This is a genomic window from Rathayibacter sp. Leaf248 (assembly GCF_920939495.1).
In the GTDB taxonomy this organism is placed as follows: domain Bacteria; phylum Actinomycetota; class Actinomycetes; order Actinomycetales; family Microbacteriaceae; genus Rathayibacter; species Rathayibacter caricis.
Genome location: NZ_CAKLAV010000003.1, coordinates 115344 through 172740, shown reverse-complemented (window position 1 = coordinate 172740; position 57397 = coordinate 115344). Strand labels below are relative to the sequence as shown.

Genomic DNA, 57397 nt, shown 5'->3' with positions numbered 1-57397 from the left:
TGAGAGCGCCGTGACCCGGCACGGCCTGCACTCGACGGCGGTGCTCGAGGGCGACTGGTCGGCTCGTTCCGGCTACGAGCTCGTCCGCGGCCTCGACGAGGTCCGCGCGACGGCGATCGTGGCCGCGAACGACCAGATGGCCCTCGGAGCGGTCCTCGCACTCACCGACCGCGGGCTGCGCGTGCCGGAGGACGTCAGCGTGACCGGCGTCGACGACATCCCGGAGGCGGCCTACCTCGTGCCGCCGCTGACGACCCTCCGGGTCGACTTCGCCGGTCAGGGCCGCTCGGCGCTCGGCGAGCTGCTCGCGCTGATCGACGGGGTCGACGCCGCACCGCACGTGACGCTCGCCTCCGAGCTCGTCCCGCGGCGCTCCTCCGGGCCCGCGCCGCACTGACGCCGCGTCAGCGGGCCGGACCGGTCGAGGCGCGCACGACGAGCGAGGGACGGGGCGCGCCCGCTCGATCGGCTGCGGCCGGATCCTCGATCCGGTCCAGGAGCGCCTGCAGCGCCTCCCTCCCCTGCGCCTCGAAGTCGAGCCGGAGCGTCGTCAGGCCGGGCGTGAAGTAGGCCGCCTCGGGAGTGTCGTCGACGCCCGTCACGCTGACGTCGCCGGGGACCGACGCGCCGCGTGCATCGAGGGCGTGCAGCGCGCCCAGCGCCATCTGATCGTTCGCGGCCAGGATCGCCGTCGGCAGGCGCTCGAGGGCGGCGATCGCCTCGAATCCGGAGCGCGCCGACCAGTCGCCGTGCAGGATGCGGGCCGGGGGCAGGCCGTGCCGCTCGAGCGCCGCGACCACCGCGCGGAGCCGGTTGCGGGCGGCCGACCAGGCTGCAGGGCCGGCGATGTGGACGAACTCCTCGTGCCCCAGCTCGACGAGGTGGTCGACGAGCTCGACGACGCCGTGACCGGACGCGGCGAGCGTCGCTCCGTCGGCCTCCTCCTCCGCGGCGATGACGACGGGGACGCCGAAGTCGGTGTGCTCGAACACCTCCCGCACGCCGTCCGTCGACGCGAAGGCCAGGAGCCCGGCGAGGTCGTGCCGGGTGAGCAGCTGGAGGGCGTCCTGCAGCTCCGCGGGATCGGCCATGTCCAGGGTCACGACGTCGAGGAGGTAGCCGGCGTCGCGCGCGGCGCTCGTCGCGGCCTGGATGATGCGGTTCGGCCCGACCTGGCTCACCTCGTGCGTCAGCGCCCCGATCCGCATCGACCGCCCCGAGATGAGCGCCCGTGCGCTGAGGTTGGGCCGGTAGCGGATCGTCGTGAGTGCGGCCTCGATCTTCTGCTTCGTCGAGGGCCGCATGTCGAGGCCGCGCATGTAGCGGCTGACGGAGGCGTGCGAGACCCCTGCCACGCGGGCGATGTCGTAGATCGTGCCGGTCGTCGGAGGACCCGGGGTCCCGGGGTCGGTGGTCGTCGTCATGCGGTCCTCCGTCGGGGCGGTCTTGCTTTTTCCAATGTTGTCGATCACAATCGCCTCTGCCAACTGTTATCGAGAACAGTTCACCACGATGGAGTGCCCAGAGCCATGACTTCCGCATTGCCGACACTGCCGCAGCAGATCCTGCTCGGTGTCGCCTACTACCCCGAGTACCACGTCTCGGACCGGCTGATCGAGGACCTCGATCTGATGGTCGCGGCGGGCATCACCGCGATCCGGGTGGGCGAATCCGTCTGGTCGACCTGGGAGCCGCGCGACGGCGTCTTCGAGCTCGAGTGGATGCAGCGGGTGCTCGACGAGGCCCACGAGCGCGGCATCCGCGTGATCCTCGGCACCCCCACCTACGCGGTGCCGCCGTGGCTGCAGACCGCGCACCCCGAGATCGCCGGCGAGCGGCGCACAGGCGAGCGCATCGCCTGGGGCGCCCGCCAGGAGGTCGACTACTCGCACCCCGCGTTCCGCTTCCACTCCGAGCGCGTGATCCGCCGCATCATCGGCCGCTACGCCGCGCACCCCGCGGTCATCGGCTACCAGGTCGACAACGAGCCGGGCCTGGAGCTCCTGCACAACCACGGCGTCTTCACCGGGTTCGTGCGCAGCCTCCGCGAGCAGTACGGCGACGTCGAGACGCTCAACCGCGAGTGGGGCCTCACCTACTGGTCGCACCGGATCGACGACTGGAGCGAGCTCTGGCGCCCCGACGGCAACACCTTCCCGCAGTACGACCTGGCGTGGCGCCGGTACCAGTCGGCGGTGACCACCGACTTCATCGCGTGGCAGGCCGGCCTCGTCCGCGAGTACTCCCGCGAGGACCAGTTCGTGACCACCTGCCTCCAGTACCCGCGACGCGGCGTCGACGAGCGCGCCGTGTTCGAGGCCCTCGACATCGGAGCGGGCAACCCCTACTACGGCATGCAGGACCACCTCGAGACCGGTGTCGAGCACGAGCACCCGAACTACTGGACGACCTCCGGCGTCCCGGGCCTGCTGCGCCAGGCCGACCGGCTCTACGCCTCCCGCCAGCAGCGCTACCTCGTCACCGAGACGAACGCGCAGGCCATCGACACCGCCGACAACAACCTCCCGCCCTACCCGGGCCAGCTGCGCCAGTCGGCCCTCGCCTTCGTGGCGCGCGGCGCGGCGATGATCGAGTACTGGCACTGGCACACGCTGCCGTTCGGCGCCGAGACCTACTGGGGCGGGGTCCTCCCGCACAGCCTCGTCCCCGGCCGCGTCTACTCCGAGGTCTCGGCGATCGGACGCGACCTCGCCGCCCTCGGCGACGCGCTCGACGGCTACGTCCCGGATGCGGACGCCGCTGTGCTCTGGTCGACCTCGAGCCGGTACGCGCTGCAGTTCATGCCGCCGCTGAGCCGCGACGGCCGGCCCGACGAGGAGTCCTACGAGCGGATCGTCGACTCCTTCCACCGCGGGATCGTCGACGCCGGCGGCCAGGCGCGCATCCTGCACGTCGAGCAGGCGCGCGGCCTGGGCGCCGCCGAACTCGCCCGGCGCTTCCCCGTGATCGTGGCGGCGGCGCTGTACGTCTGCACGGACGAGGACCTCGAGCTGCTGCGCGAGTACGCGGCGCTCGGCGGCCACCTCGTCCTCGGCCCGCGCACCGCCTACGGCGACGACGAGGCGCGCGCCCGCATCGAGCCCGCGCCGGCGCGCCTCGCCGGCCCCGCGCAGGTGGGCTACGAGGAGTTCAGCACCGTGCCGACCCCGGTCCCCGTGTCCGGATCGACCCTCCTGCCGCTCTCGGCCGACGCCCGGGCGACGCTGTGGATCGACGGGCTCCTCCCCACCGGGGCGACCGTGCTGGCGGGCTACGTCCACCCCCGGTTCGGCGACTTCCCCGCCGTGACGACGACGCGGTACGGCCGCGGCGACATCACGGTGGTCGGCACCGTGCCGGACCCCGAGCTCGCCCGGGAGGTCGTGCGCTTCGCACTGACCGCGGCGGAGCCGGTGGTCACCGCGCATCACCGCGCGGTGACGGTGTCCTCGGGCACCGCCTCCGGCTCGCGCTTCGTCTTCGTCTTCAACTGGGGATGGACCCCGCGGGCCGCGACGCTCGAGCGCGCGGCGGTCGACGTGCTCACCGGCCGGGAGCTCGCTCCCGGCACCCCCGTGGAACTCGGACCCTGGGACGTCCGGGTGCTCCGCACCGTTGCAGAGGAGACCGGCCGATGACCACCATGATGGAGCGGCTCCGCTCCGACGACGACCGCCGGGCGCCGGCGCCCCCGCGACCGACCAGAGCGCGCCGCGACTGGCGCGGCTGGCAGTTCACCGGCCCCTTCGCCGCCGTGTTCGTCCTCGTGTTCCTCGCTCCGCTCGCCTACGCCTTCTGGCTCAGCCTGTTCCAGAACCGGATCATCGGCGGCAACAGCTTCGTCGGCCTCGACAACTACGCCGCGGTCCTCTCGGATCCGCAGTTCTGGGACGGCTTCCTCCGGGTCGTGCTCGTGCTGCTCGTGCAGGTGCCGGTCATGCTGCTCCTCTCGCTGATCGCGGCCCTCGCGATCGACAGCGCGCGGCTCTACGCGTCGGGCCTGTTCCGGATGGTGATCTTCCTGCCCTACGCGGTGCCGGCCGTCGTCGCCGTCCTCATCTGGGGCTTCCTCTACGGGAACAACTTCGGGCTCACCGCCAACATCAACGACCTGCTCGGAGCCGAGGTCCTGCGACCGCTCTCGAGCCAGTGGATCCTCGCCTCGATCGGCAACATCGTCACCTGGGAGTACATCGGCTACAACATGCTGATCTTCTACTCGGCGCTGAAGACGATCCCCGCCGAGCTGTACGAGGCCGCCGAGATCGACGGCGCGCGCGGCTTCCAGGTCATCACCGCGATCAAGCTGCCCGCCGCTCGCGGCGCGATCGTGATCGCGACGATCTTCTCGATCATCGGCAGCTTCCAGCTCTTCAACGAGCCCAACGTGCTGAAGCCGCTGGCCGAGAACGTCATCTCGTCCTACTTCACGCCGAACATGTACGCCTACAACCTCTCGTTCGCCGGCCAGCAGTTCAACTCGGCGGCCACCGTCGCCATCGTCATGGGCGTCATCACCGCCACGATCGCCTACGTCGTGCAGCTGCGCGGCAGCCGGAAGGAAGACCAGTGAGCACCACCCTGCGCACCCTGAACCCGCGGGTCCGCCGCGCCGGATCGATCAGCCGGCCCCGCAAGTCCGTCGCGCTGACGCTGGTGATGCTGGCGTTCCTCCTCTACGCGCTCGTCCCGCTCCTCTGGCTCGTCATCAACGCGTCCAAGACGCAGGCCGACCTGTTCAGCTCGTTCGGACTCGGCTTCGGCGACAGCTTCGTGCTGGGCGAGAACATCGTCGCGACCTTCGCCTACGACGACGGCATCTTCCTCCGCTGGCTCGGCAACACCCTGCTCTACGTGGTCGTCGGCGCGGGCGGAGCGACCCTGCTCGCCACCCTCGGCGGCTACGGTCTCGCGAAGTTCCGGTTCCCGGGCAAGAAGGCCTATTTCGCGGTCGTGCTGGGCGCGGTCGCCGTGCCGGGCACCGCGCTCGCCGTGCCGACGTTCCTGCTCTTCAGCCAGCTCGGCCTGACGAACACGCCGTGGGCGATCATCCTGCCGTCGCTGATCACGCCGTTCGGGCTGTACCTGGTCTGGGTCTACACGATCGACTCCGTTCCGACCGAGCTGCTCGAGGCCGCCCGGCTGGACGGCGCGACCGAGATGCGCACGTTCTTCACCATCTCGCTCAAGCTGTTGACCCCCGGAGTCGTGACCGTCGCGCTGTTCTCGGTGGTCGCCACCTGGAACAACTACTTCCTGCCCCTGATCATGCTCAGCGACCCGACCTGGTACCCCCTCACGGTGGGCCTGAACCAGTGGAGCTCGCAGGCCAGCGGCGTCTCGGCCGAGCCGATCTACAACCTCGTCATCACCGGCTCCCTGATCACGATCGTCCCGATCGTCGTGATCTTCCTGTTCCTCCAGCGCTTCTGGCAGTCGGGCCTGAGCGCCGGAAGCGTCAAGGGCTGACCCCCCGGTCCGCCCCACGCACCTGCACCACCCCTCCCGCACAGCACTCCCTCCCCACCACGAAGAAGTGAAAGGACCACCATGTTCGAACTCCGCCGAGGCACCCGGAGCCGCGTGCTCGCCGGGCTCGTCGTCGCCGGCATCTCCGCGATGTCCCTCGTCTCCTGCAGCTCCGACTCCGGAACCGGATCCGCCTCCTCCGGGTCGGCCGCCGACCTCGATGCCGCCCTCGAGCGCGGCGGCGAGCTCACCTACTGGACCTGGACGCCCACCGGCGCCGACCAGGCCGCCGCTTTCATGGAGGAGTACCCGAACGTCGAGGTCGAGGTCGTCAACGCCGGCACCGCGACGGACGAGTACACCAAGCTGCAGAACGCGATCAAGGCCGGCTCGGGAGCGCCCGACGTCGCCCAGATCGAGTACTACGCGATGCAGCAGTTCGCCCTGTCGGACGGACTGCTCGACCTCACGCCCTACGGCCTCGCCGACCTCGAGGAGGACTACACCGCGTCGACGTGGAGCGCCGTCAACCTCAACGGCGGCCTCTACGGCCTCCCGCAGGACTCGGGCCCCATGGTGATGCTCTACAACCAGGCGATCTTCGACCAGTACGGCCTCGACGTGCCGACCACCTGGGACGAGTACATCGCCGAGGCGGCGAAGCTCACCGCCGCCGACCCGTCGAAGTTCATCACCAACGACGCCGGCGACCCCGGCTTCGCCGACCCGCTGATCTGGCAGGCCGGCGGACAGCCGTTCACGACCGACGGCACCGACGTCACGATCGACCTGCAGGACGAGGGCTCGAAGAAGTGGGCCGACACGTGGAACCAGCTGCTCGAGCCCGGCCTGCTCTCGCCGATCCCGACCTGGTCGGACGACTGGTTCACGGCGCTGGGCAACGGCACGATCGCGACGCTGATCACCGGAGCCTGGATGCCCGGGATCCTCGAGGGCTCGGTCCCCGACGGGGCCGGCGACTGGCGCGTCGCCCCGCTGCCGAGCTACGACGGCTCGGCCGCCACCGCTGAGAACGGCGGCAGCGCGCAGTCGGTCATCGAGCAGACCGACGACCCGGCCCTCGCCGCGGCGTTCCTGCGCTGGCTGAACAACTCCGACGAGAGCATCGGCGTGTTCCTGGACGGCGGCGGGTTCCCGTCCACCACCGCCCAGCTCAACGACGACGCGTTCCTGAACGCGACCCCCGAGTACTTCGGCGGCCAGGAGATCAACAAGGTCCTCGTCGACGCCTCCGAGAACGTGGTCGAGGGCTTCGAGTACCTGCCCTTCCAGGTCTATGCGAACAGCGTGTTCGCGGACACGGTCGGCCAGGCCTACTCGAACGGCACCGACCTCAACGCGGGTCTCGAGGCCTGGCAGGAGAACCTCGCGACCTACGGCGAGTCGCAGGGCTTCACCATCACCGAGTAGCCGGACCGCTCCGAACGACGACGTCCCCCTCCCCCGAGTTCTCGGGGAGGGGGACGTCGTCGTTCCTTGCGGACGCGCGCGGTCATAGCGGAGGAACGTCAGCGCCGGCCGACGCGAACCGCCCCGCCAGCACGCCGAACGCCGCCACCAACTCCACCGGCCGCGCCCCTTCCACGCCCACGCCGAAGCGCCCGAAGGAGGCGGCGAGCGCCTCCCAGGACCACGATCCGGCCGTGACGCGGCAGCTCCCGTCGCCGAGGTCCTCGACCTCCTCGGCGAACGGCAGCACCGCGGCGGCCGGAGTGCGCAGCACCGCGCTCCCGACGCACGGCCACGCGCCGTCGTCCGAGCCGCGGAACCGCGCCGAGAGGAACACCGCCGGAGTGCCGCCCGGCACCGGTCGGCGCTCGAAGCGCCGCCGCGTCGACTCGGGATCCGAGACGCGGTCGGCGCGGAACGTCCGCCAGTCCTCCCGGTCGAGGTCGAACGCGATCACGTACCAGCGCCCCTGCCGCGCCACCAGGTGGTGCGGCTCCACCCGGCGCCGCCCGTCCGAGCCGGCGCCGGAGTACGCGAACCGGAGCACCTCCGCCGCCCGCACGGCCGCCGACACTGCGACGAGCACCTCGGGCGCGACCGTCGGCCCCGGCACGGGCGCCGTCGTGAACCGCAGCGCGTCCAGCCGCTGCGCCAACCGCGTCGGCAGCACCTGCCGCAGAGTCGCGAGGGCCCGTGCCGACGCCTCCTCGAGCCCGGTCCCGGTCGCCGAGGCCGAGCGCAGCGCCACGGCGAGCGCCAGCGCCTGCTCGTCGTCGAGGAGGAGGGGCGGCAGCTCGGTCCCCGCCTCGAGCCGGTAGCCGCCGTCGGGCCCCTTCGTCCCGCGGATCCGGTAGCCCATCTCCCGCAGCCGGTCGACGTCGCGCCGCACCGTTCGCGGCGTCGTGTCGAGCCGCTCCGCCAGTACCGCGCCGGGCCAGTCCCGCCGCAGCTGCAGGAGCGAGAGCAGCTGGAGCATCCGCGCACTGGGAGAGGGCATGTCCCGATGCTAGATCGAGAAGAGGACAGGATCCGTCCGCATCCCCCGGCACAGTGGGTACCGCCGGGAGGACGTCCCGGCCGATCGGAGGGAATCCCATGAGCATCACCACCACCACGCACCTCAACTTCCGCGGCGAGGCCCGCGCGGCGCTCGAGTTCTACCGCTCGGTCTTCGGGGGCCGGCTCGACGCCGTCACGAACGACCAGGCGCAGCTCACGACCGACCCGGCCGAGGCCGACCAGCTCTCGTGGGGGCAGGTCGTCTCGGAGGCGGGCTTCCGCGTGATGGCCTTCGACGTGCGCTCCGGCACCGCGTACGACCCGGGCACGAACCCGGTGTTCGTCTCGGTCCGCGGCACCGACGCCGACGAGATCACGGGCTACTGGGAGTCCCTCGCCGAGGGCGCCGAGATCGTCGCGCCGCTCGCCCCGTCCGGCTGGTCGCCGCTCTACGGCATGCTCCGCGACCGCTTCGGCGTCACCTGGGTCCTCGACGTCGAGGTCGCCTGGGCGGGCTGACCTACTCGGCTCCGCCCGTCTCGACGCGCGGGGCCGAGGCACGCGATCCGCCCCTGCTGCTCGGTCAGCGCTTCGTCGTCCGACGCGTCGGAGGGAGGAGGGCCCGCGCCGCGGCGCCGCCGCCGAGGAGGAGGATGACCGCATGTGCTCCCCGTGCCGCCGGCCCCCCGCATGACCGCCGCCCCGCGGCCCCTCCTCGTCAGGATGCGCCCGCGCTCCGTCGACGAGCAGCACCGCGCATCGAGCCCGCTCGAACTGCTCGTCGACCTGACGTTCGTCGTCGCGATCGCCCAGATCGTGCAGCAGCTCGCCCACGCGATCGAGGAGGGGCACGCCGGCGAGACGATCCTCCCCTTCGGCATGGTGTTCTTCGCCATCTGGTGGGCGTGGATGAACTTCACCTGGTTCGCCTCCGGCTACGACACCGACGACGTGCCGTACCGGCTGCTGACGCTCGCGCAGATGGCGGGCGTCCTCGTCCTGGCGGCCGGGGTGCCGACGGCGTTCGAGAGCGGCGACTTCACCGCGATCACGATCGGCTACGCGATCATGCGGATGGCGCTGGTCAGTCAGTGGGTCCGCGTCGCCGTGTCCTCGCCGGCGCATCGCCGCTCCGCTCTGCGCAGCGCGATCGGGTTCACCCTCGTGCAGGTCGGCTGGCTCCTGAGGCTCCTGCTGCCGGAGCAGGTGGCGATAGTGAGCTTCGTCGCGCTCGCGGCCCTGGAGCTGTGCGTCCCGCTGTACGCCGCGCGGAAGGGCGAGCCGAGCTGGCATCCGCACCACATCGCGGAGCGGTACGGCCTCTTCACGATCATCCTGCTCGGCGAGGGCGTGCTGGCGGCGGTGGCCGGGATGCAGGAGTCGCTGGCCGAGCGCGGGTTCAGCGCGCCGCTCGCGCTGGTCTCGCTGGTGGCGCTCGTGCTCGTCTTCGCGCTGTGGTGGCTGTCGTACCTCCACCCCTCGGGCGAGCTCCTCGAGGCGCGACGCGGCCTGTCGTACCGCTGGGGCTACGCGCACTACCTCGTCTTCGCGGCGCTGGCGGCACTCGGAGCGGGGCTGGAGTCGGCCGTCGCGGCCACCGCCGGGCACCTCGAAGAGACCGAGCTCGTGCTCGGCGCCGCCGTGGCCGTGCCCGTGGCCGGGTACCTGATCCTGCTGTGGGCGGTCCACCGTCCGCTCGGCGATCGCGAACCGCTGCGGGCCGTCATCGTGCTGCCCGCCGTCGCACTGGTCGTCGCGGCACCGCTGGCCGCGCCGGCGATCGGAGTGGCCGGCACCGTCGCCGTCATCGCCGTCGTCTGCGCGGGGCTCGTGGCCGCCGTCCTGGTGCGCGAGCGGGCGGGCGGCGGGCGGGCGTAGCGGGAAGCGTCCCTCCCGACCTGCGGATACGCTCGACCGCGCGGGCGTCTCTGCGGCGCGGAACGGGAGCGGCATGGCCACGGTGGACTCGGCGGAGCGGCGCGCGCGCCTGATCGGCCTGCTCGAGCGCGACGGTGCCGTGCGGCTCGACGACGCGGCGGCCGAGCTCGACGTCTCGACCATGACCGTGCGGCGCGACCTCGCCGATCTCGAGGCGGAGGGACGGCTCAGCCGGGTCCGCGGAGGAGCGGTTCCGGCGCTGCGCCCGCGCCCGTTCGCCGAGCGCCTGGCCGCCGGAGCCGCCGCGAAGCGCGAGATCGCGAGGAAGGCCGTCGCCCTCGTGCCCGCGAGCGGCGCGATCGCGGTCGACGCCTCCTCCACCGCCGGCACCCTGCTCGGCGCCGCCCCGGAGTCGCCGCAGCTGCTCGTCGCCACGAACTCGCTCGAGAACCACGCCTCGGCCCGCCGTGCCACCCGCGCCCGCGTGGTTCTGATCGGCGGCGAGCTCGAGGAGGAGACCGACAGCTTCGTCGGCCCGCTCGCCTGCTCGAGCGCGGCAGAGCTGCACTACGACCGCTTCTTCACCTCCGCCTCCGCCGTGTCGATCGACGGGACCAGCGAGGTGACGCTGCAGGAGGCGCAGGTGAAGCGCGTCTTCGTCGCGTCGTCGAGCGAGACCGTGCTGCTCGTGGACTCGACGAAGCTTGAGCGCACGGCTCTGGCGCGGGCCCTCGCCTGGGACGCGATCAGCGTGATGGTGACGGAGCTCGACCCCGCGGACCCGCGCCTGGAGCCGTTCCGCGGGCTGGTCGAGCTGCGCTGACCGGAGCGACGCGCGGACTCCCCCCTCCCGCCTGCTGATCGAGTAGGCCGCGGAGCGGCCGTACCGAGATCCCCGTCCGCCGTACTTCTGGCGGGTGCGGGTCTCGATACGCCGCTGCGCGGCTACTCGACCAGCAGAGGGGGGCGCACCGCCGCCGATCGCGCGACCACCGGAGGGCGCCCCTCCCTTGCTGATCGAGTAGGCCGCGGAGCGGCCGTATCGAGATCCACCTCCGCCGGACTTCTGGTGCACGCGGGTCTCGATACGCCGCTGCGCGGCTACTCGACCAGCAAGCGAGGCAGCCGCCCGAGTAGCCCCTCCCTGCTGATCGAGTAGGCCGCGGAGCGGCCGTATCGAGATCCACCTCCGCCGTACTGCCGCCGTCAGCGGCGGGTCGGCGCCGCCGTCGAGTCGCGGACGATGAGCTCGGGGTTCAGCTGGATCCGGTAGATCGACCGGCGCGGGTTCTCGATCCGGTCGACCAGGAGCCGCACCGCCGCCTCTCCCACCTCGGTGCGGGGCGGGCTCACCGCGGTCAGCGCGGGGGTGAACAGGCGCGCCACCTCGTCGTCGTAGGCGATGACCGAGAGATCCCCCGGCACCGAGATGCCGCGGTTGAGCGCGAGGTCGACGAACGCCATCGCCTCGGGGTCGGAGTGGACGAGCAGCGCCGTGACTCCCGTCGCCCGCGCGGTCTCGAGCGTCGCGTTCACGACCTCCGAGAACTCGGGGCTCGAGCGGTCGGGCAGGAGCTGCTCGAAGTGGTCGGCGGGGGTGAGGCCGAGCGACTGGCAGGCGCGCAGCCAGCCCGCCGTGATCTTGCGCGAGGTGGGCGAGGAGCGCGACAGCACGAGCCCCACCTTCCGGTGCCCGAGCTCGGCGAGGTGGCGCGCGGCGAGTACGGCGCCGAGCGCGTGGTCGGTCGTGACCGTCTCGAGCTGCAGATCGCCCTCGGGCTCGAGCGTCACGTCGCGCTCGACCAGCACCACCGGCACCGAGCAGTCGCTGAGCCAGCGGATGACCTCGCCCGAGTGCTCCGTGTCGGTGTTCGGCGCGACGATCAGCCCGCGCACGTCCCCTGACTTCAGGAGGCGCTCGAGGACGGGGCGCTCGTCCTGCAGCTCGTAGGAGGCTCCGCGCAGGATCACCTCGTAGCCCAGGCGCTCCCCCGCCTTCTCCATCCCGCGCAGCACGCCGGGCCAGTAGTAGGCGAGCGACGGGACCAGCACGGCGATCGAGCCGAGCGCCGCGCTGTCGCCGCGGGGCGGGCGCGGGGTCTCGGCCGAGGAGGCGAGCGCGACGGCACCGCCGTGCACCCGGCTGAGCAGGCCCTCCCGCTCCATGTCGACGAGGTCGCGGCGGAGCGTCACGGTGGCCACTCCGAGCGCCTCCGTGAGCTGCGAGATCCGCACCGCTCCCTCCGAGGCGAGGGTCGTCAGGATGTGCGCGCGCCGCTCCGCGGCGAGAGGTCGTGGCAGCGTCTGATCGCTCATGTCCGGTCTCCGATCGATGTGTCCATTTGTAGCGGTAACCGGAGGAGCCCCGTCGCGTAGGCGGTAACGAGAGGGCTCACTCGATCGGTAATGATCATTTAACAGCACCGGGCGTCTTGCTGTGTCGCTTTTCGCTGTGTACGCTTCTGATTTGTTCGGCCCGCTGGTGGGCGAGCCGGCATCGATTCGAAGGAGAACGAGGTGGACCCTCAGGGCGACTGGTCGCGGGACCGCTGGGTCGGCTTCGCCGACTCCCTCCTCTCCTCCGCCATGGAGTACGCGTCCGACGGCCACGGCCGGATCCTCCTCCCGGGCGCCGAGGGCGGCTACGGCCGCGCGGTCGACGGGCTCGAGGGCTTCGCCCGCACCTTCCTCCTCGCCGGGTTCCGCATCGCGGGCGAGCGGGGCGTCGGCGTCGACCACCTGATCGACTTCTACTCCCGCGGCATCGCGACCGGCGTCGACCCCGACGCCGCCGACCGCTGGGTCCGCCTCGAGGAGCACGCGCAGGCGAAGGTCGAGGCCGCCTCGATCGCCCTCGTCCTCGACCTCACCCGCCCCTGGATCTGGGACCGCCTCGACGCCCTCACGCAGCAGCGCGTCATCGCCTACCTCGAGCCAGTCGTGGGCGACGACACCTACCCGCAGACCAACTGGGTCTGGTTCCGGATCGTCGTCCAGACCTTCCTCCGCTCGGTCGGCGGTGCGTGGTCGGCCGAGGACATCGCCGCCGACCTGGCCCGGCACGACTCCTTCGTGTGCGAGGACGGCTGGATGGCCGACGGCGTGGAGCGCGCGTTCGACCACTACGTGGGCTGGGCGCTGCACGTGTACCCCGTGCTGTGGTCGCGGATGCAGGGCGCGGCGGAGCTCGCCGCCGGGCGCCGGGCGCACGACACCGCGCAGCTCGACCGCTACCTCTCGGACGCGCTCGCCCTGACCGGCGGCGACGGCTCGCCGCTGCTGCAGGGCCGCAGCCTGATCTACCGCTTCGCCGCCGCGGCCCCGTTCTGGGTCGGCGTGCTGGCCGAGGTGCCCTCGCACTCGCCCGGCGCCCTCCGCCGCGCGGCGAGCGCCGTCGTCTCGCACTTCGCCGACCACGGAGCTCCGGACGAGCGGGGCGTGCTCACGATGGGCTGGCACCACGAGTGGCGCACGCTCGCCCAGTCGTACTCGGGCCCCGGATCGCCGTACTGGGCGGTCAAGGGGATGCTCGGCATCGCCCTGCCGGCCGACCACCCCGTGTGGTCCGCCCCCGCCGAGCCGCTGCCGATCGAGCGCTCCGACGAGCTGCTGAGCATCGCCTCCCCCGGCTGGATCGTCTCGGGGACCCGCGACGACGGCATCGTCCGCGTGATCAACCACGGCACCGACAAGGCGCTGGTCGGCACCGTCTCGGCGGACTCTCCGCTGTACGCCCGCCTGGGCTACTCGACGGCCGCGGCGCCGCTGCTCGACGAGCGCGGCTGGAGCGAGCCGCTCGAGCAGAGCGTCGCCCTCGTGGACGCGACCGGCGCCGGCACGGCCCGCACCGGCATGACCTGCACGGGGACCGCGATCGACGGCTCCGTCGGCCGCGCCGGATCGACGTGGGACGCGCACTGGATCCGGGCGGCGGCCTCCTCGCACCGGCACGGCGAGGGCCTGTCCGGCAGCGCCCGCCTCGCCGGGCACCTCGTCGTCGACTCGCTCGTGCGCGGCCCCTGGGAGCTGCGGGTCGTGCGCGTCGAATCGCTCGCCGACGACGTCCGACCCGAGGATCTGCGCCTGCGGATCGGCGGCTGGGCGACGGCCGGTGACGACGTGGCGACCGCGGCGGACGACTCCGGAGCCACGGCGGCCTCGGCCGGCCGGACCAGCGCGATCACCCTGCTGTCGGGCGGCGACGTCGACCCCGACGTCGTCGAGCGCGACGGCGCCTCCCCGCTCGGCCCCCGCGTCGCGGTGCCGGTGCTGAGCGTCCCCGTCGTCGCCGGCGAGCTCGTCGTCGCCCTGATCACCCTCACGGGTGCGGACGCGCCGCTCGCCGCCGCCGTCCGGGTCGCCCGCGAGGGCGACCACCTGCACGTGTCCGCGACCTGGCCCGACGGCCTGGTCACCGAGCACGTCCTCACAGACTCCGGAGGCGCCGCACGGCCGCTCCGGTACCCGCGGACCCGAGGTGGGGTCCTGCACGCCGATGCAAAGGAGCAGCACGCATGAAGAGAAGATTCGCCGTCACGGGGGTGGCCCTCGCCGCCGCCCTGTCCCTCACCGCCTGCTCGGGAGGAGGAGGCGGTGACGCCGCCGCCCCCGCCGACGGTCCCGTCACCCTGTCGCTCTCGGGCTGGAGCCTGAGCACGACGCCCGAGTTCCAGGCGCTGGCCGACGCGTTCAGCGAGAAGGACCCCGACGTCACGATCGAGGTCAAGGAGTACGACGCCACCAACTACGACACGCTGATGACCGCGGACCTCGCGGCCGGCAGCGGGCCCGACATCATCACGCAGAAGAACGTGAAGAACGTCGTGACCTACCAGTCGGGCGGCCAGCTGATGGACGTCTCGGACGTCGAGATCCCCGACTCCATCGGCGGAGCGGAGGCCTACGAGGTCGACGACAAGCAGTGGGCGACCCCCTACCGCCAGGACTCGTGGGTCCTCTTCTACAACAAGGACCTGTTCGACCAGGCCGGCGTCGCGTACCCCGACGGCTCCTGGACCTGGGACGACTACGAGTCGAACGCCGAGTCGCTGAAGACCGCGCTCTCGGCCGCCGGCAGCACCGCGAACGGCACCTACGGCCACAGCTGGCAGTCGACCGTCCAGGGCTTCGCCGCCGCGCAGACCCCCGACGTCGACATCCTCGGCGGCGACTACAGCTACCTCGAGCCGTACTACGAGCGCGTCCTCGCGCTGCAGGACGCCGGCGCGCAGGTCGACTACAACACCGTCGTCGCCAACAAGCTCACCTACCAGGCCGAGTTCGGCAAGCAGAACGCCGCGATGATGCCGATGGGCACCTGGTTCGTCGCGTCGCTGATCGCCCAGCAGAAGTCGGGCGACTCCGACACCTTCAACTGGGGCATCGCGCCGATCCCGCAGTTCGACGAGTCGACGACCGGCGAGGGCGACACCCCGGTGACGTTCGGCGACCCGACCGGCTTCGGCATCAACGCGAACATCGACGACTCCAAGGCGGCCGCCGCCAAGGAGTTCCTCGAGTTCGCCGCGAGCGAGGAGGGCGCGGAGGTCGTCGCGTCGCTCGGCATCACGCCGGCGCTGACCAGCGACGCCGTGGCCGAGGCATACTTCGCCGTCGAGGGCGCGCCCACCGACGAGCTGTCGAAGACCGCCTGGTCCGAGCACGACACCAAGCCGGAGAACCCCACCTCGGCCAAGACCGCGGCCGTGCAGAACATCCTGCTCGACCTGCACACCTCGGTCCTCTCGGGCTCCGCGAGCATCGAGGACGCCGTGAAGTCGGCGGACGACCGCGTGAAGAACGAAGTCGGCACCGACTGACTCCCCGCGGTGGCCGGCCGACCCCGGCCGGCCACCGCCTCCGCTCGACCCCGGCACAGCCTCAGCCCCAGCCCCGCCCAGACCTTGGAGGTCTCATGACGACCCTCGCCGCCGCCGACGCCGGCACGTCGACACCGCCGCCGAAACGGCGCCGCTCCGCATACGCGGTGAGGAACACCCTCATCGGGTACACCTTCATCCTCCCGAACTTCCTCGGCTTCGCGGCGCTCACGCTCGTGCCGGTGATCACGCTCTTCTACATGTCGCTCACCGACTGGAACGTGTTCGGGCAGGCGAACTGGGTCGGGCTCGCGAACTTCCAGCGCCTGCTCGGCGACGGCAGCTTCCGCATCGCGCTGACCAACACGCTCTACTACGCCGCGCTGCACATCCCGCTGACGCTGATCGTCTCGCTCGGGCTCGCGCTGCTGCTCAACAACAAGCTCCGCGGCGTCGCGTTCTTCCGCACCGCCGCGTTCTTCCCCTACATCACGTCGATCGTCGCGATCGCGGTCGTGTGGAACCTGCTCTTCAGCCCCGAGTACGGACCGATCAACGAGATCCTCCGCGCGGTCGGCTTCTCGAGCCCGCCCGGGTGGCTGACGTCGTCGGAGTGGGCGATGCCCGCCGTCGTCATCATCAGCACCTGGCGCGACATGGGCTACTACATGATCCTGTTCCTCGCCGGCCTCCAGACGGTGCCGCGCGAGCTCCACGAGGCCGCCCGCGTCGACGGTGCGTCCGTCTGGCAGCGCTTCGTCAACGTGACGATCCCGTGCCTGCGGCCGACCACGTTCTTCGTCACCGTGATGCTGACCATCAACTCGTTCAAGATCTTCGATCTGATCCTGGTGATGACCCAGGGCGGGCCCGGCCAGGCCACCCTCGTGCTCTCGCAGTTCATCTACCAGAAGGGCTTCCAGGAGAACCAGTTCGGCTACGCGTCGGCGGTCTCGGTGGTCCTCTTCCTCCTCTGCATCGTCGTCACGCTCGTGCAGTTCTTCCTCAACAGAAGGAGTGAGTCCCGATGACCGGACTGCTGATCCCCGAGGGCGCTCCCGTCCTGCCGCGCGTCGACGAGCCGCTCGCGCCCCGCCGGAAGACCGCCGGCCGCTCCACCCTGTCGCGCGTGGGCCGCCTGCTCGGCTACGCCGTGATGATCCTCGCCGCGGCCGCGCTGCTGCTGCCGTTCTTCTGGATGATCATGAGCTCGCTCAAGACGCCGAACGACGTCTTCTCGGTGCCCGTGAAGTGGGTGCCCGACACCTGGGTCTGGAACAACTACGTCGACATCTGGGCGCAGTCCGGGATGCTCACGTGGATCCGGAACACGCTGATCCTGGCGGTCGTCGTGACCGTGCTGCAGGTGCTCACCGGCTCGTTCGCGGCCTACGGCTTCTCGCGGATGCGGTTCCCGGGTCGCGACGTGCTGTTCCTGATCTACATCGGCACCATCGCGGTGCCGTGGCAGTCGTACATGATCCCGCAGTTCATCCTGCTGTCGAACCTGAAGGTGTCGAACACCCTCTGGGCGATCATCCTCATCCAGGCGTTCGGCGCGTTCGGCGTGTTCCTGATGAAGCAGTTCTACGAGACGATCCCCGAGGAGCTCTCGGAGGCCGCGCGCCTGGACGGGCTGAGCGAGTACGGCATCTGGGCGCGGATCATGGTGCCCCTGTCGATCCCCGCGATCGCGAGCCTCACGCTGCTCACCTTCGTCGCCACCTGGAACGACTACCTCGGACCGCTGATCTACCTCCGCAACCCCGACCTCTGGACGATCCAGCTCGGACTGCAGAGCTTCGTCAGCACCCTGTACGACGCCAACTACGCGCTGCTGTTCGCGGGCCTGGTCATCTCGGTGATCCCCATCGCCGTGGTCTTCCTGCTCGGTCAGAAGTACTTCGTCGAGGGCATCGCGACCAGCGGATTGAAGGGCTGACATGCGCCGCATCCCGCACGGCCTCTACGCCTCGCTCTTCGGCGTCGTCCACCTGATCCTCACGACCAACGTGCTGCTCGTGATCGGCTGCCTGCCGCTCGTGCTGCTGCTGATCACCACCGACCCCGCGCGGTCGTGGCCGCTGCTCGCGGCGGCCCTGCCGCTGTGCGCGCCGGCCGTCCGCGGAGCCTTCGCGGTCTTCGGCGAGCACGGCCGGGGCGGGACCCGCGTCGTCCGCACCTTCTGGGCCGCCTGGCGGCAGGGCTGGGGTCGCACCCTGGCCCTCGCGGCGGGGGCCACCGCGGTCGCCGCGATCGCGCTGGTCGACGTGCGGTTCCTCTCGACGTCGCAGATCGGAGTGGTCGTCGTGCCGCTCCTCCTGATCGTCGTGCTGCTCGTCGTCGGCACCGCCCCGGTCGTGCTGGTCGCGCTGATCGAGGCCCCCGGAGCCGCGCTGCCGCGCACCCTGCGGATCTCGCTGATCCTCGCCACCCGCCGCTGGCACCTGACCCTCGTGTCGCTGCTGGTCCTCGCGTTCCAGGCGTACCTCTTCACCCTCTCGCCGGCCCTCGCCCTCGGCGTCTCGGCGGCGCCCGCCCTGTACCTCGTCTGGGCCGACGCGCGCTACACCCTCCTGCCCGCCCTCCCCGCCGACCAGCCGGTCGCCGCGTGAGCCACGACGAAGGACAGACCGTCATGACCACCACCCACCCGTCCTCCGCGAGGACGACGACGGAGCGGGCCCTGGCCGATGCGCTCGAGGTCGTGCGCCGCATGATCGAGCGGTTCGGCAGCGCCTATCCGGACGACACCACCACCGACGGCCGGTACGAGCTGCGCCCGGCGGCGGCCGGATTCGCGGCGGGAGCCAACCGCGGCTGGACCACCAGCTTCTGGCCCGGCATGCAGTGGATCGCGTGGGAGCTCACCGGCGAGGAGGTGTTCCGCGGCGCGGCCGCCGGCCACCTCGAGGACTTCGCCCGGCGCCTGAACGAGGGCGAGGACCTCGACACCCACGACCTCGGCTTCCTCTACACGCTCTCGGCCGTCGCGCCGTGGCGCCTGCTCGAGGACCCGCTGGGCCGCTCGACCGCCCTGGCCGCCGCCGACGTGCTGATGACGCGGTTCCTCGAGAACGCGGGCATCGTGCAGGCCTGGGGCGACCTCCGCGACCCCGCGCAGCGCGGACGGACCATCATCGACTCCCTCATGAACATGCCGCTGCTCACCTGGGCGGCCGAGCAGACGGGCGATGCTCACAAGGCCGAGGCCGTGCGGCGCCACGTCGAGGCGCTGCGCACGCACATCCTCCGCCCGGACCACTCGACCTTCCACACCTTCTACTGGGACGCCGAGACCGGGGAGCCGCTGCACGGCGGCACCGAGCAGGGCGCCTTCGACGACTCCTGCTGGGCCCGCGGACAGGCCTGGGGGATCTACGGCTTCGCGATGAACCACCGCGTCTCGGGCGACCCGGCCGTGCTGGAGGCGTCGCGCGCGTGCGCCGACTACTTCCTCGCGCACCTCCCGGCCGACCTCGTGCCCTACTGGGACCTCGTCTACACCGACGGGAGCGACGCCCCGCGCGACAGCTCCGCGGCGGCGATCGCGGTCTGCGGGCTCTTCGAGCTGGCCTCCGTGGAGAGCGACGAGGAGCGCGCCGAGCACTGGCGCCGGTCGGCGCACGAGCTGCTCGCCGCCCTGATCGAGCACTGCGCCCCCGCGACCCCCGAGTCGGCCGACACGGTCCTGCTGCACAGCGTCTACGACCTGCCGAAGGACGTGGGCGTCGACGAGGGCACCCTCTGGGGCGACTACTTCTACCTGGAGGCGCTCGTGCGCGCCTCGCGACCGGACTGGCGGCCCTACTGGTGAGACTCCTCCGCTACTCCTCGCCCGACGGCGACCGCACCGGCGTCGTCGTCGACGGCGACCGCGTGCTCGACCTGGGCGCGCTGCCCGTGAGCGGCCTGCTCGCGGACGACGCGCTCCTCGCCGACGCCCGCGAGCGCGCCGGGACCGCGTCCGGCGACGACCTCCCGCGACTCGACTCCCTGCGCCTGCTGCCGCCGGTCGTGCCGGGCAAGATCCTCTGCATCGGCTACAACTACCGCGGCCACGTGCCCAGCGGAGGAGAGGACCGGCCGGTCCCGACGACTCCCGACGTCTTCGTGAAGACGCCGAACACGCTCTCGGCGCCCGGCGACCCCGTGACCCTGCCTGCCACCGCCTCCGACGTCGACTACGAGGGCGAGATCGCCCTCGTGATCGGCCGCGCGGGCCGCGACATCCCGCTCGAGGAGGCCGCCGCGCACATCGGCGGCTACTCGTTGATGAACGACGTCTCGGAGCGCACCTGGCAGGGCCGCTCGAGCCAGTGGACCCTCGGCAAGTGCTCCGACGGCTTCGCTCCGCTGGGCCCCTGGCTCGTCACTCCCGACGACGTGCCCGACCCGCAGGACCTGCGCGTCGAGGTCGAGCGGGAGGGGCGGATCACCGTCTCGCAGAGCACCGCCGACCTCGTCTTCACGATGGCGGCGCTCGTACACCACCTCAGCGAGGGCCTCACCCTCGAGCCCGGCGACGTGATCTCGACCGGCAGCCCGCAGAAGCTGCCCGACGCGCTCGCCGCGCACCGGCCGCTGGCCGACGGCGACTCCGTCACCGTGCGCGTCGACGGCCTCGGCTCGCTCACGACCCTCTTCCGAAAGGCAGGACGATGATCCTCGACAGCTTCCGACTCGACGGCCGCGTCGCCGTCGTCACCGGCACCAGCAAAGGCATCGGCCGCGGAGCCGCCCTGGCCCTCGCCGAGGCCGGAGCCGACATCGCCCTGATCGACCGCGGCGACGCCTCCGGTACCGCCGAGGCGATCAGGGCGCTCGGCCGCCGCGTCGTGCTGATCCGCCGCGACTTCGCCGCGGCGAGCGCCGACGAGCTGCACTCGGCGATCGACGAGGCCGTCGACGGGCTCGGGCGGATCGACGTGCTCGTCAACAACGCCGGCACCATCAAGCGCGCCCCGGCCGCCGAGCACAGCGCCACCGACTGGGACGAGGTGCTCCGCGTGAACCTCGACTCGGTGTTCCACCTCACGCAGGCGGCCGGCCGCCGGATGATCGCGCAGGGCTCCGGACGGATCATCAGCGTCGCGTCGATGCTGTCGTTCCAGGGCGGCATCACCGTGCCCGGGTACACCGCCTCCAAGCACGCCGTGGCCGGACTCACGAAGGCGTTCGCCAACGAGTGGGCCGCCTCCGGAGTCACCGTGAACGCGATCGCGCCCGGCTACCTCGCCACCGACAACACCGCGGCCCTGCGCGCCGACGCCGCGCGCGACGCTGCGATCCTCGCCCGCATCCCCGCCGGACGGTGGGGACTGCCCGCCGACCTGCAGGGCGCCTTCGTCTTCCTCGCCTCCGACGCGTCGGCCTACGTCACCGGGACCGTGCTCCCCGTCGACGGCGGCTGGCTCGTGCGATGACCCCTCCCACCCGCGACACAGGAGCCTCCGACATGGACCAGCGCTACGCCACCAACCCCTCGCAGATCCCCGGGATGACCACCGAGGACCTCCGCTCGCACTTCCTCGTGCCCGAGATCTTCGTCGAGGGCGAGATCCGCCTCGTCTACACGCACCACGACCGCATCGTGCTGGGCGGGGCGATGCCCGCCGGGAAGCGCCTCGAGCTGACCGGCTACGAGGAGATCCGCAGCGAGACCTTCCTCGAGCACCGCGAGCTGGGCGTCATCAACGTCGGCGGGACCGGCACCGTGACCGCCGACGGCGAGACCTACACCCTCGTCAGCGGCGCCTGCCTGTACCTGGGCCGCGGGATCGAGAAGGTGGCGTTCGAGGACGCCGACGGAGCCGCGCAGTTCTACCTGTTCTCGGCCCCCGCGCACACGGCCTACCCGTCGGTGCTCGTGTCGCCCGGCGAGGGCACCGTGCGCGAGCTCGGCGAGCAGGCCACGAGCAACCGCCGCACGCTCAACCAGTACATCCACGAGAACGGCGTGCGCAGCTGCCAGATCGTCATGGGCGTCACGACGCTGCACGAGGGCTCGATGTGGAACACGATGCCCGCGCACACCCACGACCGCCGCACCGAGTGCTACCTCTACTTCGACCTGCCCGAGGAGGCCCGCGTCATCCACCTCCTCGGCGAGCGCCAGGAGACGCGCCACCTCGTGGTCGCCGACCGCCAGGCGATCATCTCGCCGAGCTGGTCGCTGCACTCCGGAGTGGGCACCGCGGCGTACTCGTTCGTCTGGGCGATGGCCGGCGAGAACCAGGCCTTCGACGACATGGATCCGGCGCCGGTCGCCGACCTGGCGTGAGATCGTCGGGAGCGGCCGTCCCGCGCGGCGTGCTGCTGGCCATGGGCGAGACCATGGCCGTGGTCGTGCCGACGGACGGCTCGGTGGCGCAGGCGGGCGCGTTCCTCGTCGACGCCGGCGGCGCGGAGTCGAACGTGCTCGCGCACGCGGCGGCCCTCGGGGTGCCGGCCCGCTGGCACAGCCGTCTCGGAGCGGATGCGCTCGGCGAGCGCGTGCTGCGCCAGCTGTCCGCGCGCGGCATCGACGTCTCCTCCGTGGTCGCCGATCCGGAGCACCCGACCGGGCTGTACGTGAAGGACCCGGGGCGGGGCGTCGTCTACTACCGCTCCGGCTCGGCGGCCTCCCGCCTCGACGAGGCGGACGCCGACGCGGCGCCGTTCGACGGGGTCGCGCTGCTGCACCTGTCGGGCATCACCGCCGCGCTCTCGGAGCCGGCCGACCGGTTCCTCCGCCGCGCCGCCCTGCGCGCCCGCGAGCTCGGGATCCCCGTGAGCGTGGACGTGAACCACCGCGCGGCCCTGTGGAGCGCCGAGGACGCGGCTCCCGCGCTCGCCGAGCTCGCCCGCCTCGCCGACGTCGTCTTCGTCGGCCGCGACGAGGCCGAGACCCTCTGGGGCACGCCGACCGCGGACGACGTCCGCGCGCTGCTCCCCGGCGTCGCGGAGCTCGTGGTGAAGGACGGCCACATCGGAGCGACCGTGTTCTCGGGCTCCGAGACGGTCTTCGAGCCGTCGCACGAGGTCGAGGTGCTCGATGCCGTCGGCGCGGGCGACGCCTTCGCCGGCGGCTACCTCGTGGCCCGGATGCTCGGCGCCGACCTCGGCGAGCGCCTGCGCAGCGGGCACGACCGCGCCGCACTCACCCTCGCCCTGTCGGGCGACTCCGTCGACGAGAGGACCGCACGATGACCACCGCGACCGCACCCGCCACCGAGTGGGCCAGGACGTTCGACACCGTCTTCGCGGGAGCACCGCTGATGGCGATCCTCCGCGGGATGGGCGTGGAGCGCTCGATCGCGCTCGCGACGACCGCGTGGGACCTCGGGATCGACTCCGTCGAGGTGCCGCTGCAGACCGCGGAGGACGAGATCGCCCTGCGCGAGGTGGCCCGACTGGGCGCGGAGCGCGGCAAGACCGTCGGCGCGGGCACGATCCTGCGCGCCGAGCAGGTCCCGGTGGCGCTCGCGGCGGGGGCCGGCTACCTGGTCTCGCCGGGGCTCGACCCGCTGATCGTGGCCGCGGCCGAGGCGGAGGGACTGCCGCTGCTCCCCGGAGTGGCCACGCCGTCGGAGGTGCAGCAGGCGGTCTCGCTCGGGCTCACCTGGGTGAAGGCGTTCCCCGCCACCTGGCTCGGCTCCGGCTGGTTCAAGCACATCCGCGGCCCGTTCCCGAGCGTGCGCTTCGTCGCGACCGGCGGCCTCGACGCCCGCAACCTGCAGGAGTACCTCGACGCGGGCGTCCGCGTCGCCGCCGTCGGCTCCGCCCTCGAGGACCCGGCCCAGCTCGACCTCATGGGCGCCCTCCTCGCCCGCACCGCCTAGCCCCTCCCCCGCGAGGGAACCCCGGACGATCGAGGTTCCCTGACGCCCGGCGCAGCCCGCGCCTGCCGGTCGCGCAGCCCCGCAGGGGCGTATCCCTCACCGACGACCCGCCTCCCGGTGAACGCGGATCTCGATACGGCCGCTCCGCGGCCTACTCGATCAGCAAGGGGAGCGCCGCCCGCCCCGCTGCTGCTGCTGCCCCGCCCCCGCTGTTGGTCGAGCAGCCGCGGAGCGGCGTATCGAGGCCCACCACCGCCGAACCGCCTCCCGGTGAACGCGGATCTCGATACGGCCGCTCCGCGGCCTACTCGATCAGCAAGCTGGAGCGCCGCCCGCCCTGCTGCTGCTGCTGCTGGTCGAGCAGCCGCGGAGCGGCGTATCGAGGCCCACCACCGCCGAACCGCCTCCCGGTCAACGCGGATCTCGATACGGCCGCTCCGCGGCCTACTCGATCAGCAAGGGGAGCGCCGCCCGCCCTGCTGCTGCCCCTGCCCCTCCTGCTGGTCGAGTAGCCCCGCAGGGGCGTATCGAGACCCACCACCGCCGAAGGGGCGCCCCGAGGCCCACCGCCGGCGAACGGCGCGGGTCCCGGGACGCCCCCCTCAGGGCCGTCCGGTCAGCAGCGGAAGGCGGGGTAGTCGATCGACTGCTGCTTCGTGACGGGCTCACCGTCGACGGTCGCGGAGACCGCGACTCCGACCGTGCCCGCCGCGGTACTCGCCGAGCGCGTCGTCAGTGCCGCCACCGCGCTCTTCCCCGGAGCGACGGCCGTGAACGACTTGGCACCGAACGCGGTGGTCATCGCGACGTCCACCGGCACGGCGGCCGTGTTCGTCGCCGTGACCGTCAGCACGACCTTGCCCGCGACGCACCGGTTCTGGACCTTTAGGCCCAGGTCCGGCAGCGGCGACGGGACCGACGCGACCGCGACCCACGAGACGACGGGCTTCTCGCTCCCCGCCCCCTCGTTCGTGATCCGGTACTCCACGGTGCCCGCCTGCGCGAGCGTGAAGGTCAGGTCTCCGGAGAGTCGGGGCGTGGTGGCCGAGAGCGGCACGTTGCCCTTCGCCAGCTCCTGACCGCCGACCACGACCGTGTGGTTGAGCGTGCGGTTCAGCCCCCACCACTCCGTGAACCCGCCCGTGAGCGTGTAGGTCCCGGCCTCGAGCGGCAGTCGGTACACCTGCAGCGTCGTGTCCTGGTACAGCCCGGTCGAGTACTTGTCGTTCACGTCCGTGCCCGCCTTCACGCGCGTCCCGTCGGCCACGTATCCCCACTGGTCGGCGGCGGTCGAGGCCCGGTCCGACACGGCGTTGCGGAGGTTCGGAACCGACCCGCTCACCGCGGTGTACTGCGGCGAGGAGGTCGCCGCGGTGCCGGAGTCGATCCAGTACACGAGCGAGTCGGGCACGATCTCGAACTTCGCGACGACGATGCCGCCGCCCGCGGTGGTGCCGCGGGCCGTCAGCGCCTCGTAGGGGGTGCGGGTCGCGGCGACGGAGTCGGCGCTCCAGGTCACCGGAGTCGCCGCACCGTCGAGGACGACCGTCGCGGGCAGGGCCGCCGTGGTGCTGAGCGCCCCCTGGAACCCGACGTCGCGGGGCACACTGCGCACGGTCACCAGGGCGAGGCGCGCGTTGTAGCCCGAGGTGCCGTCCGTGCCCAGAGCCACGTCCACCACTCCGGGGGCCGTCAGCGTCACCTGCTGCGAGATCGGCGTCGCCGCTCCCGTCGAGACCGCGGTGACCCGCTTGGAGGTGCCGCCGGCGGTGACCGTCGATGCGAGGTTCGTCGTGAGCCCGGGCCGGGGAGCCTGGACCGTCGTGACCTCGTACGTGCCCGCGGGCAGGGTCAGGTGGTAGACGACCGGCCGGTTGAAGTCGGCCGGGATGTAGGACGAGCCCCAGTCGGCGGCGGTGCCCCCGGCGACGGCTCCGGTGGAGGTCGTCGAGTAGCCCCAGGTGCTGCCGGCGGTCGTGCCGTCCCACTTCTGGTCGGCCGCGCCGTTCAGGACGCCCGGCTGGGCCGCCTTCACCGCGGAGTACGCGGAGGGGGTGCCCGTGCCGGTGGCGCCGGAGTCGATGAAGTAGCGCAGGTCGGCCGGAGTGACGAGCAGCGCCAGGGTGACGCGCTGGTAGACGCCGGTCGAGGCGACCTTCTCGGTGGTGCGTCCGGTGACGGTGGCCGTTCCGAGCTCGGCCGCGGTGGCGAGCGCCTGCGCGGCGCTCGCGTCCCAGGTGATCGCCCGCTCGGCTCCGTCGACGACCAGCGTCGCCGGCAGCCCCTCGGCCTTGGTGCGGGACGCGAGACCGAGGTCGCGGACGTCGCTGCTGACCCCCTCCGGAACGAGCCGGGCGGCGGAGTCGGCGAGACGGGTGACCTGCGCGGCCGCTCCCTCCGCGTCGAGGCCGACGACGGCGGGTCCGGCGACGGCCGCGCGGGCCGTCTCGCGGATGCTCGCGAACGGCGCCCACGTCTGCGGGGTCCACTCCGACTGCACGAAACCGTCGGCGGTGGCGAGCGCCGCCCGCAGTGCGGCGGTGTCGACGGCAGCGGAGTCGGTGCCGGCCGGCACGATGCCGACGGCGTCGACGTTCAGCACCGCGTCGTTCGCCGTGCGGAGGGTCACCGTGTGCTCCCCCGCGGGCAGGCCGCGGAGGGTGAAGGTCGTGCGCTCGCTGCCGGCCGCCCAGGTCGGCGCGTTCGCGACCACCTGCACGCCGTCGACGATCGCGTCCAGTCGGGCCGAGCCGTCGTTGGAGCCGAGCACGTCGATGCCCGTTCCCGTGAAGGTGTAGGTCAGCGACGCTCCCCGGCCCGTGCTCTTGGACGCGGTGCGCTGCCACTCGAACATGCCCTGGCCGTTCACGTGGGTCCACTTCGAGTCGAAGCGCAGCACCGGGGTCGAGACGTCGGCCCAGCTGGTCTGGTGCATGCCGTCGATCACGGTCGTGTAGTACGGCGTGAATCCGGGGACGCGCTCGATCCGCAGGTCGTCGAACTGCGTGAAGGTGAACGCGGAGCCGAGCTGCACGCGTCCGGCCGCCTGCGGTGCCGCATCCGTGTACGACGTGATCTGCACGCCGTTGAGGTACGCGGTGTACACGCTGCCGGCCACCTGGACGGCGAGGGTGTTCCAGACACCGGTGCCCGACTTGAAGGCCGTGGCCGGAGTGTCGGAGGCCCTGCCCGAGGCGACGGCGGTGCCGTAGCGCAGCAGGCTCCAGGTGCCGGTCGCGTCGACCTTCAGCTCGGCCGCCGAGACGTTCGAGCCGTTGGCCGTGCCGCCCTGCTCGCGGGCGCCGAGGGTCGCGTAAGGCGTCCCTCCGGCCTCGAACAGCACGTCGACGGAGGCGCGGTAGTTCGCCCAGCGGTAGTCGCCGATGGTGGTCTTGGGGTCGCCCTGGTTCCAGGCGCTGCCGTTCATGCCGGTGCCGATCTGCTGGCGCAGCACGCGGTCGCGAGCCGGGTCGCCGGTGGCCACCGACTCGAACGCGCCGTTGGTGTCGTTCGTGTAGCGCGGGATCGCTCCGTCGTCCTCGGGCTGCACGGCCGGCGTGCCCGCGGGCTTCGTCTTCGCGCCGCGGCTGCCGAGGAAGCTCTCGTCGGACGGCGACAGCGCACCGGTGGCGGGGTCGTAGTCCTGGATCGCGGGCGCTCCGGAGTAGTCGAAGTCGTCGGCGTAGAGGGTCGCGTCGGTGGTGACGCCGTTCACGGCTCCGGTCGCGTCGGTGTCGAGGACGTCGCGGCCGCCGCCGGGAGCGGTGTACTCCGGCGCGGTCGGGAGCTGCGATCCGTAGCCGTCGCGCGCGGTCAGCGACCCGTCAACCGCCGCCGCGGCGTGGTCGAGCGTCGTCGCGGTCGCGGTCGACCACGGCTTCACGGTCACCGTGTAGGTGCCGCCCGCGTCGGCCGCGAGCTCCTGCACGGGGACGACGTAGTTGGCGTCGTAGGCCTCGCCGGCGTCCGCCGCGCGGGTCTCCCAGACCTCCATCGTCGCGTCGGTCCCGAGCTGAAGACCGCTCGCGGTGATCGAGTAGGTCTTCGGGAACGGGCTGTCGTTGACCATCACGGTCGAGAAGTCCGACGCGTCGGGAGCGGCGAGCGTCGTGTACGAGGATGCTCCGGTCGAGGCGCCGCTGGGCGGGTTGCCACCGCCGAGGGCGCTGCCGGAGGCCTGCGGGATCCCGCGCCAGATGCCGGCGGTGTTGTCCTCGTTCTCCCAGCCGAGCTCGGCGAACTGCGTGTACTGCTCGACGGCCGCGAGTCCGCCGTCGTAGTAGAGCCAGCCCGACCACGGGTCGCGGGCGCTGACGAGCTCCTTCGAGGAGTACTGGAAGCCGTCGTAGAACGAGCCGATGGCGGGCTGGAAGATGTTGAGCGTCCGCAGCGACTTGGCGAAGCCCGAGGTGACCCAGTTGCTCATCTCGAGCGGGCCGTTCCCCCCGCCCATGCCGGTGCCGGTGCCGCCCTGGCCGTCGGCGTTGGTGTTGTTGGGGCGGTCGGCCGAGTTCGAGAACGTGGCCTGGCCCTCCGAGTTCCAGATCTCCTTGTCGTACGTCTGCGCGAACTTCTTCAGGTTCCCGTTGGCGTCGTCGGCGGTGGAGTAGTGGAACCCGACGACGTCGACCGCGTCGCGGAGGGAGGAGTCGGTCGTGGAGTTGAGCGCGTCGCCGAACGAGGTCGGCGGGGTGCCGACGGTGTCGGCCGCGACGGTCCTGATCGCGCGGTAGAGGTCCTTCTCGGTCTCGGAGGCGAATCCGCTGTTCGGGTCGCCGGCGCTGGCGCTCACGTAGCCCGTGGTGTCGCCTCGCAGCCAGCCCGAGAACGTCTTGTAGAGGTTCAGGTTGGGGTTCGTGGTCTCGTTCGTGTCCGGGTTGATCGAATCGACCATGACCCCGTACTCGCGGTACGCGGCGAGGACCGAGTTCTTGAACCAGACGTACTGGTCCGCGTCGCTCGTCACCCACGTGGGGCGGCTCCAGCGGAGCAGGCTGACGTGAACGTCGCCCTCCGCGACCTTCTGCGCGTCGGCGGCGAGCTGGAAGCCGGGCTCGCGGAGCACGTTCGGGTACTCGTCGCGCGAGCGCATCGTGGAGGGGTTGGGCCCGGTCGAGGTGTTGCGGTCGTTGCCCATCTCGATCTTGACCGTGGTCATGATCGGATGCGCTCCGCCGAACAGCGTCTCGAGCAGCTCCCAGTACTTCTCGGGCTGCTGCGACTTGTAGTCCAGCAGCAGCGCGCTGGTCGAGTTCGCCGAGAGAATCCCGAAGCCCTTGAAGGTCAGGGCGTTGCGGCTCTGAGCGGCGGCCGCGACGTCGGCACCGGTGACCGAGACGGCCTGGACGGTGGGAGCCGCCTCGGCCGACGGAGCGGGGACGACGGCGGTGCCGAGGAGCGCGCCGAGCGCTCCGAGCGCGAGCAGTCGACGTCCACCCCCTCGGTGTCGGCGCGACGCGCGGGCGTCGCGGCCGGGTGAACGGTCCGGGCGGGGGAGGATCGACATCTCGGGGCCTCGTCTTTGAGTAGGAGAATGGTTCTGATCACTTCTGGCGTGTAGTGCGCACGTAGCGACAGCGATGTCGCGAAGTGATCCACAGCGAACCTACCGAGGGGGCGGCGCGGAGGCAATGGATCCGCGGAATCCGAAGGGCTGTCGGGCGGGAGCGCACCCGATGTCCGACCTCGTTTCGATCACAATCGATCATCACCGGAAGGATCGGAGGCGGCCAACTCTCGTGTCGAGAGCCGTCGACCGCTGTTCGCGATCCCGTCATTGACCGCACCCTCGCACCCTGTTAGCTTCTGTAACACTTAACAAGTTCGTTCAATCAGACGGAGAAGTCATGGCCTCGTCCTCGACCGCCGCGGAGCTCATCGCCCGCTCCAACCGCCTCGGCGCCGATCCGGAGAACACGAACTACGCGGGAGGCAACACCTCCGCGAAGGGTGTCGAGACCGATCCCGTCACCGGAGAGCCCGTCGAGCTGCTCTGGGTCAAGGGCTCCGGAGGAGACCTCGGCACCCTGACAGAGTCCGGCCTCGCGGTCCTCCGCCTCGACCGCCTCCGCGCGCTCGTGAACGTCTACCCCGGCCTCGACCGCGAGGACGAGATGGTCGCCGCCTTCGACTACACGCTGCACGGCAAGGGCGGCGCCGCCCCCTCGATCGACACCGCCATGCACGGCCTCGTCGACGCCGCGCACGTCGACCACCTGCACCCCGACTCCGGCATCGCCTTCGCGACCGCCGCCGACGGCGAGCGGCTCACCGCCGAGGCCTTCGGCGGCACCGTCGCCTGGGTCCCGTGGCGCCGCCCCGGCTTCCAGCTCGGCCTCGACATCGCCGCCATCAAGGACGCGAACCCCGGAGTGATCGGCGCGATCCTCGGCGGCCACGGCATCACCGCCTGGGGCGACACGAGCGAGGAGGCGGAGGCGAACTCGCTCCGCATCATCGAGACCGCGGCCGCCTGGATCGCCGAGCACGGCGCTCCGGAGCCCTTCGGCCCCGCCCTCGACGGCTTCGCCGCGCTGCCCGAGGAGGAGCGCCGCGCCAAGGCCGCCGCCCTCGCCCCGCACCTGCGCGCGATCGCCTCGCACGACAGCCCCCGGGTCGGCCACTTCACCGACTCCCCCGAGGTGCTCGACTTCCTCGCGAGCACCGAGCACCCGCGCCTGGCCGCGCTCGGCACCTCCTGCCCCGACCACTTCCTCCGCACCAAGGTGAAGCCGCTGCTCGTCGACCTGCCGTCGACCGCCTCCGTCGAGGAGATCCTCGAGCGCCTCCCCGCGCTGCACGAGGCGTACCGCGCCGACTACCAGGCGTACTACGACGCGCACGCGACGCCCGAGAGCCCCGCGATCCGCGGCGCCGACCCGCTGATCGTCCTCGTGCCGGGCGTGGGCATGTTCTCGTACGGAGCGAACAAGCAGACCGCCCGCGTGGCCGGCGAGTTCTACGTCAACGCCATCAACGTGATGCGCGGCGCCGAGGCCATCTCGACCTACGCGCCCATCGACGAGGCCGAGAAGTTCCGCATCGAGTACTGGGCGCTCGAGGAGGCGAAGCTGCAGCGGATGCCGAAGCCGAAGCCGCTCGCCTCGCGCATCGCGCTCGTGACCGGCGCCGCCTCCGGCATCGGCAAGGCCATCGCCACGCGTCTGGCCGCCGAGGGCGCCTGCGTCGTCATCGCCGACCTCGACCTCGCGAAGGCGCAGGCCGCCGCGGCCGAGCTCGGATCGACGGACGTCGCGATCGGACTCGCCGCGAACGTCTCGGACGAGGCCGCCGTGCAGGCCGCGATCGACGCCACCGTCCTCGCCTTCGGCGGGCTCGACCTCGTCGTCAACAACGCCGGCCTGTCGCTCTCGAAGTCGCTCTTCGACACCACGGTCGCCGACTGGGACCTGCAGCACAACGTGATGGCGAAGGGCTCGTTCCTCGTCTCGAAGGCCGCGGCCCGCGTGCTCGTCGACCAGAAGCTCGGCGGCGACATCATCTACATCTCGTCGAAGAACTCGGTCTTCGCCGGCCCGAACAACATCGCGTACTCCGCCACCAAGGCCGACCAGGCCCACCAGGTGCGCCTGCTGGCCGCCGAGCTCGGCGAGCACGGCATCAAGGTGAACGGGATCAACCCCGACGGCGTCGTGCGCGGCTCCGGCATCTTCGCCTCGGGCTGGGGCGCGAACCGCGCCAAGACCTACGGCATCGAGGAGGAGGACCTGGGCAAGTTCTACGCCCAGCGCACGATCCTCAAGCGCGAGGTCGTCCCCGAGAACGTGGCCAACGCCGTGTTCGCGCTCTGCACGTCCGACTTCTCGCACACGACGGGGCTGCACGTGCCCGTTGACGCTGGAGTCGCGGCGGCGTTCCTGCGATGAAGGCCGTCGCCGCCGTCGACCTCGGAGCGACCAGCGGACGCGTGATCCTCGGCTACGTCGGCCACGACGAGCTGCGGATGCGCCACGTCGCGCGGTTCCCGAACCAGCCGGTGCGCACCCACGAGGGCGATTCCTCCGCTCTGCACTGGAACATCCTGGAGCTGTACCGCTCGCTCACCGCGGGGCTGACGAACGCCCTGCGCGAGGAGCCGGAGGTCGTCTCGATCGGCGTCGACTCGTGGGCCGTCGACTACGCATTGCTGCGGCAGGGCCGGATGCTCGGCGCTCCCTACCACTACCGCGACGAGCGGACGGCGCGTGGCGTGGCCGACGTGCACTCCTGCATCGGCGCGGAGGAGCTCTACCAGCGGAACGGCCTGCAGCACCTGCCGTTCAACACGCTGTTCCAGTTCGCGGCCGAGCGCGACGTGCTCGCGCTGGCCGATCAGGCGCTGCTCGTGCCCGACCTCATCAGCTACTGGCTGACCGGAGTCGCGGCGACCGAGATCACGAACGCCTCGACCACGGGGCTGCTGAGCCCGCACACCCGCGCGTGGGACGACGACCTCCTCACGCGCCTCGACCTTCCGCGCGGGATCCTCGCGCCGCTGATCGAGCCGGGCTCCCGGCTCGGCTCGCTCCTGCCCTCCGTCGCCGCCGATCTCGGCGCGCCGGAGAGCCTGGGCGTCGTCGCCGTCGGCTCCCACGACACGGCCTCGGCCGTCGTCGCGGTGCCCTCGACCGACGATCACGTGGCGTACATCTCGAGCGGAACCTGGTCGCTCGTCGGCGTCGAACTCGAGAAGCCGGTGGTCTCGCTGGAGGGTCGGGCCGCCAACTTCACCAACGAGGGCGGCGTCGACGGGCGCATCCGCTACCTGAAGAACGTCTCGGGTCTGTGGCTGCTGTCCGAATCCATCCGCACCTGGGAGAAGCAGTCGGGCGAGAGCATCGAGCTGCCGCTCCTGCTCGCCGAGGCCGCCGCGATCCGCGGGCGCATCACCACGTTCGACGCGGCCGACGAGCGCTTCGTCGCGCCGGGCAACATCCCCGGTCGCATCGTGGAGTGGTGCGTCGAGAACGGCCTGGAGCAGCCGCGCACCCGCGCGGAGTTCGTGCGGTCGATCCTCGAGTCGCTCGCCGAGGCCTACGCCGTGGCGCTCGAGCAGGCCTCGGCCCTCTCGGGCGTGCGGATCGACGCGGTGCACGTGGTCGGCGGAGGCTCGCAGAACGAGCTGCTCTGCCAGCTGACCGCGGACCGCACGGGCCGCACCGTGCTCGCCGGGCCCGTCGAGGCGACCGCGATCGGCAACATCCTGGTGCAGGCGCGGGCGCAGGGTCTCGTCACCGGCTCTCTGGAGTCGCTCCGCGCGATCGTGCGGACGGCGTTCCCGCCGGTGCGGTACACGCCCCGCGCGCTGACGCCCCTGTCCCGCTGACGCCGCGCTCCACCTCCGGCTCGCAGGATCCTGTTCGGCTCGTCCGAGCCGCAGGATCCTGCGAGCCGAACGTGTTCCCGCGAGCCGGGCTCGAGCGGATCGACGATCCGTCGCTCACAGGCTCTTGCCAGGTCCGCACCGGTCCCGCTACGGTCGACGGAGCCGAACCCACGAAAGGAGCCGAGCATGCCGCACATCGCGCACATCACCGCCGGCTTCTCCGGCGTCCACTCCGCCTGACCGGTCGAGCCTCCCGCTCGTCATCGCTCAGACGGTGACGACGCTCGAGAAGCTCCCGGTCCCGCGGGTCCCCCGCGCGGATCGTCGTCCCGTCCCGGACCCACGCGGGTCCCGCACCGCCTTGGCGGCGGTGCCTCCGCGCGCCCTCGAGCGCGCTCCTCCTCGCGCCCTCGCGGCGCTCTTCGGCGCGCCCGCGCGCCTGCACGACAAGGACACCCTCATGAACACCGCACTCGGGGCGACCCGGTACGCCTCTCCCCCTCACCGCCGGTCCGCCGACCTGCTCGACCGCCTCGCCCTGCGGGTCGGAGTCGCGCTCGTCGCGTGGAGCCGACGCGAACGCCGCCTCCCCCTCAGCCACGCCGACGTCGTCGCCCTCCGCCGCGAGCGCGCCGACCTCCTCGAGCGCGAGCGGAGGCACCAGCTCCTCCGCCTCCCCCGCTGACCGCCGCCCGGCGCACGCGGATCTCGATACGCCCGCTCCGCGGGCTACTCGATCAGCGAGGCGCTCCCCGACCGGAGGCGCCCGATCAGCAGGGAATGCTCGCTGGTCGAGTAGCTCCGCAGGGGCGTATCGAGACCCACCGACGCCCGGGACAGCTCCGTCGTCAGCTGCTCACCCGTGGTCAGCGACCGGACAGCCGCAGCCCGACGAGCACGAGCCCCGCCGCCACGGCGGCAGTACCGAACGCGAGCATCGCGGCGCCTCCCACGGAGCCGAGCGTGAGCGACGCCACGACGATCAGCAGCACGCCGACGACCAGCAGAGCCGCGGTATACGCGGTGAGGGAAGTCCGATCATTCATGCACGGAGGCTAGCGGTCACCGGAACGGACCAGCACCGCTCCGCCTCGGCTCCACCGCTGCGGTGCACGTCGCGCCGGCTCTCTAGGATTTTCTACTGCTATCTAGTGTTTTTTTTAGACAGCGCTAGATTGTGATAGATGGAACCGGCACTCAACCCCTACGCACCCGGATCCGGCCTGCAGCCGCCTGCCCTCGTCGGACGTGAGATCGAGATCGATGCGTTCGATCTGCTCATCGCCCGCTCGCGAGCAGGTCGGCACAGCCGCGGTCTCGTCCTGCACGGCCTCCGGGGCGTGGGCAAGACCGTGCTGCTCAACACCTTCCGCTCTCAGGCGGAGCGCGCCGAGTGGCTGCTGGTCGACATCGAGGCGCAGGCGTCGGAATCCGGTCGGGAAGCCGCACGGCGCACTCTCGGACGAGAGATCTCGCTCGCCGCGCGCCGCCTGTATCGAGGTCGTGGGATGAGCGAGGCGGTCCATCGCGCCCTCGGCACGATCCGGTCCTTCAGCGCTCGACTCGGGGACATCGGCTTCGAGGTCGGAGTCGATCCTGCGAAGGGCCGCGCCGACTCGGGCCGGATCGATGTGGACCTTCTCGAGCTCGTCGAGGATCTGGTGCCTGCGTTGCACGAGCGCCAGATCGCCTTCGGTCTGTTCATCGACGAGATGCAGGATCTCGACGACGAACTGATGACGGCGATCGTCGCCGTTCAGCACCGCGCGGGACAACGGGAGTGGCCCTTCTACGTCACGGGCGCAGGTCTTCCGACCCTCCCCTCCAGGCTCAGCGCAGCCCGGTCGTACGCCGAGCGACTGTTCAACTACCGCGAGATCGGCCCGCTGAACGACACCGCCGCGAGACGAGCCCTCGTCGACCCCGCGCGGGTGCTCGGCGCCGCCTACGACGAGGACGCGGCGGATCTTCTCGTCGCTTCGTCCCGCGGCTACCCGTACTTCCTGCAGACATACGGTCAGGCTGCCTGGGATCTCGGGTTCGGACGACGGATCACGCTGGACGACGCCCGTGGAGCACTGTCCCGAGGGAACGAGGACCTCGACATGGGCTTCTTCCCGGCCCGATGGGACCGTGCCACTCCTGCCGAGCGGAACTACCTCGCCGCAATGGCGGTCGACGCAGGAGTCCCCTCGTCGACCACCGAGCTGGCGGAACGGTTGGGCGCGAAGCCCAGCCGACTCAGCCCCACGCGTCAGTCTCTGATCGAGAAGGGCATCATCTACGCGCCGGACAGAGGGCTGGTCGCCTTCACCGTTCCCGTGATGGACGAGTTCGTCCGTCGCCGCCAGCAGGGCTAGCTGCTCGCCCGCTGCACCGTCCGCAGTTTCGGCTGAGAGCGGACTCGCGCGGTTACCGTGGAGCATGCTCCCGGCTCCGACCGATCGACTGCGCTTCCGCGAGATGCGCCTCGACGACCTCGACGATCTGGCCGCCCTCCTCGGCGATCCCGATGTAATGACGTACTACCCCGCTCCGAAGACCCGCGACGGAGCCCGGGAGTGGATCGCCTGGAACCTCCGCAACTACGCGGAGCACGGGTTCGGCCTGTGGATCGTGGAGACCCGCGACGGGGAGTTCGTCGGCGACTGCGGCCTCACCTGGCAGGACGTGAACGGGACGCCTGAGCTCGAGGTCGGCTATCACGTGCGTACCGCCCTCCAGGGTCGAGGTCTGGCGACGGAGGCGGCGGCCGCGTGCCGCGATCTCGCGCGGACGAGCATCGCGACGGAGACGCTGGTGGCGATCCTCCACCCCGACAACCGCGCCTCGGAGCAGGTCGCTCGGAAGATCGGCATGCAGCGCGCGGCGGACGACCTCGGCGGCGACCTTCCCGCGCGCACCGTGATGAGCATGCGGCTCAGCTGAGCCCTGAGGACGCTCGAGCAGCCGTCGCGGGCGGCCTCCCGCTCCTCCGCAGACCCCCCTTGAGGGTGACTGGGCGGCACTGCGCCGCGGCATGGCGGGCGAGGCCTCGGATCAGGCATGCGAGGGGCCTCGCATCTCGTGGAAGGATCCCTGTCAGGGGGGCTGCTGACCGGCTCACCGCTCGGTCTGACGGAAGGACCACGGGACCCGCCTTGCTCGACGCCACGACCCTCCGAGTCGCTTTCGGGGTCACCACGCTCACGCTGTTCCTCCTGTTCGCCTTCGTCACGTTCCGCACGACCCGCTCGGCCTTCAGCTTCTGGTGGTGCGCCGGGCTCGCCCTCTTCATGGCCGGCTCGCTCGCCTACCTCCGCGACTTCACTCCGGATCAGGTGTGGGCGAATCCGCTGGGCAACGGACTGATCGTGGCCGGCGCCGGCTGCGTGTGGATGGGCAGCCGTTCGCTGCGCACGAGGCCCACTCCGTGGTGGCTCGTCGTCGGCCCCGCCGTGCTGGTCACGGCCGTGTCGAGCGCCGACTCGCCGGCTGTGAACGACTGGTCCGGAGGCCCGCTGTACCTCGCTCTGATGGCGTCGCTCATCGGACTGTCGACCCGCGAGATCGCACTGCTGGACGCCGGGCACTCGCGCACCCGCTGGCCGCTGCTGCTCTCCTCCGGGGCCCTCGCGGTCTACTACGCGGCGCGGCTCGTCGCGTTCCTCGCGGCCGGACCGCGGAGCGACCTCTTCACCACCTGGTTCGGCACGCCGTCGACCACTCTGATCACGCTGATCCTCCTCGTGGTGGTGTCGTTCAGCATGGCGTCGCTCAGCGGCGAGCAGGTCGCCAAGGTGCTCTCGGCCCGGGCCGCGCGCTCGCGGCAGGAGCTCGCCGACGGAGGAGGGGTGCAGCGGCGTCTGCAGCCCAAGTCCGTCCCGGACCTCCCCGGCTACGAGGTCGCCGGTGCGTGCGTGCCCAGCGGAGCGGTCAGCGGCGACTTCTTCGACTGGCAGCGCACCGAGGACGGCCTCGTGGTGACGCTGGCCGACGTGATGGGCAAGGGCGTCGGAGCCGCGATGATCGCCGCCACCGTGCGCGCGTCGCTCCGCGTGGCCCTCCCCTCGCACGACCCCGGCCGCACGCTGGCCGCGGTCGACCGGGCCGTCGAGGCGGACCTCGAGGCGAACGAGGCCTTCGTGACCCTGCTGCACCTGCGGCTCGACGCGGCCACCGGAGCGATCACCTCCGTCGATGCCGGTCACGGCCTGGGCATCGTCTGCCGGGCCGACGGCTCCCGCGAGCGGATCCCGTCGCACAATCTGCCGCTCGGCGCGCTCGGCACGCAGGAGTGGCGCACCAGCAGCGTCCGCCTCGCTCCCGGCGACCTCCTGCTCGTCTGCAGCGACGGAGTGCTCGACCTCTTCGACGGGACCCTGGACTCGCTGACCCGCGTGGCGGACACCGCGACGGCCGGCGAGCCGAGCGCCTCCGCCGCCGTGGCGCGCGTCACGCGCCTGGCCGCCGACGGGACGCCGACGGACGACGTGACCGTGGTCGCGATCCGCCGCACCGCCGCCTGACCCGGAGCGGCGCTTGCGCGCACCACGTCCCCAGCGCGACGTTCCGCGGAACGGGCTGGGACATCTCTCGAAGGCCCGCTTCGCGTCGAGTCGCGCCGCTGGACGCTCGCGAGTGGACTCGATCCGGGGCCTCGTGACGCCCCGGAGCCCCTTCCGCGACAACTCGCGCCATCGGACGACGGACGCCGACCCCTGGCAACGCGGAACGGCCGGTCCCGCGGAGATCCGCGGCACCGGCCGTTCCTGCGCCTGAGCGCCGGGCTACCTCGTGCAGGCCACGTTGCTGATCGGGCTGCCGCCCGAGTTCGAGCAGCTCGCGACGTTGCCCCAGGTCGACCAGGTCGACGGCTGGTGCACGTAGACCGGGTAGGCGGGGGCGTTCGAGACGCGGTTCGCGGTGACGATGTTGCCGTTGCCGGAGCCGTCGGCGCGGGTGATGATCGACACCCCGTAGGTACGCGGGTTCACGACCGTGTTGCCGGCCGCGGTCCACTTCGTGCCCGAGAGCATGATCAGCGAGTTCACGTCGGACGCCGTCCGGCTGGTGCCGGTGACCACGTTGCCGATGATCCAGCCGTCGCGGGTGCCCTCCTTCGCCTCGATCGGATCCGATCCCGCGTTGCTGATCACGTTGTCCATGACGGCGATGCGGTCGGTCCGGTCGGGGTCGCAGCCGTTGTACTCGCACCAGTTGCGGTCGGAGGTGCCCACGTAGACGCCCTCGCCGTAGGTGGCGGTGACCACTCCGGTGCGGGTGATCGTCGAGCCGACGATGAGCGAGTCGGTCGTCTGGTTGCGGAAGTGCACGCCCTCGTAGCCGATCTCGGTGACGCTCAGGCCGGCCATCTGCACGCCCTTGCTCGCCAGCACGTGGATGCCCTGGAACGAGTTCTTGACGGAGAAGCCGACGAGGTGGACGTCGTTGGCGCTGTTGAGGATCAGGGCCATTCCCGAGCCCGTGCTGCCGCTGGTGAGCACGGCGTTCGGCGAACCGCAGAGCCAGACGCCCTCGCTGCTGGCCGGGATCGACCTCAGGGCGAACTTGCCGACGTAGACGCCGTCCTCGAGTCCGATCACGTCGCCGGGGCGGGCGCCGATCAGAGCGGTGTTCAGCTCGGCGGCGGTCCGCACCGTCTTGGTGGGCGTCGGGCAGTCGAAGGCGGCCTGCAGCGTCGCGCGGGTGCTCATCTGCTCGGCGGTGACGGTGGCCGGCTCGGTGACGGTCGACAGGCGGCCGTCGCTGTCGCGGGCGGTGATCCAGTAGGAGTAGGGCACTCCGAGCGCCGCGCTCTCGTCGCGGTACTGGCGCACCGGGTCGGTGACCGAGGCGATCGTCTCGTCCGTGGATCCGTCGGAGCGGTGCACCTCGTAGGAGACGACGTCCGAGGAGAACGGAGCGTTCCAGCCCAGGACGTAGCCCTCGACCAGGGGGAACGCCTCGACCCCGCCGACGGCCAGACCGTCGCCGGCCAGCTCGAAGGCGTCGATGATCAGGTTCTTGTCGCTCGAGGCCGAGTTCTTCCGACCCGTGTACGCGATCTTCACGGTGTGCATCGTGTCGTCGAGGTCGGAGCGCTCGAAGACGGGCACCTGGTACTTCGTGGAGGAGCTGTACCGGTCGACGGAGGCGACGCGCGTCCCGTCGATGTACACGTCCGCGATCCCGGAGGAGGGGGTCGTGCGGCTGAGCCAGCGGAACGCGGTTCCGACGAACGTGAACTGCACGCTGCCGGCGCTGTTGAGGTAGCCGATGCTGCCGCCGCTGTCGCCGCCGGTCATGGTGCGCCACGAGCCGGAGTAGTCCAGGTCGCCGTTGCTCTGCTCGACCCACGTCGGCGTCGTGCCGGTCGGCAGGAACGTCGAATCGGTCGGGGTGGTCGGCGCGGTGGGGGTGGGCGTCGGAGTCGGAGCCGTCTTGATCAGGTCGAAGGCGTCGATCACGAGGTTCCGGTCGGTCGCGCTCGCGTTCTTCGATCCCGAGTAGGCGATCTTCACGGTGTGCACGCCGTCCGCGAGCCCGGTCTTGGTGAAGACGGGCACCTGGTACTTCGTGGTCGAGCTGTAGCGGTCGACGCTGCTGACGAGCTTTCCGTCGATGTAGACGTTCGCGATGCCGGCCGACGCGGTGGTGCGGCTGAGCCAGGTGATCGCGGTGCCGTCGAAGGTGAACTCGACGTGGCCGGCGCTGTTGAGGTACTTGATGCCTCCGCCGCTGTCACCGCCGGTCATCGACCGCCAGCTGCCGGTGTAGGAGAGCTTGGAGTGGCCGTCCTCGACCCGCAGCGGGTCGCTGCCGGTGGGGGAGAAGTCGGCGACAGGCTCGGGCGTCGCGGTGGGGGTCGCGGTGGGCGTCGCCGTGGGCGTGGCGGTCGGCGTGGGCGTGGCCGTGGGCGTCTCGGTCGGGGTCGCGGTCGGCGTGGCCGTGGCCGTGGGCGTCGCGGTCGGGGTCGCCGTCGGCGTCGGCGTCGCGGTCGGCGTGGCGGTCGGCGTGGCCGTGGGCGTCGCGGTCGGCGTCGCCGTCGGAGTGGCCGTGGGCGTCGGCTCGGCCGTCGCCGTCGCCGTGGGCGTGGGGGTCGGCGTCGCGATGGCCGTGGCCGTCGGCGTCGGCGTCGCCGCGACCGTGCGGACGAGGTCGAAGGCGTCGATGACGAGGTTGCCGTCACTGGCCCGCGTGTTCTTCGCGCCGGTGTAGGCGATCCTGACCGTGTGGACGCCGTCCGCGAGGCCCGTCTTCGTGAAGACCGGGACCTGGTACTTGGTCGTCGAGCTGTAGCGGTCGGCGGTGCCGGCCGGCTTCCCGTCGATGATCACGTCCGCGATGCCCGCCGACGCGGTCATCCGGCTGAGCCAGGTGAAGCCGGTACCCGCGAAGGTGAACTCGACGTGGCCGGCGCTGTTGAGGTACTTGATCCCTCCGCCGCTGTCGCCACCGGTCATCGACCGCCAGGTGCCCGTCCAGCGGAGCTTCGCGTGGCCGTCCTCGACGCGCATCGGAGAGGCCCCGGGCGTGAAGTCCGGCACGACCACCGGGGCGGTCGTCGGAGTCGTCGTCGGGGCGGTCGTCGGCGTCGCCGTGGGCGTGGGCGACGTGCTGCCCACCGGAGCGGTGGTCGGCGTCGGCGTCGGCGTCGCGGGCGGAGTCTCCTTGCCGAGCTCGAACGCGTCGATGATCAGATTGGCGCCCGTCGCCTTGCTGTTCTTCTTCCCCGTGTACGAGACCTTCACCGTGTGCACGGTGTCCGGAAGGCCTGTCTTGGTGAATACCGGCACCTGGTACTTGGTCGTCGAGGAGTACCGATCGACCGTGGCGAGAAGCTTTCCGTCGAGATAGACGTTGGCGATTCCCGACGTCGCTCCCGTGCGGCTGACCCAGCGGAAGGCGGTTCCGGTGAACTTGAATTGAACGTATCCGGTGCTGTTCAGGTATTTGATCGCACCGCCGCTGTCACCGCCGGTCATCTTCGTCCAAGAACCCGAATAGGTGAGGTCCGCACTCGTCTCCTGCACCCTGATGGGGGTGGAATAGGTGGGCTGCAGAGTCGCGGCCCAGGCGGGCTGCGCGAGGCCGCCGAAGGCGAGCACCGACACCAGAAGAGCGATGAGCGCGGTGATGATCCGCGATCGTCGGAAAGGCCTGTGACTATCGCGGGGGACAGCGGAAGAAGACGAGAGGGGCAACAGAACTCCGGCGGTATCCGAAAGGGAATGGGGTTGCTGCGAATCTAGTGATGTCCTAGTAATCGATAAGCAAGCGGAGGATCTGTCACCCGCATGCCCCCCGGAAGGGCCGCGTTTCCCTGAGGGCCGAATCATGCCCGAAACACGGGTGAATTCCCGACGCTGGTTAACCCCCCTGAAAGGGGATTTCCGAGGGTTAGGCACTCCCTTATCAATGTCCCCCTTTCGAGTACTCCTCTCTCCCGCGACCCGGGCACCCCCCTTCCTGCGAGACCGGGGCGAACCCCGCCCGCCGTCTGGCGACTCCGCGACGGTGAGGTTAGGCTTACCTTCGCAATCCACAGACCCCCGCTCCGAAGGACGCTCGTGCCCGCCATCCGCACCCCCCGCCGCCTCACCGCCGTCGCCTCGCTCGGCCTCACCGCCCTGCTGCTCACGGCCTGCTCCGGAGGCGCCGACGCCGGCACCGACGACGCCTCGCCGTCCGCGGCCGGCTTCCCCGTCACCGTCGAGCACGCGTTCGGCGAGACCACCGTCGAGTCGGCCGACCGCGTCGTCGCTACCAGCTGGACCAACCAGGACGTCGCGCTCGCGCTCGGCGTCACCCCGGTCGGCTTCACCCGCGCCTCCTACGGCGACGAGGACGGCGACGGACTGCTGGTCTGGACGAAGGAGGCCCTCGATGCGGCCGGCGCCGAGACTCCGGAGCTCTTCGACGAGACCGACGGCGTGCCCTTCGAGGCGATCGCCGACCTGACGCCCGACGTGATCCTCTCGGCCTACTCCGGCATCTCGCAGCAGGACTACGACACGATGTCGCAGATCGCCCCGACCGTGGCCTACCCGGGCCTGGCCTGGGGCACGACCTGGCAGGACTCCGCGAAGCTCGACGGCGCCGCCCTCGGGCTCGCCGACGAGGCCGAGGCGAAGGTCGCCGAGGTCGAGGACGAGATCGCCGCGACCGTCGCCGAGCACCCCTCGCTCGAGGGCACCACCTTCACCTACGGCTGGTACGACCCCACCGACGCGAGCTCCTTCACCTACTACACGCCGAACGACGCTCGCGTGAAGTACGTCGAGGACCTCGGCCTCGAGGTCGCGCCCAGCATCGTCGAGCTCTCGGGCGACTCCGAGGCGTTCAGCGGCACCCTCAGCGCCGAGAACGCCGACCAGCTCGACGCCGACGTGCTCATCGTCTACGGCGACGAGACCACCCTCCCGGCCCTGCAGGCCGATCCGCTGCTCTCCAAGATCCCGGCCGTCGCGCGCGGCTCGGTCTACGTCCTCACCGACGGCTCGTCCCTCGCGATGGCCACCTCCTCGCCCAACCTGCTGAGCATCCCGTGGGGTCTCGACGAGTACACGGCGGGGATCGCGGCGGCCGCCGACAAGGTGTCGTGAGCACCGACGCCTCCGCTCCTCCCCGGCGCCTGCGCCCCTTCTGGCTCGGCGCCGTCGTCGTCGCGCTCGCCCTGGCCTCGATCGCCTCGCTGGTCTTCGGTTCGCGCGAGATCCCGCTCGCCGAGGTCTGGCCGGCGCTGACCTCGCCCGACCCGGCGTCCATCGTCGACGCCGCGGTGCAGAACCGCGTGCCGCGCACTGTGCTCGCCCTGCTGGTCGGCGCCTCCCTGGGCCTGGCCGGCGCCGTCATGCAGGGCATGACGCGCAACCCGCTCGCCGACCCGGGCATCCTGGGGCTGAATGCCGGGGCGTCGCTCGCAGTGGTCCTGGGCATCTCGGTCCTCGGAGTGACGACCCTCCCGCAGTACATCTGGCTCGCGTTCCTCGGCGCGGCCGCCGCGGGCGCCTTCGTCTACGCGGTCGCCTCGCTCGGCCGCGACGGAGCGACCCCGCTCAAGCTCGCCCTCGCCGGCGCCGCGACCGCCGCCGCGCTCACCTCGCTGATCAGCGCCGTGCTGCTCACCCAGGAGGAGACGCTCAACCGCTTCCGCTTCTGGCAGGTCGGCGGAGTCGGCGGTGCCGAGACCGGAGCGATCCTGCAGGTCCTGCCGTTCCTGGCCGTCGGCGCGCTGCTCGCGCTCGCCAGCGCCCGCGGCCTCGACGCCCTGGCTCTCGGCGACGACCTCGCGACCGGCCTCGGCCGCCGCGTCGGCCGCATCCGCCTGGTCGCCGGCATCGCCGCCGTGCTGCTGTGCGGCGCCGCCACCGCCGTCGCGGGGCCCATCGGATTCATCGGCCTCGTGGTCCCGCACCTCGCGCGCCGCCTGACCGGGCCCGCGCACGCGTGGCTCCTCCCCGCTTCGGCCCTGCTCGGCGCCCTGCTGCTGCTCACCGCCGACGTCGTCGGGCGCGTCGTCGCGCGGCCCAGCGACGTCGAGGTCGGCATCGTCACCGCCCTGATCGGAGCGCCCGTGCTGATCGCGATCGTGCGCCGCTCGAAGGTGAGGGCCCTGTGAGCGCGGCCACGCCACTCCGCTCGTCCGGGAACGCCCCCGGAGACGCGCCCGGCATCGTGGCCGGGCGGAGCCGGCGCGCCCGCCGCACCGCGATCGGCTGCGCGGTCCTCGCCGCCCTCGCCCTGGCGCTCGTGCTCGTGTCGATCAGCGTCGGCACCACCGTCTACTCCCCCGTCGACGTCGTCCGGGTGATCCTCGGCGACACCGTTCCCGGAGCGTCCTTCACGGTCGGCACGCTGCGCCTGCCGCGCACGATCACGGCCGTGCTGGTCGGCACGGGCTTCGGGATGGGCGGCGTGATCTTCCAGACGCTGCTGCGCAACGCGCTCGCCAGCCCCGACATCATCGGCATCACGTCCGGGGCGAGCGCCGCGGCCGTCGTCGCGATAGCGTTCCTCGGGTTGTCGGGAGTCGCCGTCTCGGTGATCGCCGTCACCGCGGGCCTGCTGACCGCGCTCGTCATCGCCGGGCTGGCGGGCAGCGGCGGAGTCGCGGGCGCACGGCTGATCCTGATCGGCATCGGTGTGGGTGCGATGTTCCAGAGCGTGATCGCGTACGTGCAGACGCGTGCCGACTTCGAGGACGTGCAGGAGTCGCTGCGCTGGCTGACCGGCAGTCTCAACCAGGCGCTGTGGCCGGGCGTGCCGCCGCTCGCGCTGGCGATGCTCGTGCTGGTGCCGCTGGCGCTGCTGCTCTCGGGCCGGCTGCGGATGCTGCAGCTCGGCGACGACTCCGCCACCGCCCTGGGCGTCGCCGTCGGCCGCGACCGCGCCGCGCTGCTGGCCGTGGCCGTCGGGCTCGTCGCCGTCGCGACCGCCGCCACCGGCCCGATCGCTTTCGTGGCCTTCGTGTCGGGGCCGATCGCGCGGCGTCTCCTACCGGATGCGCGGTCCCTGCTCGTCCCCTCCGCTCTCGTCGGGGTGGTCGTGGTGCTCGCCGCAGACCTCGTCGCCCAGCACGTCGCGGGGCTCGCCTTCTCGGGCGCCCGCTTCCCCGTCGGAGTGGTGACGGGTGCCCTCGGCGCCCCGTTCCTGCTCTGGCTCCTCGCCCGCCGCAACCGCACCGGAGGCACTCTGTGACCGCATCGACCACGCCCGCCCCGTCCGCCGCGGGGGCCTCCTCCGTCTCTGCGGGCTCCGTCTCGGCGCACCGCACGCTCGCGGTCGATGCCGTCACGCTCGCCTACGACGAGCGCGTCGTCGTCGACGGCCTCTCGCTCGACGTGCCCACCGGCGCGATCAGCGTGATCGTCGGTGCGAACGCCTGCGGCAAGTCGACGCTCCTGCGCGCGATGGCGCGGCTGATCACTCCGCGGACCGGAGCCGTCCTGCTCGACGGGCAGGCGATCCACACGCTGCCGACCAAGCAGGTCGCGACGCAGGTGGGGCTGCTGCCGCAGACCCCGATCGCCCCCGAGGGCATCGCGGTGTCGGATCTGGTCGCCCGCGGCCGCTACCCGCACCGCGGCTGGTTCGGCCGGGGCTCCTCCGCCGACGACGACGCGATCGTCGAGGACGCCCTGCGCGCCACCGGCACCCTCGAGATCGCCGACCGCCCGGTCGACGAGCTCTCGGGCGGCCAGCGCCAGCGCGTCTGGATCGCCCTGGCCCTCGCGCAGCGCACCGACGTGCTCCTGCTGGACGAGCCGACCACCTACCTCGACGTCTCGCACCAGATCGAGGTGCTCGACCTGCTCACCGACCTCAACCGCACCCGCGGCACGACGATCGTGATCGTGCTGCACGACCTGAACCTCGCGGCGCGCTACGCGGACCACCTGTTCGCGGTGCGCGCCGGCGCGCTGTACGCCTCGGGGACGCCGGCCGAGGTCGTGACCTCGGAGGTCGTGCGCGCGGTGTTCGGGATGGAGTCGCGGATCATCGAGGACCCGGTCTCGCGCACCCCGCTGGTGCTGCCGATCGGGCGGCACCACGCGGGCTGAGTTCGCCCCCACTCCGCGGAAGTCGTCGTACTCGCGCTCGAGTACGACGACTTTCGCGTAGTCGACGCCACCCGAGCCCGCTTCGCGTCCACTCGACACCGGGGGATGCGCGCACGGACCGGCTCGGACGGTGTCACCGAGCACCGTCGACGAGCTCGCCGTTCCCTCCCGAGCCCCGATCGGCCAGGATCGGAGGCGTGCCGATCCGCGACCTCGCCCCCTCCGACCTCGCGTCGCCGCGGTTCCTCGAACTGCTCCGGCTGGCCGCCGAGCTGCCGGAGGAGGAGCTCGCGCGCCTCCGCGACGAGGAGCTGCCGGCGCTGACCGTGATCGGAGCCGTCGAGGACGGCCGGCTTGACGCGTTCGCCGCCGCGCGACCCGTCGAGGAAGGCCTCGAGATCGAGTACGTCGCGTCACTGGTCCGAGGGTGGGGGTCGGCCCTCGTCCGCGAGCTGCAGCGGACGCATCCGGGAGCCGCGATCGTCGCCCGGACCGATGACGACGCGATCGGCTTCTACCGGCGCCTCGGATTCACCGACGCACCCGCCCCCGTCGACCCGCGCTGGCCCGACCGCCCGCGGTACCGCTGCACGCTGGCGGTGGCGTCGTGAGGCGGGTGCCGCGCACCGTCGCCGCTCTCGCGCTCCTGGGCGGCCTCGCCGCCTGCACCGCCGCTCCGGAGGTCGAGCTGGTCGGCGCGTACGGCGATCTGCACGTCGCTCCCGACGGATCGATGGAGTTCTGCACGTTCGACATGGACCCGGGCTTCGACGGTCCCGCCGAGCCGTGCTTCGACGGCATCGAGACGGTCGGGATCGACCCCGACGGCCTCGAGGAGGCGCCCGGCGGCTTCGTCGTCGTCCAGAGCGACGACCGACGCCACGAAGGCTCGGCGTCCGGAACCCCCCGACGCGCACCCGGCGGGACCCTCATCCACTCCGCCTTCCTCATCGGCACGATCGAGGACGAGGTCTTCGAGGTGACCGGCTACGGCACCGACCGCTACACGCTGCCGGCCGAGTACCACGAGCCGACCCTCGACGAGCCCGGCGGGTTCCTCGCTCCCGTCGTGCCTGTCCCGCGATGACGAACCCGCGGCCTACTCGATCCGCAAGGATGCCGGCGCACGTGCAGCTCGAGCCGCGCTGATCATCCGGAGTCGCCGCGGCTGACGAGCCCCGTCGGCGCGTCGAGAACCACCCGCCCGTCGAGCGCCAGCCGCTCCAGGAACGCCTCGTCGTGACTGACCACGATCAGCCCGCCCCGCCAGGCCGCGAGCACGTCCACGAGGTGGTCGGTCGTCGCCAGGTCGAGGTCGTTCGTCGGCTCGTCGAGCACGAGCAGCTGCGGAGCCGGCTGCGCGAGCACGAGCCCTGCGAGGGCGGCGCGGAACCGCTCGCCGCCCGACAGGGTCGATGCCGTCCGGTCGACGATCGCGCCCCGGAGGAGCAGCCGCGCGAGCGCGTTGCGCAGCTCGCCGGTCGGCACGGCGGGGGCCGCGCGCGCGACGTGCTCGAGCACCGTGCGGTCGTCGTCGAGCAGCCCCTCCCGACGCTGCGGGAGCCAGCCGACGCGGTCCGTGAGCACGGTGGCGTGCGTGCCGGCGATCGGATGCGGACGCGCCTCCGCCCGCACGAGCTGCTCGAGCAGCGTCGTCTTGCCGGTCCCGTTCGCGCCGACCACGGCGATCCGCTCGGACCCCTGCAGCACCGTGGTGCGGCCGCGCACCGTGATCTCGGCGAGCCGCCGCCCCGCCGGCACCCCCGGATCCGGCAGCGCGATGCGCACTGCGTCGTCGTCCCGCACCGCGCGCGATGCCGCGTCGACCTGCTCGCGGGCGCGCGCCTCCGCCTCGCCGTGACCGGATCGGAGGCGCCCGGCGGTCCCCTCGGCCCTGTTCTTCCGGGCGTTCGCGAGGATCTTCGGCATCGACTCCGCCGATCGGGCGCCCGCCTTCGCCCGCCGCGCGATCGTCGTCTCGGCCTCGATCCGCTGCCGCTTCTCGGCGCGGAGCAGCTGGTCGGCGTCGCGCAGATCGCGCTCGGCCGCGGCGCGCTCGAGGGCGAGCCGCTCCTCGAAGTCCGAGTAGGTGCCTCCGGAGGTGCGCAGCGCGCCGCCCCGCAGCTCGGCGATCTCGTCGACGTGCTCGAGCAGCTCGCGGTCGTGGCTGACCACGATCAGCGTGCCGCGCCACCGGTCGACGAGGTCGACCAGCAGACCGCGCGACCGGCGGTCGAGGTCGTTGGTGGGCTCGTCGAGCACCGCGATCGGTCTCCGCCGGAGGCGGACGCCGGTCACCGCGGTGAGGACCGCCTGCCCGCCCGAGAGGGTCGCGACGGGCCGGCGCAGGTCTTCCGGAAGCCCCGCCTCCCCGAGCGCGGCGACCGCCCGGGCGTCGAGGTCCCAGTCGTCGTCGAGCACCTCGAAGTGCCGTGGATCGGCGTCCCCGCCGAGGATCGCGTGCAGGGCGTCGAGCTTCCCGCGGATCCCGAGCAGATCGGCGACGGTGTCGTCGGGTCCGCGCCGGAGCCGCTGCGGCAGCAGGTCGACCGGCCCCGTCGTCGAGACGGTGCCGTGCGTCGGGGCGAGGTCGCCGGTGACGAGTCGGACGAGCGTGGACTTGCCGGCTCCGTTGGCTCCGACGAGCCCGGTGCGGCCACGGCCGAACGCGGTGGTGACCCGGTCGAGGACGACGTCGCCGTCGGGCCAGGCGAACGAGCAGTCGGTGAGGACGACGGAGGGTGTGATGGTGGAGGGCACGGTGCTCCCGGTGATGGTGTGTCGGCGCGCGACGACCACCGGGCTCCCGGCGTGCGGGAGCCTCGCCCTCAGCGGGCGGGCACGGGGGTCGTCAGTGCGAGGTCAGCGTCTGCGTCGTGGACGCAGTACCGGTGCTGATGCGCAAAGGACCGTCTTCCGTGCGGGGAGCCCCCGTGTCCGCGAGCCGTCCGGTCGGCCGGTGAGGTGGCCGCACCGACGTCGCGGCTCGCGACGAGGTACCCCAGCACGGTACGCGCGGGGCGCGGGAGGGCGCAAGGTGCGGCACCGGCGGCGCCGCGACGACGCGCCCCTTCATCGGGCGCGACACCTCTCGGCCGTCCTTTCCGGGATCGGGGTTCTCCGACCTCCGAGAAACCGGATCCGAGCACTGCGAAGAACCAGCCCCTCGTGTCCGACGCCTCACCTGTAGTCGGCGCTTCACGGGCCGGTCGCCGTGCCGATGAGCACCGTCTCGGTGTCGGCCCCGTCGAAGTGCGCCGCGCCGGCTTGAACCCAGAGGAAGGAACCGGCGGGATACCGCTCGAGACGCGAGCGGTCGAACGTCTCGCCGTAACCCAGCAGGAGCTCTCCGCGCGCGACGAAGAGATGAGCGGCAGCGCTGTGCGAGTGAGGTGCGTCGAAGAACAGCAGCGGGATCCAGAAAGCGTAGGTGAACTGCACGTCCGCGTCCCACATGCCGACGAGTTCTGCGCGCAGGAGCGGTGCCGGGCCCGCGATGCTCTCCAGCGACTCGTCCGGGGTCCGCTCTCGCGACGCAACCGACACCATCGGAGGCACGGCGCGCTTGGCAGAACAAAGCAGCGATGCTCGCACGAGCAGTACGACAGTGGTCTCCGGATCCGGGCAGCGAATCGGCGGGTTGCCTGAAATCTGAATCGCACTCAAGCAACAGCGCAGCGCAGCGCCTTTCGAGAGCGTCGCCGAAATGCGGAGAGGGCCGGCCCCCGCGGGCGCCGGCCCTCTCCGACCAGCTCGAGCTAGTCTTCAGCACTCTGCCCGCGAAGCAGCCAGACGGCCCCCCAGACGTGCAGAGCGAGGAACGCGATGAAGAGTCCGATGAATCCGGCGAAGAAGAATGCCGGGTCGGTATCCGCCGATGTGGGATTAGCTGGAGCCCACACCACCTCTGGCAATGCGTATGCGGCCATCAATGACAGCGAAAAAGTCAGCACCAACGGCAACAGTATGGCGATCTTCTTCATCAGCTGACTCTCTTTCTCAAGGGGCGGCAGTTGGCAGTGACGTGGACGGTAGCACCTCAGCAGGCATAGGTGTGCATCGTGTAGTTGAAGCTGTTGTGAATCTGGTGCCACCTGCCATCGCCGCGCACGCGAGCGGGTGCCTGCTTGGTTCCGGCCTCGGTGTACCACCAGGCGCAGGCACCTGGCATGAGCTTGTAGCCGTCGGCGTCCGACATGAACGACTTCGACGACTGGCCGGGCGACAGAGCGGCGATCTTGCCGGACGACGCTGAGCCGCTCCATGCAGAGCCGACGAACACGGTACGTGTCGAGTCCTTTGCGCTGTGGACGATGCCACACCACCCGAAGCTGCATTCGGAAGCCTGGGCAGAGGTGGCGACGACCGCCCCTGCGCCGAACCTCCCGAAGATCACCGCCGCGGCCGCGGCCACCTTCGTGATGCGGCTCTTTCTCGCGGAGCTATAGCTCATGAACATGCGATTCCCCAATCCCTCAGCGATGTGTTGGTTGCTGATGCGAGGAACGCTAACTAAACATGACGACTTCTCACATGAGAGGAGCCTCAGGGATAAGGATGTGGCGTGAATAGAGACGCCGATCGCGCAGGCCGGACAATAATCGTCACTGCCTGCGGTGCTTCGCCGCCGTGCTTCTCTACCTCACGGAAGAGAGATCGCGACATTCCGGCATCGTCTGCCGTGAATCGAGATGCGTCAGTCGGCGGCTAGGTGGAGTAATCCGTCGCCGACTACCGTGACGGTTTTCACCTGTGCGGCGCTATGTCGGCTTGATTCGCCTCGGCCGGTTACGCCGAATCACTGCGCCCCATCGCAGTGCCTCAGCGGCTCTGTGCGGGGAACATGAGGGAGAGGGCTGCATCGGCTTCAATCGGTTTGTCGCCTTCATACCCGTTTCAAGGCATCTTCGCCGGGCACTCCTCGCCGTCAGCACCACAAGAAGACCCGTCGTCCTGCACGGCATCTGCGGGCGCCCCGTTGCCTACTACTGTCATCGAGAGCACGGCCCGCACCGCGCGCGCCGCAGAACGGAGCAGCATGATCGCGATCGATCTCACCGGGAAGACGGCCCTGGTCACCGGATCCGGGCAGGGCATCGGGCTGGCGATCGCCGTCGGACTCGCGAGGGCCGGGGCGGACGTCGTCGTCAACGCCCGCTCGCAGGGCTCGATCGACACGGCCGTCGCGGAGGTGCTGCGGCAGGTTCCGGAGGCGTCCGTCCGCGGAGTCGCCGCCGACCTCGCGACCGACGAGGGCACCGCGGCGCTACTCGAGGCGGTCCCGAGCGTCGACGTCCTCGTCAACAACCTCGGGATCTTCGGCAGCGCCGATCCGCTCACGATCAGCGACGACGAGTGGCGCCGCTACTTCGAGGTCAACGTGCTGACCGGCGTGCGCCTGACCCGCGCCTACCTGCCCGGCATGATCGAGCGGGGCTGGGGGCGCGTGCAGTACAACGGCAGCGACTCCGCCGTCGCGACGCCGGCCGAGATGATCCACTACGGGGTGTCGAAGACGGCGCTGCTCGGAGTGGCGCGGGGCTTCGCGAAGGCGGCGTCCGGCACCGGAGTCACGGTGAACAGCGTGCTCGCGGGCCCGACGCACACGGGCGGGGTCGAGGACTTCGTGCACGAGCTGGTCGACGCGTCCCTCCCCTGGGACGAAGCGCAGCGCGAGTTCATGCGGCTGCACCGGCCGAACTCGCTGCTGCAGCGGCTGATCGAGCCGGAGGAGATCGCGAACATGGTCGTGTACCTCGCGTCGCCGCTCGCCTCGGCGACCACGGGCGCGGCAGTGCGGGTCGACGGCGGGTACATCGACGCGATCGTGCCGTAGCAGTGGAGAAGCAAAGGGAACGAGGCCGGCTACGGCTCGTGCCTTCTAGGACAGCTCGCCGTCGTCACGGCCCCTGCGAGCGGTAGGTCGAACTGCTCACCCACGTCGCCGGACTCTGCACCCGCCGCTCGAGACGCTGCGTCTCGCTGACGAGCGACCGACTACCGTTCAGGACTCCCCGGTCTCCGGCAGCGCATTGAGGCTCAGTCGGTGAGGTCCTGCAGAGCAGCATCGATCACGGAACCGGGTAAGACCTCTCGCGCGTTGAGTATCTCCATGCCGAGCAGCCGGCCGCCCTCATCGAAGTCGAGAATCACTTCCCCCAGACCTCCGGGAGTCGCGATCGAAGGGAGCTGCTGGGCGGCCGAACCGTCCGCGATGCGGTCCGCGACCATGATGTACGCCGCGTTCGCAGTCGGATCGTACGTGACGCGCATCGCTCATCCCTTCGTGAGCGTGTCGATGTCACCGCTCGTGTCGTCCATGATGACGCGGATCCTCTTCTTGCCGGATCCCTGCGTGAAGATCGATGTCCCCTTGTTCCCGGCCGTCTTCGTGCCGTTCTGCACAACATGCTCGATCGGGCCCTGCATCGCGCTGCACGAGTTGCGACGCCTCCCTCCCCTGGGACGAGCCGCAGCGCCAGCTCATGCGACTGCACCGGCCGAACTCGCTGCTGCAGCGGCTGATCGAGCCGGACGTGCGACCGGCGCGAGCGCTACCCGCGGTCGATCGCGGACCGATCCGCCCCGCTCGCACGTCGCACCGGCGCGACCGATCCCGCCTCGCGCCACGATCCCCCGATGCGCTCCTGCACGAGCGGCGCGGCCGGGTCCTCGAGCCGTGCGAGCAGCGCCTCCACTCCCCGCCGCCCCAGCTCGTGCGCCGGTGAGACGAGCACGTCGAGCTCGGGATCGCCGAAGTCGGCGACGTCGGGCGTCGAGGCGAGCAGCACGATCGACACGTCCTCCGGCACGCTCACTCCGCGGTGGCGAAGCTCTTGCGCGAGTCCGAGGGCGATCCCTCCGTCGAACACGACCACCGCCGTCGCGTCGCCGAGCTCCGCGGCGAGCGCGCGTCCGCCGCGAGCCGACTCCTCGGCCTCGAGCAGCACTGCGGAGAGACCCCGCTCCCCCGACACGCGCCGGAACGTCTCGCGGGCGCGAGCGTTCGCTCCGAAGCCCTCGACACGCTCTGGACCGCCGAGCACCAGGGCGATGCGCTCGTGCCCGAGCGACGACAGTCGCGCGAGCGACTCGTCGACCATGCCCTCGATATCGATGTCGACCCAGTCGAGGGCGGAGGGGTCGCGGGTGCGGCCGATGAGCGCGAAGGGCGTCCCGGAGTCGCGCAGCACGTCGACCCGGTCGTCGTCGAGGGCGACCTCCATCAGCACCACGCCGTCGACCAGCCCGTCGGCACGGAGTCCGGCGAGGCGCTCGGAGGAGTCGAGCGAGGGCCACAGCACGATCGAGTACCCGCGCTCGGCGGCGGCCTCGGCCGCTCCGGCGAAGAAGAGGGTGGCCGTGTTCAGCAGGCGCGGTCGGACCAGGGGGAACACGACCGCGAGGATCATCGAGCGGCGGCGGGCGAGCGCTCGGGCGAGGGCGTGCGGGCGGTAGTCGAGCTCGGCCATCGCGTCGACGACGCGCTGCCGTGTCTCGGCGGTCACCGGCTTGGAGTCGTTGACGACGAACGAGACGGTGGCGATCGAGACGCCCGCGCGCTCGGCGACGTCGCGCATGGTCGCCATGGTGCTCCTCCGCTCGTCGCCCCTCCCGGTTGACGAGCGGCGGTGACGTCCATCATCCTGGACACCGCGGTAAAGCGGTTAACCGCTCGCGACTCCGTCAGTGCCGACCCGTGAAGGACTTCCCGTGACCACACCCTCCTCCCCCGTCCGCGTCCTCGTCTGGGGCGAGAACCGCCACGAGCAGATCGAGGAGGAGGTGCGCGCGATCTACCCCGACGGCATGCACACGACGATCGCCGCGGGCGTCTCCGAGAACCTCGGCGACCGCGCGGAGGTGTCGACCACGACCCTCGACGAGCCGGAGCACGGTCTGACGGAGGAGGTCCTCGCGGCCACCGACGTGCTCGTCTGGTGGGGGCACGCCGCGCACGGCGAGGTCGCCGACGAGGTCGTCGAGCGCGTGCACCGCCACGTGCTCTCGGGCATGGGACTGGTGGTGCTCCACTCCGGCCACTGGTCGAAGATCTTCGGGAAGCTGATGGGCACGACCTGCACGCTGCGCTGGCGATCGGAGCAGGACCGCGAGCTGGTCTGGACCGTCGACCCGACGCATCCGATCGCCCAGGGCGTGCCCCACCCGGTCGTGATCCCCCAGCAGGAGATGTACGGGGAGTTCTTCGACGTGCCCGCGCCCGACGAGCTGGTGTTCCTCTCGACGTTCTCGGGCGGCGAGGTGTTCCGCTCGGGGATGACCTGGAAGCGGGGGCACGGCAAGGTGTTCTTCTTCTCGCCCGGCGACCAGGACTACCCCGTCTACCACCACCCCGACGTGCGGCGCGTGATCGCGAACGGAGTGGAGTGGGCGCGCACCCTCCGCCCCGAGCGCACCCTGCCGGTGCTGCAGCGGTACGAGACCGAGGACTTCCACAACGGTCACGACTACGAGGGGGCGCTCGTCCGATGAGCGCTCCCGTGCGCATCGTCCAGGTCGGCGCGGGAGCGATGGGGCGCGCCTGGCTGCACGCACTGCGCGACTCGGCCGACGTCGAGCTGGTCGGCCTCGTCGACCTCGACACCGATCTGGCCGAGCGGGCCGCGGCGGAGGAGGGGGTCGCTCCGGTCGCGATCGGCACCTCCGTCGCCGAGGTCGCCGCGCGCTCGGGCGCCGAGGCCGTGGTCAACGTCACCGTGCCGCGCGCGCATCTGCCCGTGAGCACCGAGGCGCTGTTCTCCGGACTGCCGGTGCTCTGCGAGAAGCCGATCGCGCCGACCGTCGCCGAGGCGCTCGTGCTCGCGGCGACCGCGGAGGCCTCGGGGCGGCTGCTGATGACCAGCCAGTCGCGCCGCTACTACGCCGCGATCGCCGCGTTCCGCGCGCAGGTCACCGAGCTCGGGACCCTCGGCAGCGCCTCCGTCGAGTTCGCGAAGGCGCCGCACTTCGGCGGGTTCCGCGAGGAGATGCCGCACGTGCTGCTCGTCGACATGGCGATCCACGCCTTCGACGCGGCGCGGTACGTGCTCGACCGCGACCCGGTGTCGGTGTACTGCGAGGAGTACAACCCGGAGTGGAGCTGGTACGCCGACGGCGCGGCGGCGACCGCGGTGTTCGAGTTCGCCGGAGGGGTGCGCTTCACCTACACGGGCAGCTGGTGCGCCGACGGATTCGAGACGTCGTGGAACGGCAGCTGGCGCGTGAACGGCGCGGGCGGGACGGCCCGCTGGGACGGGGACGGGGCACCGGAGCTGCAGGAGCGGGAGTCCGATTTCGCGCGGACCGGAGTGCTCGAGCCGGTGCCGGAGGAGATCCGCGGCTCGCTCGCCGAGTTCGTCTCCGCGCTGAGCACCGGGCGCACGCCGTCGGGCGAGGTGCACGCGAACGTGCGGAGCCTGGCGATGGTGGAGGCGGCGGTGCACTCCTCCAAGACGGGCGCGCGGGTGCGGATCGACGACGTGCTGGAGGGCGCGTACGCCGAGGCGCTGGGGCTGGCGCGCGACGAGCGCGTGCGCTCCGCGCTGGCGGCGTGGGGGACGGCGGCCGCGGGGCTGGCGGCCGCACCCCTGCTGGTCGAGTAGCCGCGCAGCGGCGTATCGAGCGGCGAAGCCGCGTTGCGTCTCAGTGGTGAGGGAAAAGTCGGCTGCCTGCAGCCGACCCAACCACCCGCAGGAGGTGACTTTTCCTAAGAGACCCACCCCTCTGGACCACGTGAATCTCAATACGCCCGCTCCGCGGGCTACTCGATCAGCAGGCATCCCCCAGTGCCTGCGTCAGTCGTCGCTTCCCGTCCACGTTCCTTCGAGGCGTTGAAGCACTCCGAAGCGCTGCTCAGCAGTCATGGTTCCGTCGAACTCGAGGACGAAGCGGTCTGATCTGTAGAAGTCCGCGTCACTGAAGACGACGTCCTGTCGCGCGTGGTCGAGCGTGTCGAACCGGTAGATCGACACGCCGTCACCCTGAACGCCCTCGACGCATCCCCGACGGTCGCCGCAGGCGTCAGCACTCGGCGCCGACTCTGCTGTGAAGCCGGGGACGCCATCGTGCACGACGTCGACGAGAGTGATGCCGCGGCGGGAATCGTCGAGAAGTCTCGCCGAGGCCCACGCGACGCCACCGGCGAACACGACGCCGATCATGAACCCCGTGGCAACGGCGACGAGGGTTCTCCGCCGCCGTGATCTGTCAGCCAGGTTCATCACCAATTGCACTTGTGGCTGAGCACGTCGGCCCAGTTCGCGTTAGCGGGACGGACCGCTTCGAGATCCCAGTGGATCCCTGCGCCGATGACGGCCCGACCCCAGAGTGCATGGCACTGGTACTGCTGATACATGCTTCGACTGTTCCTCACTGCCGACCATGAGGAGGCGAACTCCTCCCATCCGGCGGTGCTCAAAATGGTGTAGCCGAGGTTCCCGGCTCCCATCGCGACACCCCACGCCGTCAGTCGGCCAGAGTAGACGGCGCGTCCCTGAAAGGCCCCTTTCCGATTGACCGTCATGGGAGAGAAGAGTCGCTGGCCCAGCCACGGGTCGGCCGTGATCGGGTACTGGTACTCGCCTGAGTCGTGCTCCACGACCTGCGTGATGACCGAACCCGTGACTTCGTAACGAGTGGGGACGGCGACGCCCGCGGCGTCGTAAGCCCATGCCGGTGCCACGCCGAGGGCCATCGTGCCGTCTGGAGCGATGGCCAGTAGCGCTCCGTTCCCGGCATCGGACAGCGCGGTACCAGCCGGCAGATCGACGCCTACCGAGTACGCCCGCGGCGCGCTCGGCGTCTCGATGACGGTCACGACCTGCAATGAGCCGTCCGAGCGACTGAGAGGAATCGTTTGAGACCCGTCGCCGTTGTCGATGACTTCGATCCCCGCGCTCGAGACGCTCACCTCCACTGCGTTCTGGGCAGCGACCAGATCGACGGCAAGAGGATCCTCGCCTCCGTTCGTGACTGCGACATCTGTCGCTTCGTGTAGCGCAGCGCTGTCACTCGACGAGGTTCCGGGCGCACCGGCGCCGGGTTCTGCGGCGGCGCCGACACCCTGTAGGACTGAGATCTCGGTCGGAACCTTGCTCAGAAGTTCGACCACGCCGTCCGCACCGGCGCTCGACGCGGGCGACTCCGCAGGTGCGAGAGTGGCCGCGCTCAGGGCGAGCGCGACGGACAGCGCCACGCAGATCAAAGTGGGTTTCTTCATTTGTTCTCCTGAGAATGAGCATCCTTCATATTAGAGATCAGGTTTCCGGGCGTCATTTAGGGAGAAATGGGGACAATTCGGGGTACGGAGCCGCTCGACGACGCGTCCTGCACGTCGATGCCCATTCGAGTGGGCCCCAATGCATGACGGCGTCTCTCGCATGCACGGCCGACCAGGCCTAGCGCGTGCGACGCTCCAGCCGGTGCCGGCGGAGATCCGCGGCTCGCTCGCCGAATTCGGTTCCGCGCTGCGCACGGGCTTGAGGTCGGGCGAGGCGCACGGGAACGTGCGGGGCCCGGCTCTTGTGGAGGCGGCTGGCCGCTTCCCCGAGACGGGCTTGGGGGTGCGTGTCGAGGACGCGCTCGGACGCGCTCGGAGGCACTGGGACTGGCGCGCGACGAGTTCGCGCGCTCCGCTCTGGTGGCGTGAATACGGCGGCGGGGCTGGCGGCCGCCCCTCCCTCGCTGGTCGAGTAGCCACGCAGCGGCGGATCGAGCCCCCACTCCCCTCCGGACCACCCGGATGCTGAGCTCGATTCGCGCAGGCACCGCGCGTTCACGTCGCGGCGACCGCGCGTTCACCCGGGCGGACCAGCGTGGACGGGTTCCCTTCGAAGCCGCTCAGGAGACCCGTGCCCCGTCCTCATGCCCCCCGCCGCGCCGCCGGCGCCGCGATCGTCCTCACCCTCGCGAGCTGCACGCTCGGAGCCGCCCTGCCCGCCGCGGCGAGCGGCGACTCCTTCTTCACCCGCATCGCCACCGTGCCCGCGTACCTCAACGCCGCCGACCCGGCCGTCGACTCCGCCGTCGCCGAGATCTCGAGCGCGTCGCCCGACGGCCGCCTCGTCTACT

50 protein-coding genes (2 of these 50 only partly in view) are annotated in these 57397 nt (G+C 71.4%); 35 read left to right on the top strand and 15 right to left on the bottom strand.

Annotated elements, in window-relative coordinates; genetic code table 11:
• Positions 1 to 397: the end of a LacI family DNA-binding transcriptional regulator gene (locus tag LRG51_RS18875; protein ID WP_230674192.1), read on the top strand. 632 nt of this gene lie to the left of the window's left edge; the window shows 397 of its 1029 coding nt (coding positions 633–1029); its start codon lies off the left edge, out of view; it ends in the stop codon at positions 395 to 397.
• Positions 398 to 404: 7 nt separating this feature from the next.
• Here LRG51_RS18875 and LRG51_RS18870 read toward each other — a convergent pair whose 3' ends face one another.
• Entirely contained in the window at positions 405 to 1424 is a 1020-nt protein-coding gene (locus tag LRG51_RS18870; RefSeq protein WP_230674191.1) for a LacI family DNA-binding transcriptional regulator, read from the bottom strand.
• 105 nt (positions 1425 to 1529) lie between these two features.
• Between LRG51_RS18870 and LRG51_RS18865 the strand changes: the two genes are divergently transcribed.
• From LRG51_RS18865 to LRG51_RS18850, 4 genes are all read left to right on the top strand, one after another.
• Positions 1530 to 3638, top strand: coding sequence for a beta-galactosidase (locus tag LRG51_RS18865; protein ID WP_230674190.1), 2109 nt, complete (start codon positions 1530 to 1532; stop codon positions 3636 to 3638).
• A complete protein-coding gene (locus tag LRG51_RS18860; protein ID WP_372488201.1) occupies positions 3635 to 4573 on the top strand; it encodes a carbohydrate ABC transporter permease in 939 nt (312 codons plus the stop codon). The genes LRG51_RS18865 and LRG51_RS18860 overlap by 4 nt, the downstream gene beginning before the upstream one ends.
• A gap of 86 nt (positions 4574 to 4659) precedes the next feature.
• The gene (locus LRG51_RS18855) at positions 4660 to 5469 is read left to right on the top strand and encodes a carbohydrate ABC transporter permease (protein WP_094742671.1); all 810 of its coding nucleotides are present in this window, start codon (positions 4660 to 4662) and stop codon (positions 5467 to 5469) included.
• Between the two features lie 81 nt (positions 5470 to 5550).
• The gene (locus LRG51_RS18850; RefSeq protein ID WP_230674189.1) at positions 5551 to 6900 is read left to right on the top strand and encodes an ABC transporter substrate-binding protein; all 1350 of its coding nucleotides are present in this window, start codon (positions 5551 to 5553) and stop codon (positions 6898 to 6900) included.
• 82 nt (positions 6901 to 6982) lie between these two features.
• On the opposite strand, the gene LRG51_RS18845 is transcribed toward LRG51_RS18850, so the two are convergent.
• Positions 6983 to 7936: a helix-turn-helix transcriptional regulator gene (locus LRG51_RS18845; RefSeq protein WP_230674188.1), complete on the bottom strand. Its 954-nt coding sequence runs from the start codon at positions 7934 to 7936 to the stop codon at positions 6983 to 6985.
• Positions 7937 to 8034: 98 nt separating this feature from the next.
• On the opposite strand from LRG51_RS18845, the gene LRG51_RS18840 reads away from it, so the two are divergent.
• From LRG51_RS18840 to LRG51_RS18830, 3 genes are all read left to right on the top strand, one after another.
• Positions 8035 to 8457: a VOC family protein gene (locus LRG51_RS18840; RefSeq protein WP_055789524.1), complete on the top strand. Its 423-nt coding sequence runs from the start codon at positions 8035 to 8037 to the stop codon at positions 8455 to 8457.
• Positions 8458 to 8628: 171 nt separating this feature from the next.
• Positions 8629 to 9816, top strand: a complete 1188-nt coding sequence (locus tag LRG51_RS18835) for a low temperature requirement protein A (RefSeq protein WP_230674187.1) — start codon at positions 8629 to 8631, stop codon at positions 9814 to 9816.
• 73 nt (positions 9817 to 9889) lie between these two features.
• Positions 9890 to 10639, top strand: a complete 750-nt coding sequence (locus LRG51_RS18830; RefSeq protein ID WP_230674186.1) for a DeoR/GlpR family DNA-binding transcription regulator — start codon at positions 9890 to 9892, stop codon at positions 10637 to 10639.
• Between the two features lie 383 nt (positions 10640 to 11022).
• Here LRG51_RS18830 and LRG51_RS18825 read toward each other — a convergent pair whose 3' ends face one another.
• Positions 11023 to 12132, bottom strand: coding sequence for a substrate-binding domain-containing protein (locus tag LRG51_RS18825; RefSeq protein WP_230674185.1), 1110 nt, complete (start codon positions 12130 to 12132; stop codon positions 11023 to 11025).
• A 201-nt stretch (positions 12133 to 12333) separates the two neighbouring features.
• On the opposite strand from LRG51_RS18825, the gene LRG51_RS18820 reads away from it, so the two are divergent.
• From LRG51_RS18820 to LRG51_RS18770, 11 genes are all read left to right on the top strand, one after another.
• A complete protein-coding gene (locus LRG51_RS18820) occupies positions 12334 to 14334 on the top strand; it encodes a DUF2264 domain-containing protein (RefSeq protein ID WP_230674184.1) in 2001 nt (666 codons plus the stop codon).
• Positions 14331 to 15635, top strand: coding sequence for an extracellular solute-binding protein (locus tag LRG51_RS18815; protein ID WP_055789512.1), 1305 nt, complete (start codon positions 14331 to 14333; stop codon positions 15633 to 15635). The genes LRG51_RS18820 and LRG51_RS18815 overlap by 4 nt, the downstream gene beginning before the upstream one ends.
• A 95-nt stretch (positions 15636 to 15730) precedes the next feature.
• The gene (locus tag LRG51_RS18810) at positions 15731 to 16666 is read left to right on the top strand and encodes a carbohydrate ABC transporter permease (protein ID WP_055789508.1); all 936 of its coding nucleotides are present in this window, start codon (positions 15731 to 15733) and stop codon (positions 16664 to 16666) included.
• Positions 16663 to 17577 carry a carbohydrate ABC transporter permease gene (locus LRG51_RS18805; RefSeq protein WP_055789503.1) on the top strand — a complete coding sequence of 305 codons (915 nt, stop codon included), beginning with the start codon at positions 16663 to 16665 and terminating at the stop codon, positions 17575 to 17577. Before LRG51_RS18810 ends, LRG51_RS18805 begins: the two co-directional genes overlap by 4 nt.
• Before the next feature lies 1 nt (position 17578).
• On the top strand, positions 17579 to 18250 hold the full coding sequence (locus LRG51_RS18800) for a DUF624 domain-containing protein (RefSeq protein WP_107573665.1): 672 nt from the start codon (positions 17579 to 17581) through the stop codon (positions 18248 to 18250).
• Positions 18251 to 18273: 23 nt separating this feature from the next.
• Complete coding sequence (locus tag LRG51_RS18795) at positions 18274 to 19452, top strand: glycoside hydrolase family 88 protein (RefSeq protein WP_230674183.1); 1179 nt, start codon at positions 18274 to 18276, stop codon at positions 19450 to 19452.
• Complete coding sequence (locus LRG51_RS18790) at positions 19449 to 20300, top strand: fumarylacetoacetate hydrolase family protein (RefSeq protein ID WP_107573667.1); 852 nt, start codon at positions 19449 to 19451, stop codon at positions 20298 to 20300. The genes LRG51_RS18795 and LRG51_RS18790 overlap by 4 nt, the downstream gene beginning before the upstream one ends.
• Positions 20297 to 21061: a 2-dehydro-3-deoxy-D-gluconate 5-dehydrogenase KduD gene (gene kduD, locus LRG51_RS18785; protein WP_230674182.1), complete on the top strand. Its 765-nt coding sequence runs from the start codon at positions 20297 to 20299 to the stop codon at positions 21059 to 21061. The genes LRG51_RS18790 and kduD overlap by 4 nt, the downstream gene beginning before the upstream one ends.
• Positions 21058 to 21918: a 5-dehydro-4-deoxy-D-glucuronate isomerase gene (kduI, locus tag LRG51_RS18780; RefSeq protein WP_230674181.1), complete on the top strand. Its 861-nt coding sequence runs from the start codon at positions 21058 to 21060 to the stop codon at positions 21916 to 21918. Before kduD ends, kduI begins: the two co-directional genes overlap by 4 nt.
• Positions 21915 to 22826, top strand: a complete 912-nt coding sequence (locus LRG51_RS18775) for a sugar kinase (RefSeq protein WP_230674180.1) — start codon at positions 21915 to 21917, stop codon at positions 22824 to 22826. Before kduI ends, LRG51_RS18775 begins: the two co-directional genes overlap by 4 nt.
• On the top strand, positions 22823 to 23458 hold the full coding sequence (locus LRG51_RS18770; RefSeq protein ID WP_230674179.1) for a bifunctional 4-hydroxy-2-oxoglutarate aldolase/2-dehydro-3-deoxy-phosphogluconate aldolase: 636 nt from the start codon (positions 22823 to 22825) through the stop codon (positions 23456 to 23458). The genes LRG51_RS18775 and LRG51_RS18770 overlap by 4 nt, the downstream gene beginning before the upstream one ends.
• A gap of 616 nt (positions 23459 to 24074) precedes the next feature.
• Here LRG51_RS18770 and LRG51_RS18765 read toward each other — a convergent pair.
• Positions 24075 to 28964, bottom strand: a complete 4890-nt coding sequence (locus tag LRG51_RS18765) for a hypothetical protein (protein ID WP_230674178.1) — start codon at positions 28962 to 28964, stop codon at positions 24075 to 24077.
• Positions 28965 to 29304: 340 nt separating this feature from the next.
• On the opposite strand from LRG51_RS18765, the gene LRG51_RS18760 reads away from it, so the two are divergent.
• From LRG51_RS18760 to LRG51_RS18750, 3 genes are all read left to right on the top strand, one after another.
• On the top strand, positions 29305 to 31344 hold the full coding sequence (locus LRG51_RS18760; RefSeq protein ID WP_230674177.1) for a bifunctional aldolase/short-chain dehydrogenase: 2040 nt from the start codon (positions 29305 to 29307) through the stop codon (positions 31342 to 31344).
• Positions 31341 to 32783 (top strand): rhamnulokinase, encoded by a 1443-nt coding sequence (locus LRG51_RS18755; RefSeq protein WP_230674176.1) that lies wholly within the window; start codon positions 31341 to 31343, stop codon positions 32781 to 32783. The genes LRG51_RS18760 and LRG51_RS18755 overlap by 4 nt, the downstream gene beginning before the upstream one ends.
• A 460-nt stretch (positions 32784 to 33243) precedes the next feature.
• Positions 33244 to 33468: a hypothetical protein gene (locus LRG51_RS18750; protein ID WP_157603105.1), complete on the top strand. Its 225-nt coding sequence runs from the start codon at positions 33244 to 33246 to the stop codon at positions 33466 to 33468.
• A 181-nt stretch (positions 33469 to 33649) separates the two neighbouring features.
• On the opposite strand, the gene LRG51_RS18745 is transcribed toward LRG51_RS18750, so the two are convergent.
• On the bottom strand, positions 33650 to 33829 hold the full coding sequence (locus LRG51_RS18745; protein WP_157603104.1) for a hypothetical protein: 180 nt from the start codon (positions 33827 to 33829) through the stop codon (positions 33650 to 33652).
• Between the two features lie 138 nt (positions 33830 to 33967).
• Between LRG51_RS18745 and LRG51_RS18740 the strand changes: the two genes are divergently transcribed.
• The 3 genes from LRG51_RS18740 to LRG51_RS18730 all read left to right on the top strand — a co-directional run bounded on the left by LRG51_RS18740 (position 33968) and on the right by LRG51_RS18730 (position 37291).
• Positions 33968 to 35143 (top strand): AAA family ATPase, encoded by a 1176-nt coding sequence (locus LRG51_RS18740; protein WP_055789479.1) that lies wholly within the window; start codon positions 33968 to 33970, stop codon positions 35141 to 35143.
• 64 nt (positions 35144 to 35207) lie between these two features.
• Positions 35208 to 35711, top strand: a complete 504-nt coding sequence (locus LRG51_RS18735; protein WP_055789474.1) for a GNAT family N-acetyltransferase — start codon at positions 35208 to 35210, stop codon at positions 35709 to 35711.
• A 212-nt stretch (positions 35712 to 35923) separates the two neighbouring features.
• Positions 35924 to 37291 carry a PP2C family protein-serine/threonine phosphatase gene (locus LRG51_RS18730; RefSeq protein WP_230674175.1) on the top strand — a complete coding sequence of 456 codons (1368 nt, stop codon included), beginning with the start codon at positions 35924 to 35926 and terminating at the stop codon, positions 37289 to 37291.
• A gap of 261 nt (positions 37292 to 37552) precedes the next feature.
• Here LRG51_RS18730 and LRG51_RS18725 read toward each other — a convergent pair whose 3' ends face one another.
• Positions 37553 to 40879: a hypothetical protein gene (locus LRG51_RS18725; RefSeq protein ID WP_230674174.1), complete on the bottom strand. Its 3327-nt coding sequence runs from the start codon at positions 40877 to 40879 to the stop codon at positions 37553 to 37555.
• 456 nt (positions 40880 to 41335) lie between these two features.
• Here LRG51_RS18725 and LRG51_RS18720 point away from each other — a divergent pair, with 456 nt between their 5' ends.
• From LRG51_RS18720 to LRG51_RS18695, 6 genes are all read left to right on the top strand, one after another.
• On the top strand, positions 41336 to 42370 hold the full coding sequence (locus tag LRG51_RS18720) for an iron-siderophore ABC transporter substrate-binding protein (RefSeq protein WP_055789465.1): 1035 nt from the start codon (positions 41336 to 41338) through the stop codon (positions 42368 to 42370).
• A complete protein-coding gene (locus LRG51_RS18715) occupies positions 42367 to 43386 on the top strand; it encodes a FecCD family ABC transporter permease (RefSeq protein ID WP_230674173.1) in 1020 nt (339 codons plus the stop codon). Before LRG51_RS18720 ends, LRG51_RS18715 begins: the two co-directional genes overlap by 4 nt.
• On the top strand, positions 43383 to 44465 hold the full coding sequence (locus LRG51_RS18710; protein WP_230674172.1) for a FecCD family ABC transporter permease: 1083 nt from the start codon (positions 43383 to 43385) through the stop codon (positions 44463 to 44465). Before LRG51_RS18715 ends, LRG51_RS18710 begins: the two co-directional genes overlap by 4 nt.
• Positions 44462 to 45328, top strand: a complete 867-nt coding sequence (locus tag LRG51_RS18705; RefSeq protein WP_055789459.1) for an ABC transporter ATP-binding protein — start codon at positions 44462 to 44464, stop codon at positions 45326 to 45328. Before LRG51_RS18710 ends, LRG51_RS18705 begins: the two co-directional genes overlap by 4 nt.
• A gap of 197 nt (positions 45329 to 45525) precedes the next feature.
• Complete coding sequence (locus tag LRG51_RS18700; RefSeq protein ID WP_230674171.1) at positions 45526 to 45939, top strand: GNAT family N-acetyltransferase; 414 nt, start codon at positions 45526 to 45528, stop codon at positions 45937 to 45939.
• A gap of 5 nt (positions 45940 to 45944) precedes the next feature.
• Entirely contained in the window at positions 45945 to 46415 is a 471-nt protein-coding gene (locus LRG51_RS18695) for a hypothetical protein (RefSeq protein ID WP_230674170.1), read from the top strand.
• A 62-nt stretch (positions 46416 to 46477) separates the two neighbouring features.
• Here the strand turns inward: LRG51_RS18695 and LRG51_RS18690 are convergent, their stop codons facing one another.
• From LRG51_RS18690 to LRG51_RS18675, 4 genes are all read right to left on the bottom strand, one after another.
• Positions 46478 to 48088, bottom strand: coding sequence for an ATP-binding cassette domain-containing protein (locus LRG51_RS18690; protein ID WP_230674169.1), 1611 nt, complete (start codon positions 48086 to 48088; stop codon positions 46478 to 46480).
• A gap of 438 nt (positions 48089 to 48526) precedes the next feature.
• Positions 48527 to 48922 (bottom strand): cupin domain-containing protein, encoded by a 396-nt coding sequence (locus LRG51_RS18685; RefSeq protein WP_230674168.1) that lies wholly within the window; start codon positions 48920 to 48922, stop codon positions 48527 to 48529.
• Between the two features lie 164 nt (positions 48923 to 49086).
• Positions 49087 to 49311, bottom strand: a complete 225-nt coding sequence (locus LRG51_RS18680; RefSeq protein WP_230674167.1) for a hypothetical protein — start codon at positions 49309 to 49311, stop codon at positions 49087 to 49089.
• Positions 49312 to 49367: 56 nt separating this feature from the next.
• Positions 49368 to 49781 (bottom strand): hypothetical protein, encoded by a 414-nt coding sequence (locus LRG51_RS18675; RefSeq protein ID WP_230674166.1) that lies wholly within the window; start codon positions 49779 to 49781, stop codon positions 49368 to 49370.
• A gap of 588 nt (positions 49782 to 50369) precedes the next feature.
• On the opposite strand from LRG51_RS18675, the gene LRG51_RS18670 reads away from it, so the two are divergent.
• A complete protein-coding gene (locus tag LRG51_RS18670) occupies positions 50370 to 51164 on the top strand; it encodes an SDR family NAD(P)-dependent oxidoreductase (RefSeq protein WP_230674210.1) in 795 nt (264 codons plus the stop codon).
• A gap of 203 nt (positions 51165 to 51367) precedes the next feature.
• Here LRG51_RS18670 and LRG51_RS18665 read toward each other — a convergent pair whose 3' ends face one another.
• The 3 genes from LRG51_RS18665 to LRG51_RS18655 form a co-directional block, all read right to left on the bottom strand.
• Positions 51368 to 51601 carry a DUF2283 domain-containing protein gene (locus LRG51_RS18665; RefSeq protein ID WP_055789443.1) on the bottom strand — a complete coding sequence of 78 codons (234 nt, stop codon included), beginning with the start codon at positions 51599 to 51601 and terminating at the stop codon, positions 51368 to 51370.
• A gap of 3 nt (positions 51602 to 51604) precedes the next feature.
• Positions 51605 to 51757, bottom strand: coding sequence for a hypothetical protein (locus LRG51_RS18660; protein WP_230674165.1), 153 nt, complete (start codon positions 51755 to 51757; stop codon positions 51605 to 51607).
• A 125-nt stretch (positions 51758 to 51882) separates the two neighbouring features.
• Positions 51883 to 52917, bottom strand: coding sequence for a LacI family DNA-binding transcriptional regulator (locus LRG51_RS18655; RefSeq protein WP_230674164.1), 1035 nt, complete (start codon positions 52915 to 52917; stop codon positions 51883 to 51885).
• Between the two features lie 124 nt (positions 52918 to 53041).
• Here LRG51_RS18655 and LRG51_RS18650 point away from each other — a divergent pair, with 124 nt between their 5' ends.
• Both LRG51_RS18650 and LRG51_RS18645 read left to right on the top strand, forming a co-directional pair.
• The gene (locus LRG51_RS18650; RefSeq protein WP_230674163.1) at positions 53042 to 53821 is read left to right on the top strand and encodes a ThuA domain-containing protein; all 780 of its coding nucleotides are present in this window, start codon (positions 53042 to 53044) and stop codon (positions 53819 to 53821) included.
• Positions 53818 to 54930: a Gfo/Idh/MocA family protein gene (locus LRG51_RS18645; protein WP_230674162.1), complete on the top strand. Its 1113-nt coding sequence runs from the start codon at positions 53818 to 53820 to the stop codon at positions 54928 to 54930. Before LRG51_RS18650 ends, LRG51_RS18645 begins: the two co-directional genes overlap by 4 nt.
• A gap of 192 nt (positions 54931 to 55122) precedes the next feature.
• On the opposite strand, the gene LRG51_RS18640 is transcribed toward LRG51_RS18645, so the two are convergent.
• On the bottom strand, positions 55123 to 55548 hold the full coding sequence (locus LRG51_RS18640; RefSeq protein WP_157603103.1) for a hypothetical protein: 426 nt from the start codon (positions 55546 to 55548) through the stop codon (positions 55123 to 55125).
• On the bottom strand, positions 55548 to 56546 hold the full coding sequence (locus LRG51_RS18635) for a DUF2599 domain-containing protein (RefSeq protein WP_230674161.1): 999 nt from the start codon (positions 56544 to 56546) through the stop codon (positions 55548 to 55550). Before LRG51_RS18635 ends, LRG51_RS18640 begins: the two co-directional genes overlap by 1 nt.
• Positions 56547 to 57177: 631 nt before the next feature.
• Between LRG51_RS18635 and LRG51_RS18630 the strand changes: the two genes are divergently transcribed.
• Positions 57178 to 57397: the start of an esterase-like activity of phytase family protein gene (locus LRG51_RS18630; RefSeq protein WP_230674160.1), read on the top strand. 2330 nt of this gene lie beyond the right edge of the window; the window shows 220 of its 2550 coding nt (coding positions 1–220); it begins with the start codon at positions 57178 to 57180; its stop codon lies off the right edge, out of view.

Bases quoted from the DNA above. Each gene is read 5' to 3' on its own strand.
- LRG51_RS18770 (WP_230674179.1), top strand. From the start codon at position 22,823: ATGACCACCGCGACCGCACCCGCCACCGAGTGGGCCAGGACGTTCGAC.
- LRG51_RS18665 (WP_055789443.1), bottom strand. From the start codon at position 51,601: ATGCGCGTCACGTACGATCCGACTGCGAACGCGGCGTACATCATGGTC.
- LRG51_RS18870 (WP_230674191.1), bottom strand. From the start codon at position 1,424: ATGACGACGACCACCGACCCCGGGACCCCGGGTCCTCCGACGACCGGC.
- LRG51_RS18635 (WP_230674161.1), bottom strand. From the start codon at position 56,546: ATGAAGAAACCCACTTTGATCTGCGTGGCGCTGTCCGTCGCGCTCGCC.
- LRG51_RS18860 (WP_372488201.1), top strand. From the start codon at position 3,635: ATGACCACCATGATGGAGCGGCTCCGCTCCGACGACGACCGCCGGGCG.
- LRG51_RS18840 (WP_055789524.1), top strand. From the start codon at position 8,035: ATGAGCATCACCACCACCACGCACCTCAACTTCCGCGGCGAGGCCCGC.
- LRG51_RS18755 (WP_230674176.1), top strand. From the start codon at position 31,341: ATGAAGGCCGTCGCCGCCGTCGACCTCGGAGCGACCAGCGGACGCGTG.
- LRG51_RS18735 (WP_055789474.1), top strand. From the start codon at position 35,208: ATGCTCCCGGCTCCGACCGATCGACTGCGCTTCCGCGAGATGCGCCTC.
- LRG51_RS18750 (WP_157603105.1), top strand. From the start codon at position 33,244: ATGAACACCGCACTCGGGGCGACCCGGTACGCCTCTCCCCCTCACCGC.
- LRG51_RS18745 (WP_157603104.1), bottom strand. From the start codon at position 33,829: ATGAATGATCGGACTTCCCTCACCGCGTATACCGCGGCTCTGCTGGTC.
- LRG51_RS18765 (WP_230674178.1), bottom strand. From the start codon at position 28,964: ATGTCGATCCTCCCCCGCCCGGACCGTTCACCCGGCCGCGACGCCCGC.
- LRG51_RS18835 (WP_230674187.1), top strand. From the start codon at position 8,629: ATGACCGCCGCCCCGCGGCCCCTCCTCGTCAGGATGCGCCCGCGCTCC.
- LRG51_RS18855 (WP_094742671.1), top strand. From the start codon at position 4,660: ATGCTGGCGTTCCTCCTCTACGCGCTCGTCCCGCTCCTCTGGCTCGTC.
- LRG51_RS18810 (WP_055789508.1), top strand. From the start codon at position 15,731: ATGACGACCCTCGCCGCCGCCGACGCCGGCACGTCGACACCGCCGCCG.
- LRG51_RS18815 (WP_055789512.1), top strand. From the start codon at position 14,331: ATGAAGAGAAGATTCGCCGTCACGGGGGTGGCCCTCGCCGCCGCCCTG.
- LRG51_RS18680 (WP_230674167.1), bottom strand. From the start codon at position 49,311: ATGAAGAAGATCGCCATACTGTTGCCGTTGGTGCTGACTTTTTCGCTG.
- LRG51_RS18795 (WP_230674183.1), top strand. From the start codon at position 18,274: ATGACCACCACCCACCCGTCCTCCGCGAGGACGACGACGGAGCGGGCC.
- LRG51_RS18760 (WP_230674177.1), top strand. From the start codon at position 29,305: ATGGCCTCGTCCTCGACCGCCGCGGAGCTCATCGCCCGCTCCAACCGC.
- LRG51_RS18825 (WP_230674185.1), bottom strand. From the start codon at position 12,132: ATGAGCGATCAGACGCTGCCACGACCTCTCGCCGCGGAGCGGCGCGCG.
- LRG51_RS18805 (WP_055789503.1), top strand. From the start codon at position 16,663: ATGACCGGACTGCTGATCCCCGAGGGCGCTCCCGTCCTGCCGCGCGTC.
- LRG51_RS18660 (WP_230674165.1), bottom strand. From the start codon at position 51,757: ATGCAGGGCCCGATCGAGCATGTTGTGCAGAACGGCACGAAGACGGCC.
- kduI (WP_230674181.1), top strand. From the start codon at position 21,058: ATGACCCCTCCCACCCGCGACACAGGAGCCTCCGACATGGACCAGCGC.
- kduD (WP_230674182.1), top strand. From the start codon at position 20,297: ATGATCCTCGACAGCTTCCGACTCGACGGCCGCGTCGCCGTCGTCACC.
- LRG51_RS18645 (WP_230674162.1), top strand. From the start codon at position 53,818: ATGAGCGCTCCCGTGCGCATCGTCCAGGTCGGCGCGGGAGCGATGGGG.
- LRG51_RS18865 (WP_230674190.1), top strand. From the start codon at position 1,530: ATGACTTCCGCATTGCCGACACTGCCGCAGCAGATCCTGCTCGGTGTC.
- LRG51_RS18830 (WP_230674186.1), top strand. From the start codon at position 9,890: ATGGCCACGGTGGACTCGGCGGAGCGGCGCGCGCGCCTGATCGGCCTG.
- LRG51_RS18740 (WP_055789479.1), top strand. From the start codon at position 33,968: ATGGAACCGGCACTCAACCCCTACGCACCCGGATCCGGCCTGCAGCCG.
- LRG51_RS18845 (WP_230674188.1), bottom strand. From the start codon at position 7,936: ATGCCCTCTCCCAGTGCGCGGATGCTCCAGCTGCTCTCGCTCCTGCAG.
- LRG51_RS18850 (WP_230674189.1), top strand. From the start codon at position 5,551: ATGTTCGAACTCCGCCGAGGCACCCGGAGCCGCGTGCTCGCCGGGCTC.
- LRG51_RS18655 (WP_230674164.1), bottom strand. From the start codon at position 52,917: ATGGCGACCATGCGCGACGTCGCCGAGCGCGCGGGCGTCTCGATCGCC.
- LRG51_RS18800 (WP_107573665.1), top strand. From the start codon at position 17,579: ATGCGCCGCATCCCGCACGGCCTCTACGCCTCGCTCTTCGGCGTCGTC.
- LRG51_RS18675 (WP_230674166.1), bottom strand. From the start codon at position 49,781: ATGAGCTATAGCTCCGCGAGAAAGAGCCGCATCACGAAGGTGGCCGCG.
- LRG51_RS18640 (WP_157603103.1), bottom strand. From the start codon at position 55,548: ATGAACCTGGCTGACAGATCACGGCGGCGGAGAACCCTCGTCGCCGTT.